This window comes from Mesorhizobium sp. WSM4828, from assembly GCF_055811175.1.
On record NZ_JBVVQK010000015.1, the window covers coordinates 57,672 to 114,846 of the forward strand.

The window sequence follows — 57,175 nt, forward strand, 5'->3', positions numbered from 1 at the left end:
TGCGCGCCTGCACGGGCATAACTACATCGTCGAAGTGGAGCTTTCGGCGAAGGACCTGGACGCGCACGGCTTCGTGCGCGACTATCACGATCTGGCGCCGCTCAAACGCTATATCGACGAGAGCCTCGACCATCGGCACCTCAACGAAGTGCTGGGACATGAGCAAGTCACGGCGGAATACTTGGCCAGACATTTCTATGAATGGTGCAAGGCACGTCTGCCAGAAACCGCGGCCGTGCGGGTGAGCGAAACCCCGAAAACCTGGGCGGAATACCGGCCGTGACGGACACGCGTCCCGCAATCCGTGTGAGCGAGATATTTGGGCCCACCATCCAGGGCGAGGGAGTGCTCATTGGTTTGCCTACAGTCTTCATCAGAACCGGCGGGTGTGACTACCGGTGTTCCTGGTGCGACAGCCTCCATGCGGTGGACAACCAATTCCGCCACAAATGGGAGATGATGCCAATCGAAACGGTGTGGCAAAGCGTCGTTGGCCTTTCCGGTGGCCGGCCAGTGATGGTGTCGCTGTCGGGCGGCAATCCGGCCATTCAGCCGTTCGGTAAGCTGATCGAGCTTGGCCATGGTGAAGGCTACCGTTTTGCGCTGGAAACCCAAGGTTCGGTGGTCAGGGATTGGTTTGCGGATCTTGACGTGCTGGTTCTCAGCCCAAAGCCCCCGTCAAGCGAGATGAGGACGGATTGGGCTGCATTCGAGGCGTGCATAGAAGCGGCGCAGGAGAAGCCGCAAATCGTGCTCAAGCTCGTTGTTTTCGACGAGAGTGACTATGCCTACGCCAAAGAGGCCGCCGCGCGATTTCCTCGCCTTCCGGTCTATCTGCAACCCGGCAATCACACGCCCCCACGCCTTGGCAATGAAGACGCACCTGTCGACCTGGACGGAATAAACAAACGCATGGAGTGGCTTGTGGAAAAGGTGACACGCGACAGGTGGTTCGAAGCGCGCGTGTTGCCGCAGCTGCACGTTATGCTCTGGGGAAACAAGAGAGGCGTCTAGTCTCGCCTTGTGCGGGAAATGCCGCCTGCGGATCTTCGGTTCGACGGGTCGGCCCCATCTGGCGCGCTGCAGGTTACTTGCGGAGGTGCGTGAGGCCGAGATGGTGTTGGACGCTTCGAGCGCACACCGGAGCGGCTAGGCTGCCGCTCCGGTGTATGGTGGCCGCAACGCTGCAGCCATATATCCATGGCGTGGATGCGCTTCATCGAAACAAACGATTTTATCAACTTTCCAGAATGTCGCATTGACCCTGCGCCGGACACGCATCGATCATCCGCTGCCTCTGTCGCGTGAAAGGGACCCGAAAGGGGAAAATCTTTGCATGAGCTCAGACGTGCGCTGCAAACTGGCCTGGGAATGAGTTGCAGCAGGGCGACGATGTCAAACTCTCCGACCTCTCTTTCACGCATGTGCAGTTAGCGGAGAGTGTCCCCTCTCACAACGGTTGAACGGCTCATTCAGACCAGTCCGCAATGGCACGGCACTTGCTCCCGAGATGGCAGCAGCGTTCGACCGGAGCGCCGCCAGGGACAAGTCTTGAAACGAGCAAGAGGCCGCCCCAGTCCGGTCAGGGAGAGAGACGGTGTTAGCTCCACAAGCCCACGGCCTGAACGCCGGACCTCGTAAGCTCCATTTTGCCCGGCTTTATGTGCAGGTACCTGCCGCAGTCGCCGTTGGCTGTTTGTATCCGGAGGTCTGCGAGAGCCTGAAGCCGCTCGGTGATGCTTTCATCAAGCTCGTGAAGATGATCATCGCGCCTGTCAGCTTCCTGACAATTGCGACCGGCATCGCCGGCATGAACGATCTCAAGAAGGTCGGTCGGGTCACAGGCAAGGCGATGAATTATTTCCTCACCTTCTCGAGCCTCGCATCGATTGTCGGTCTCATCGTCGCAAATGTCGTCAGCCAGGTGCCGGCCTCAACATTGATCCAGCCTCGCTCGATGTTCAGGGGGTGAAGGGCTATGCCACCGAGGTTCACGAGCAATTCGTGACCGGCTTCCTGATGACATCGTCCCGTCAACCATCGTTGGTGCGTTCGCCGAAGGCGACATTCTCCAGGTCCTGATAATCTTCGGAATGGCAATGGGATATTTTACAAAGCACGACGGCAATCAAGTTATATACCGCAGCTGGGAAGAGCAGAAACAGTCAAGCGCCAAGATGAGAATTTTGGCGCTTAAGCTTGATCATGTCGGAGACTTTTGGATGTCTCTAGCGCCCCTGAAGGACCTGCGTCAGCGCTTTGCGCATGCCCACATTACGCTGGTGGTTGGAAGCTGGAACATCGACACTGCAAAACAGTTCGACCTCGCCGACGATTACGTTGCTTTTGATTTCTTTCCGCGCAACCCGAAGGTCGATAGGCGCAAGAAAGCGGCCGACATACGGCCGCTGCTGACCGGCGAGTTTGATCTTGCCATTGATATGCGTGTTCCGGATGAGACAAGGCCCATTTTGCTCGAAGTCCCCGCCAGGCATCGTGCGGCGATAGTTGATCCTTACGCCATGCATCAGATCGATATTGCGATAGCGCCATTCGATCTGAAATTACGCAGAAGCATCTTCTACAAGCTGACCCAAAAAATAGGGGTCGCCGACAAAGTCCCTCGCAGATGGCTTGATTGGTTCGTTGACCGCAAGCAGGTACGTCTTCAGCATGTGTCGGAAATCCTCCTCTTTCTGGTCGCAAAGGCAGGGGCCTATTTCGACGCCGAAAGTGAAGCGGGCCGCCGACAGAGTTCGACAGAAGGCAAATCCCCGATCGTCGTGGCTCCGTTTTCGAATTCCAGCCTGCGGGATTGGCCGATTGAAAATTTTGGCAAACTTGTCGCTGCTCTTTCTACCCGCGGTGAGGTGATCCTCGTCGGCCGTGGCGAAAGCCGGGAAGCGCTTGAGGAGGTCGCGATGATAGCTCGCGACGGTGGAGCCGCGGACATTCGAACGGCTGTCGACTTGTCAGAATTGGAATTCAATCATCTCGTCAAATCGGCCGCACTCGTGGTGTCGAACAATTCGGGCACTGGGCATGTCGCTGCCCAGCTTGGCCGCCCTACTGTCGGCATTTTCACCGCGTCACATCTACCGGAAATCTGGGGGTTTCGTGGTCCCCTGGTCAGCATGCTTATGAGCGTTATTGAATGTCGCGGATGTGGTCTGGACAAAGTGCGGCGCTGTCCGGTCAAAGTCCGCTGCAAGTTCGACATCACGCCCGATCTGGTGATTGCCGAGGTAGACGCCTTGATGAATTATTGTAAGGGGCGGGACAAACTTTTTGTGGCTCTGGGCGGTGCGGCCAGCACGAACATCGCGCGCGGGGAGGCAGCCTAGGGCGTGTGGACTCTCCAGATTCCCTTTTTGGCGGTAGCATGATTCAAGACTGCTTTTGGGGCGAGTGACGTGGCGTGGGATAGGACGTCGCCGCTGATCATCGGGCGTCCTGATCAGAAGGGATCGACGGGCCGCGATAATCGGATGTTCGTCGAGGCGGTCCTATCGATTGTGCGAATGGGCGCCCCCTGGCGCGATCTTCCCAATGTATTCTGCGATCAACAGCGTATTCCGCCGCTTCAGTCGATGCAGCAGCAAGGATATTTGGTGGGGCATCTTCGAGGCGATGTCCCGATGATCCGGACTTTGAATTATCGATTCCACCATCGTCCGAGCCCACCAACATCCGGCTGGGGCCAAAAAAAGGGGGAAGATCAGGCCCTTGGTCGCTCCCGCGGCGGCCTGAGCACCAAGATACACATGGCCGTTCGCCGGTTGGGGTGCCCTGTGCGGTTCACGCTTACTGCGGGGCAAAAGGGCGATGGCGCCGCAAGCCGCAGCCTTGATCGAAAGACTGTCCGCCGGACCTGGTCATGGCCGACACCGCCTATGACGCCGACTATTACGCCAAGCCATCGCCGCTTACGCCAAGCCATCGCCGTCAAGCATGCAGTTGCTGTCCTACCCAACAATCCATCACGCTCACTCAAATATCCGCTGGACAGGCAACTCTATGCCCAGCGTCACACTCGTCGAGTGCTACTTCTCCTAGCTCAAGCAGTTCCGCGAGTCGCAACCCGCTCCGACATTCTCCAGGTCCTGTCCTTCCCGGCATCGCTCTGGCGATGTTCGGAGAGAGGGGCACGCCTGCCCTTTCTTTGCTTCAGGTGCTCGTCGCGCCGGTGTTCAAGATGGTCGGCATTCTGGTGAGGGCCGCGCCTGTCGAGGGCGCGCGCGCCGGGCGTTCGGTCGTAGGCCTGATCATCCCGGCCGGACATTCATTCAAATAAAGCTCGCCGCCTCTTGATGCGATCTACGGCTCAACCCTTGCCTCCATATGTCGATGGATGGCAAATCCAGGTGAACGATCAGTGTATTGTCTTCGGCTTCTGCCCGCGCCACCTCCACCACGCGTTCATAGACCTCGCCGATACAGCTGCCCTGAATGGTCGTGGGCGCTCCCGGCCCGTTCTCGGGCGCCCAAAGGCGTATCGTCGTGGCTGGAATGGAAGGGCGGAGCGAAATGGGTGGATGCCCGCTTTGCGCCCCCATTATGGTCGTTGTGATAGACTCTTCTGCATCGCATTGAACTGTATCTCTATCCACAGCGTGGATGCGTCTCATCGAAACAAACGATTTTATCAATCCTCCGGAATCTCGCATTGACGACAGCACGTCACAGTCACTGACCACCCGCCACCACTATCGTGTGACGACTGCGAAAAAAGAGCCCGAAAGGAGAAAATCTTTCCATGAGCTCAGACGTGCGATGGAAGTTGTGCTGGGAAAAAGAGTTGTAGCTGGCCGACCATTTCGAACTCTCCGACTTCTTCCGAAAGACCTATGGACCGACTGGGGTCTTCAACGCAAAGCCATTCGAAGGCGGCCGAGACGTTTGACGGCGGTCCACTTTGCACTTCCGAGATGATCGATGTGCCGGCGCAAAATGGGTTCCGGCAACGTTCTTCGCCATCGACGCCTACGCCGCAGACCACGTCTATAATCCAATTGGCATTGGTGAAGTGCACAAGCCTGATCAGGGACGATTTTCGCGACGCGGGTGGCAGAGGCATAGGGCCACGCCACCTCAAAACGCATTACTATGGAAAGGAACAAAATGGCTGATCAACTCGAAACGGAAATCATTGCCACGATCAAGAACCGCCTCCAATCGGAGAGCGACGAGGGAAAGAGTGCGTCCATCATCGGCGAAATAACGACTGCCACGGAACTGACCTCGCTCGGAGTCGATTCGCTGGGTCTGGCGGATCTCCTCTGGGATGTGGAGCAGGCCTACGACATCAAGATCGACATGAACGCGGCCGACGCCTGGTCGAATCTCAAGAATGTCGGCGACATGGTGGAAGCCGTCCGCGGTTTGCTCGCGAAGGAGGTCTGATTGGACAGGCGGGTCGTCATTACTGGGATGGGTGGGCTTTGCGGCCTAGGCAACAACGCCGCCTCTATCTGGAAAGAGATGCGCGAAGGCCGCTCCGCCATCCGCCCGATGGTCACTTCCGAGCTTCATGGGATGAAGGGCACTGTCGGTACCGAGATCAAGGAGCTGCCGAAGCACGACATCGGCCGCAGCCAGCTCGTCTCCATGGACCGCCTCAGCTTGCTCGCTGTGCTTGCAGCGCGCGAAGCCATGCAACACGCCGGACTTTCCTGCGACGAGGGAAATCCGTATCGCTTCGGCGCGGCAGTAGGCGTCTGCGGCTGGGGCTGGGGAACGGTCGAAGAAACCTACCGCGACCTCTTTTTGGACGGTGCGAGGCGTGTGGGCATTTACACTGCACCAAGGGGGTTGCCGAGTGCCGCTGCCAGCCAGGTCAGCATGAGCCTAGGCCTGCGCGGCCCGGTCTTCGCCGTCGCCTCCGCATGCGCATCAGCCAACCATGCGATCGCTTCGGCGGCGGATCAGATCAGGCTCGGCCGGGCCGACGTGATGCTTGCCGGAGGCGCCGAGGCGCCACTCGTATGGCTTCAGATGAAGGCATGGGAAGCAATGCGCGCGCTCGCTCCGGATACCTGCCGGCCCTTCTCCGCCGACAGGAAGGGAGTGGTGATAGGTGAGGGTGCGGGCATGGCCGTGTTGGAAAGCTATGAGCATGCCGCGGCGCGCGGTGCCACAATGTTTGCTGAGATCGCAGGCATAGGCCTTTCCAGCGATGCCTTCCACATCGTCGCGCCGTCTGTCGAGGGGCCGGAGGCCGCGATGCGCGCTTGCCTTGCCGACGCCGGGCTGAATGCCGAGGACGTGGACTACCTCAACGCCCACGGCACCGGCACCAAGGCCAACGATCAGACCGAGACGGCGGCGATCAAGCGCGTCTTCGGAGACTATGCCTATTCGATGTCTGTCTCGTCCACCAAGTCCATGCACGCGCATTGCCTCGGCGCGGCGAGCGCACTTGAAATGATCGCCTCCGTAATGGCGATCCAGGAGGGCGTCGTGCCGCCGACCGCCAATTATCGCGAGCCAGACCCCGATTGCGATCTCGACGTCACGCCCAACGTGGCGCGCGAGCGCAAGGTGCGCGTGGCAGTGAGCAACGCCTTCGGCATGGGCGGCATGAACGCAGTCCTGGCGTTCAAGCAGGTGTAGAAGCCATGCGACATGCCTCCAATAACTCTATCTCTCATTTCCAAATGTTTGCCGGATGATGATTGTGAAGGACGTGGCCTTGGACCGCCTCGGTAAATGCGCCAAGTGGCAGCGGAAGCTGGACGAGCCGGGGCCCGTTTTTGCAAAATTCTCAACTGTTGAAGCGACGTGGACGTACCGCTACCGGGAAGACTAAGCGAGGCCCTTCGAGTTCGGCTCGATGGCCTGTCCAAAGCTGCACCCGATAATGTCTGGAAGGCGCAGGGCCGCCAGTGACCGCTTCCGTGCGAAGCCGGTCCTTAGAAAGGGAATCGATAAATGTTCGATCTGACCGGCCGCAAGGCGCTCGTCACCGGAGCAAGCGGTGGAATCGGCGAGGCCGTGGCGCGGGCGCTGCACGCGCAGGGCGCAACTGTCGGCCTGCACGGCACGCGTGTCGAAAAGCTCGAGGCGTTGGCTGCCGAGCTTGGCGGGCGGACAAGACTGTTTCCGGCGAACCTCTCGAACCGCGACGAGGTCAAGGCGCTGGGCGCAAAGGCGGAAGCCGAACTCAAAGGCGTCGACATACTGGTCAACAATGCCGGCATCACCAAGGACGGGCTTTTTATCCGCATGTCGGACGCGGACTGGGACGCGGTACTTGAGGTCAACCTGACCGCTGCGGTCCGGCTCACCCGCGAACTGACCTATTCGATGATGCGCCGCCGCAACGGCCGCATCATCAACATCACCTCCGTGTCCGGTGTAACCGGCAATCCCGGCCAGGCGAACTATTGCGCGTCAAAGGCTGGCATGATCGGCATGTCGAAATCGCTGGCGCAGGAGATCGCGACACGCGGCGTGACAGTGAACTGCGTGGCGCCGGGCTTCATCGAATCGGCCATGACCGACAAGCTGAACGACAAGCAGAAAGAAGCGATCATGGCCGCGATTCCGGCCAGGCGCATGGGCACGGGCGTGGAAGTCGCCTCGGCTGTGGTCTACCTGGCCTCGAACGGGGCCGCCTACATCACCGGCCAGACCATTCATGTGAACGGCGGAATGGCAATGATTTAGCGTGAAAAGTTAGTACGCCCCGATGACGGGTTTCAACAGTGGAGGAAGGATGCCACCCAAGATAGCAGTCGGTTGGTCTGGCAAATGACGAGCGGGTCGGTCGGGCAACTGGCCGGGTCGAGGCCTCGTGATCAAGGCCGCCTTCGGCGGAGATTTAGATCAAGATCTTTGAAACGCATGTCTTTTCCTATCCATAGCGCGGATGCATTCATCGAAACAAACGATTTTGCCAATTCTGCGGAACATCGATAGTTTCAAAGATGTATCCAAAAGGTAGTTATCGATGTTTGTATTGGCTCGGAGCAGTATTGTCTGGTGTACGCCCTCCGGTGTGCTCGGACACAGCGGAGTCGCATATTCATTGCGGCTAGTTTCTTCGGTGACCTGCGCAAGATACATCGAGCCTGCTCGATGCGACAAGTGTACACCTGCTAGGCGCTTCCCCAACAAAACAGCAACAAAGATGAGGTCTTTCCATGTGCTCTGACGTGCGGTGGAGGTTGTGCTGGGAAAATGAGTTGCAACAGTCCGACCATGTCGAACTCTCCGAGTTTTTCCAAAAGACCTACGGACCGACTGGGGCCTTCAACGCAGAGCCATTCGAAGGCGGCCGTAGCTGGGCCGGTGCGAGGCCGGAGCTCCGCGCAATCTCTTATGACGCGCACGGCGTAGCGGCTCATATCGGTATACTACGCCGCTTCATCAAGGTTGACGAGGTAGACCTCCTAGTGGCGGACCTGGGGTTGTACGGGGTGCGTCCGGATCTTGAGGGACAAGGGATCGGTCATACAATGCGCCTCATCTATCCAGCAATGCAGCAGCTTGGGGTTCCATTCGCTTTCGGTACCGTGCGGCACGCCATGCGGAATCATCTTGAAAGGCTCTGCAGAGACGGCCAGGCGGCGATTGTGTCGGGCATTCGCGTGCAATCCACTCTCGCAGATGTGTATCTCGACCTGCCGCCCACGCGCGTCGAGGACGTGCTCGTCGTGGTTGTGCCGATTGGACGCTCGATGCGCGAGTGGCCATCCGGCAGCCTGATCGTTCGGAACGGTCCGGAGCTATGAAACATCTTGAAGTGTCGGGTGATCGCGCAGAGGGCACCAGAGTCGCGGGTTTTTGCAGCGCTACTCTCGGACTGAATACGCGTTCCCATTCAAGTTTGCTGTGGATGATTAAGGCTGAATTAACATGCAAAAATCTGAGCACCTGAATCGGTCCGATCGCGAGGTTCCGCGCGCACGGACGTTCAGGACCTGAATCGCCGTCACTCTGAAATCGACAAGGCATCGCCTATCCCAAAATCGGTGCGTGACGTTGCATAAGGTCCCCCGTTTTCCGATGTGCGGGAACGACTTCCAGTCTCACCTTGAGGCGACGAAATAAGGGGGGCAGCAATGGTGGCTGGCGAACCCAATGACGTGCGCGTCAAGCGTTGCGGTGGGGGATGGGTCGTTCATATTGTTGAGGACGGCAAGCTGACAGCTCTTCGGTTCAAGACACAGTCTCCCGCCGAAAATTTCGCCGATGGCCAACGAGGCAGGCTCGGCCTTGCTGCCAAACCACCGATCGACGAACGCTGATATGTGACCGCATTTAGAGTTCGAGGGCTGGTGAGGGCTTGGCGCCGGTGGGAAACAATTTGCCGAAGGCCCACTTCAATGCTGCTTGCGCCCGTTCGGCTGGCCATATTCGCGATGATGGTTGGCACTGCTGCCGATGCGGAAGACGAGTATGTGGCCTCCTGATCGACACGGAGGCAAAGATCATGAAAACCCAATCCGAGATCGAGGATGGGCGCTGTGGGTGAGCCAGCCGACGGAGATGATCCACCCCGGTCGGCGCGATCGCCGCGACCGTGTCGGCACCCGCGGGCCCACAGGTACCTCCCGCGCTCCGCTCCGCCGGCCGCGTGGAGGCGCTCCGCTACGCGCGGGTCCCTCCTGTGGACTCCGGGACCGAGCCACACTCCATCAACCAAGGGGGGCAGTTTTAAGTGTCGCTGAGGGGCGCATTGCCTCAAGGAAAATGTTACCAATAGTGTCGCTGTTCCGAATGGGATGGTCAGGTGTTGTCATCCCGATTCGGAGGATGGATGGCAAGGCGGATCAGCATGGCGACACGGTCGGAATTGGTGGAAGCAATTGTCGAGCGGTATCGATCGGGGAGCCGAAGCGATAAGCGCCTCATCCTCGATGAGTTCGTCGCGGTGATCGGTTATCATCGCAAGCATGCGATCCGAGTGCTCCGTCAACGCGCGTCGAAGATACCTGGCAACAAGAGGCACAGCCTTCGCTATGGCGGCGATGTTCGCGAAGCGCTCGTGGTGTTGTGGGAGGCATCGGAGCGGCTGTGTTCCAAACGGCTGCGGCCGTTCATACCTGTCTTGCTGCCAGCGCTTGAACGGCATGGCCGGCTAGAGCTCGATGCCGCGCTCCGCGGCAAGCTGCTGACAATGAGCCCGGCGACCTTGCGGCAAGCGCCGACAGGAAGGCTGCACCGCCTCACACCGACGCTTGACTTGTCCCAGCTATTCGCTTTGTGCGCTATGTCGCGGCCCTGACACATCGGAAGTCCGACAGCCGGTTCAGAGACACTTGATCTCGATACCGTATTTCTTCAGCGCGTATCCAATCTGGCGCGGCGTCAATCCAAGCAGGCGCGCTGCCTTTGCCTGTACCCAGCCGGATCTTTCCATGGCCGCGGTGAGACGCTCGCGATCGGTCATCTTCGCGTCGCTTCCGAGGCCTACCCTAACAGGCACTGATAGTGCCTGCTCGCTGTCAACAGACGCGGCCGCGACGGCGGGCGAAGCAAAACCACCAGACGATTGCATGGCAGGGTTCAGTGGCGATGGTGCCATTGGCTCCGATTTCGGCGCTGTCTCCTTCGATGTATTCTTCCATAGCATCGCGGAAAGACATTGGCCGTGGCAGCAGTCAAAGTCCTTTCTGACGATTGACGCTCCCGCTGCCAGGGTCGCTGTCCGCTGCACGCAATTTTCAAGCTCGCGGACATTTCCGGGAAAAGCACAGTTCATCAGCACTTCAGTCGCACTTGCATCGAAGGCCAGCGTACGGCCGTTCTCGTTGTTGAAATTCTTGAGAAACTCAGCGGCAAGAAGCGGAATATCACTGCGCCGTTCGCGCAACGGCGGCACCAGCAAGGGAACAACGCTGATGCGATAATAAAGGTCGGCGCGAAACTCGTTCTTTGCAACAGCGTCTTCCAGGTTCCTGTTCGTGGCGGCAATCACGCGAACGTCGACCTTAATCGTCTGGTTGCTGCCGACGCGCTCGAACTCCTGCTCCTGCAGCACGCGCAGCAGCTTTGCCTGGAACGAGGCCGAAATCTCACCGATCTCATCCAGAAACAACGTTCCCTTGTCGGCGAGCTCAAAGCGCCCCTTGCGCGAGTTGAATGCACTGGTAAAGGCACCCTTTTCGTGACCGAACAGTTCGGATTCCAAGACTGTCTCGGGAAGCGCTGCGCAATTGAGCTTGATGAACGGCCGCTTGGCGCGCCCCGACAGCTCGTGAACGGCCTTGGCGACAAGCTCCTTGCCGGTCCCGGATTCGCCGCGCAGCAAAACGGTGCTGTTGGACCTGGCTACTAACGCGACCTTCTCAAGCAGCCCGCGCAGCGCCGGGCTGTCGCCAATGATGCCCTTGACGTGAGCCCTTTTTCGCTCCTGCCCAGGCTGCTTGGGCTCGCCGAATTGCGTTTGCAACCGGATTTTCTCAGCCATCAGTCGCTCGCGGTCGGACGCGAACAGGCGATGCAGCTTCACTGTCTGTCCAACCAGATTGGCGATTGTGGTAAGGAGGCGGAGGTCGTAATCGAGGAGGGAAGCTGATTTGTTGTCCAGGATGCGGTCGATGGTCAGCGTGCCTACGACGTTCGCATCGACGCGAATGGGTACGCCGATGAACGACACTTTGATGTTGTCGGACGCCCCGAGCACGTCCTTGTCGGCGGCGTTGAAGGCCGGATCCACCGCTATGTTCTCGGCGACGAGCGCCATGCCCGTCGTTATGATCTGGTCGATCGCCGTCCGTGGCAGATGCTTCCGGTAGCGCTCATCGCTGCCTTCGCTCCACCCGGCGCCGACGGTCATGTCCGGTATGCCGGCACCGTCGAAGAGCGAGATGATGCCGTGCCGCACCTGCACCAACGATGGCAGGAGATCGACGACGTTGGCCAACGTGGCTTCGAGCCCAGAGGGGGCGGTGAGTGCTTTCGATGTTTCGAAGATGTCTGGCGCCCTCTCGCGCAACGGCACTATATGGACCACGTGATTCGCCTCGGACTTTGAATTAGGCCTCTTCATTTTTGGAAGCGATATGCAGCGTGACGAGATCTGCCTGGCACTTTGCTCGGAGTTGCGGGTATCGTGTTAGATGTGATCATCCATCTCGCGCCATGCATTCGTGGGCGCCTCGGCCTGGCACGCGGGGCTTCATTGGAGCACGAAAAGGCGTTGAGGAAGATAGTCGTGACGATTGATCCGCCAGCGAGACAGACGTCTGCTGCCGGCTGTTCGCCAGCAATGAGATTGCCGCCGAGATGATCGTTAATGTCGGTGCCAGTCACGCCCGGGCCGCGGGCAAGTGCGGCCCTGGCAAGTTGGGGCGGCGTCATGCGGTCGATCGCAAAGCTGAGCGACGCTTGACGCATGGCTTTCCTTTCTCTTCCATGAAGTGCGGGTCGTCGTTCTCGGCTGACTGGCTTCCGCCGCGCAGCAATCATTCGTTGTTAAACGAGACCGGAATAGGGGAGGTGAGTCAACCAAACTCCCACTGCTTTTCTTTCATCGATGAAACGAAATTAGCCTCTCATGATAGTATCTTATCAGTTCTCAGATGTTTTCCGGCAGATAGATCTCAAACGGCAGAAAAGTCTGCCCAAGCGTCTCCGAAGTGCCGACAGTGATGGCCTGGGCCATCAGCGTCATCAGTTCCTGGCAAAGCCGGCGCTGGGGCGTGGCGACCGACATCGTGATCATGCCATCTGCGAGTGCTGCCCGTGACTCCGGCGTGATCTCGTTAACGATCGCGACGAGACCCCGGCGTTCGCCTTCTTCACGGAGCGCGGAGATCGCTCCCTCCATACCTCCGCCGGCCACATAGAAGCCGGTGAGTTCGGGTTCCCGTTGCATGAGATCCAGCGTGGCCTCGTAGGTGATCTGCCGTGCCTCAAGGTTCACGAGCGGATCGAGCAGCTCGAATGTCGGTGCATTCTCACGGAAATAGGAGCGAAAGCCGACCTCCCGCAGCTCCTGGCCCTGAAAACGGTGGCTGCCGACAAAAACCGCCACCTTGCCGGGCCGTCTTGCGACCTTTGAAAGCATCCACCCTGTCGTCCGCCCGACCTTGCGATTGTCGAGGCCGATGTAGCCCTCACGAACACCTTCGGCGAAATCGGAGAGCAGCGAGAAAACGGGGATGCCTTTTGCCTTGAGTTCTTGGACGGCTGCGGTGATCGCCGGATGGTCCGGCGCCACCATGGCGATCGCGTGGCAGCGCGCGCCGAATTTCTTGATCAGTGGAATAAGGTCGCACGGCATGTGGGATGGCGCGAATTCGATGAGCGGAGTGCCATGGAAGCACGTCGCCGCGTTGACCGCTGTTTCGACCTCACGCGCGAAGCCCTGGTAGAAGTGGTGAGTCGGTTTTCTCAGGATGAAGCCAAGCCGATAGTGCGGTAGGTCCCGCTGCAGGCGCTGCTTGATAAGACCTGCGGCGTGATATCCGATGGCCTGTGCCGCCGCTAAGACCCGATGCGCAGTCTCCTCCCGCACCGGATGACGAGCATTCAGAACTCGGTCAACGGTGGCAACACCGACCCCGGCTTCCCGGGCGATATCAGCAATTGTGGGTCGCTTCGCCATTGTCCGAGTCTGATTAAAACGACATCAGGAAGAAACCCGGTAATGATAAGTTTCAGTAAAATCTATCATTCCTGCATCAATCCTGTTCGCTATCGGAATTCTTGTCGTGGCGCGGTGCGAGGTAGAAGCCGAAACGTGGACCACGCGCCTTCCGACCGTCTTCGACATCATCGATGCCCATAGATCATTGATTCCACTACGCCAACATCGCTTGGTTGCGTAGAACGTGGGCGAATTGTTCAGCCGGGCCGACGAGAGCTGATCGTGGTGGGGTCCGATCGAGCTCCGCGGTCGGTTCCACCAACCGTCGCAATCTTCGTAAGCATTAAGCGCATCATCGATGACTTGTGTGTCGTGACTGGTACGAGACCTTCGCAAGGCGCACATGATTCTGTACTCACTACATTTCGGGATTTTATCTGCCCGCGAGAGGCCGTTTGGAGCCCGCGGCTCGATTGTCCGACGTCTGCGAGCAGCCGGGCGATTCAACCGGTAACGATGCTGCCGACTTGCTCGGCGCGGGCGCTATTGATGGCTGGCCGGTTGATGTCTCGGCAGGCTGGTGGCCGCAGAAGGCAGCTTTTAATTGCGCCTGATCCAATTCGCCTTCCCAGCGGGCGACGACGAGCGATGCCACCGCGTTACCGACCAAATTCGTCAGTGCCCTGCATTCCGACATGAAGCGATCGACGCCAAGGATCAGCGCCATTCCAGCAACCGGAACGGCCGGCACTACGGAGAGCGTAGCGGCCAAGGTGATGAAGCCGGCACCTGTGACACCTGCTGCACCCTTTGAGGAAAGCATCGCGACGAGCAGCAGAAGGACCTGATCGCTAACTGACAAATCGGTATTCGTCGCCTGCGCGATGAAAAGGGCCGCGAGGGTCATGTAGATATTGGTGCCATCCAGATTGAAGGAATACCCGGTCGGGACGACGAGGCCCACGACCGAGCGCTTGGCGCCTGCCTTTTCCATTTTCTCCATCAGAGAGGGCAACGCGGCCTCGGAGGAGGACGTTCCGAGGACCAGCAGCAGCTCTTCCTTGATGTAGCGGATCAGAGAAAAGATCGAGAAGCCGTTGTAGCGACAGACTGCACCGAGAACCCCGAACACGAAGAGCAAGGCGGTGACATAGAAGGTCCCGACCAGCATCGCAAGGTTGGCCACCGAGCCGATGCCATATTTGCCAATCGTGAAGGCCATTGCTCCGAAAGCGCCTAACGGCGCGGCTTTCATCAGGATGCTGACCAATTTGAAAACGGGTGCAGTGAGGTCCTGAAGGAAGGAAACAACCGACTTGCCCCTTTCTCCTACCATCCCCAGCGCGATGCCGAAGAGGACGGAGAAGAACAGCACCTGTAGAATGTCGCCTTCCACAAAGGCGCCGACGATCGTGGTCGGGATCATGTTCATCAGGAAGCCGGTCACGGACTGCTCGTGGGCCTTTGAGGCATAGCCATTGACGGCCTGGACGTCGAGCGAGGTCGGATCGATGTTGAGGCCGGCGCCAGGCTGAATAACATTACCGACGATGAGCCCGACGATAAGCGCGAGCGTCGAGAAGGTGAAGAAATAGACCATCGCCTTGCCCGCAACACGGCCGACCTTCTGAAGATCGCTCATGCCGGCAATCCCAGTCGCCACGGTCAGAAAAATAACGGGCGCGATGATCATCTTGACGAGCTTGATGAAGGCATCGCCGAGCGGCTTCAGGTTTTCTCCGATTTGCGGATAAAAATGGCCAACTGCAACTCCGAGAATGATTGCGACAAGCACCTGTACGTAAGGCTTGGCACAAAAGGTCTTGCGGGGTGCGCGGTTTGCGCTGGGCGCCAGCGGGGTCAACATGTAAGTTTCCTCTCCCTGACCGGTTTGGGGCGGGCTCTTCCTCTCTTCCCGCGGCTTCTCCCATCGCGGCGCTCCGGTCGAACGCTGCTGCGTTCTTGGCGCAAGAGCCGTGCCAAGCCAAGAAAACCTCGAAATCGCCGGGATCTCAGGTACTTTCTACAATTGTGCAGCAAGATTGTGCGGTTTTCCGCACTGATCGCCTTCCCTGCTGGCGGAATTCCGCACTATGGGTCGTCAATGGTCGGTCTGAAGAATGCGATGGCAGAAGAAGACATTGGCAGGGGCGCCTTCCAGCGCGCCCTCTCCGGCTTGCAATTCTTTGTGCGGTCGCTCTGCTCGTCGTCTTTGCAACGGGCCGCATCGCCGGCACCAGAGCGGAGTCTGCCCTGCGCGACCGTGCTCTTGCCGGGTTCCCGCTTGCAGCCGACCAGTTTGAAAGGGAAGGTCGAGAAGCAGCGAGTGATTCCGCTGGTCCTCCCACGCGACGATGCGGTTCAGGAGATGCTCGCAGTCCGAGCACCTGCCAACGAAGCCGCGCTTGATGACAAGCTTCGCGCCATCGCGCGCCATGCCGGTTTCTTAAACGTTAGGGCATAGCGGCTGCTGCGAGCAATGCCGGCGAGCCGACCAGTTTCGTCGGCAGGGTTTACCGCTTTCGCCACCACTTCACCGAGGCGGTGGCGGATAGCGCGGCTATGCAACATACGCTCGGCACCGGTTAGCGCGGCCTGGGCCCTATCTGTCGAGCCGGTTCGATGGGCCGGAGGGGCCGCTCGGTGTGATTGTGGTGAAGGTGTAGCTCGACTGGGTCGAGTCGCGTTGGCTGGAGTGCGGCTTCGTGGTGTTCACGAGCGATGAGCGCGGAGTGGTTCTTGCCACGAGCGTGTCCCAATGGCGTCTTGGCGCTCTCTCGCCGCTTTCCAAAAAAGGGGGACTCAACCGCTCGCGATCATCTACAGTTACCGGGCGCGACTTCCGAGTCGGTGCCACTTTCCCGCCACGGCGGCAACCTGGTTACCGCAAGTCCTGAGAGTCGATCAGCCGGTTTCGTTGCGGTTTCGCAGAACTCGGCAAAGCAGTTCCGGGCTGGCGCATGTCGTTCCCGCCAACACCGAATCTCCTCGACGGTCATGACAGCCCGCTGACCACGCTGCTTGCCCTCGTTCTCGTGGGATTCTTCGGTTTCATCATTGTCCGACGGCGGGCGACCCGGCATCGGCGAAGTGCTTGTGCTCCTGAATGCGGAACTGGAGCATCGCCTTGAACTGCGCACGGCGGAGTTCCAGCGCTCGAACGACGCGCTCGCCGGTGAGATCGGCGAGCGAGAAAACGCTGACGCAAGAGTGCGCCGCTTGCGCGATAAACTCTGCCAGGCGAACCGCTTGTCAATCCTGGGACGGATAACGGCCCGGGGTCGGCCGGCCTGCCGCGCCGCCGACCGCCAGCCCCAAGTGGTGAACGGTCCGGCGAGTCTCTCCGCGACAGCCCCGTCCTTAAACCGTTCGGCAAATATCCGTTTTCGGCAGAGGGGTGTACTACAGACGAAGCGTCTTGGGACAAGCTCAATCGTCTTGGCCGCACACGGAGGACATCATCGGGATCGTCGTCGCGGCCGCGCTCATGGCCGGCTGACTTGGGTCGATGCTGCGTGCTGCGGCCGTAAGGCTCCGCTGGGATTAGCAGTGACGTACAACGAGAGGGTTCAGGTCAACGCCCTGGAACCCGTGTCACTAGCTATCCATGACGTGGATGCCTTTCATCGAAACATACGATTTTACCGATGTTACGGCACGTTGCATAGAAAGAATTCAAGGATGTAAGCCTTAGGGAAAGTCGTTGATGTTTGCGTCGGCTCCGAAGAGCATTTTCTGGTGCGCCGAATTCCAGCCTAGGCGCGCGTCCATCGCGGCCAGGCACTTCCTCGATCGACGCAAGCTACATCGCATTGGCGCAGCACGACAAGCTCCCCCGAATTGCGCAGGCGCTTGCCTCAAAGGCAGCAGCAAAGCTGAGGTTTGTGGTGTTTTGGAAAGAGGCAATTTAGATGCTTGTTGATGGCTCAAGGATGGATCGGTTCGTAATTTCTCGACGGCGCGAGGGTCTCGGTGATTGCCTGTGGTCTCTCGCGTCGGCATGGGACTACGCACATCGGACGGGACGGGCTTTAGCAATAGATTGGCGCGGCTCTTGTTACCTCGACAATCCGTTTGCGAATGCCTTTCCGGCTTTCTTCAAGCCAATTGAAGAGATCGGTGGTGTACGGGTCATTTGCGATGACGAGATCAACCACGTCTCATTCCCCGGTCCCTTCTTCCCGTCGTGGTGGAACAAGCCATCCATCGACTGCGTGTACCGTCCGGATGAACAGATTTTCCAAGAACGCGACGAGCTTAAGGAACTTTTCCAGGCCCAAGATGATTGTGAAGCCAACACGGTAGTGTGTGATGCTTGCTTGATGTGGCGCTGCGATGAGCAAGCCGAGCGAACGATATTTCGGAGCATCACACCGAGGGCCGAAATTGAGGATCGGATTGAAGCGCTCTACCAGGAACACTTTGCCGGGCACAGCATAATTGGGGTCCATGTCCGCCACGGCAACGGCGGAGATATTATGGATCACGCACCTTACTGGGCTGATCCAAAGGTTGCCTTAGAGCAGGTATGCACTGCCATTCGTATGGCCACAGCGCAACCGCATCCAAGGCCTGTAAGGGTGTTCTTGTGTACAGACAGCGCCCAGGTTGTTGATCACTTGTCGGGCGTATTTCCCGAACTTTTCACCGTCCCAAAACGCTTCAAAGCGGATCAGGCCGGCCCCTTAAACAGTGCAGCACTGGGCACTGACGGGGGTTTTTCCGCTCTCGTTGATATGTACCTCCTCGGTAGATGCGACACTGTAATTCGCTTTCCTCCGACTAGCGCCTTCTCCCGCTATGCCCGCCTCTTCGTGCCACGAATTATCGAATTCGATTTGAATGACCCGCGTCGTTTGATCTTGATTGATAACTCTTTCGACCGTTCCCCGACCCCATGAAGGGGTTGGCATCCCGCTCGAACTCTCCCTTGCCTTCGCGCAGAGGCCCCGTTCGCCCTGCCCAATGCGCCCCTTTCTCGCCACGCAATCCCGCCGCAGGCGAGCATTTTCTTCGGCGCGTCAAAATCAAAAGGATTCAAGCTTGTCAAAGAGAAAAGTCGCTTTAATCACCGGGGTCACGGGGCAAGATGGTTCCTACCTCGCAGAATTGCTTTTGGAAAAGGGCTATTCTGTGCATGGGATAAAAAGACGATCGTCTCTTTTCAATACGGGCCGCATAGACCATCTCTATCATGATCCTCATGAAAGTGGCGTTGATCTTACACTTCACCACGGGGACATGACAGACTCGTCCAGCCTTACGCGGGTCATCCAACTGGTTCAGCCGGACGAAATTTACAATCTGGCAGCTCAGAGCCACGTTGCAGTCTCCTTTGAACAACCAGAATACACCGCGAACTCGGACGCGTTGGGTGCGCTGCGTATCCTCGAGGCAATTCGGATCCTGGGGCTCGTCGAGCATACGCGCTACTACCAAGCCTCGACGTCTGAGCTCTACGGGCTGGTGCGGGAAACGCCACAGACCGAGACGACACCGTTCTACCCCAGATCACCCTACGCTGTTGCCAAATTGTATGCTCACTGGATCACCGTAAATTATCGAGAAGCTTACAATTTATACGCGTGTAACGGCATTTTATTTAATCATGAGTCACCCGTGCGCGGAGAAACATTTATAACGCGCAAAATCACGCGCGCCCTAGCGCGGATTAAGCTTGGAATGCAGCCGACTCTATTCTTAGGCAACCTTAATGCTCGTCGCGATTGGGGGCACGCTCGAGACTACGTCCAGATGCAGTGGTTGATGCTGCAGCAGGAGCAAGCTGAAGACTTTGTGATCGCTAGCGGTGAGCAACATTCGGTGCGTGAATTTGTCACCGTCGCGGCCGCCGAACTCGGCATTGGTGTTCGTTGGGTTGGGGAAGGGGTCGATGAAGAGGGGTACGATGCCAAGACGGGAGCTTTGATTGTAAAAGTAGATCCCCGTTATTTTCGTCCTGCAGAAGTCGAGACACTTCTCGGCGATGCCAGCAAGGCCAAAGAAAAACTTGGGTGGGAGCCAAAAATCTCCTTCATTGAATTGGTTAGGGAGATGGTTTGGGAAGATTTTGGTATCGCAGAGCGCGACGCAGTGCTGATGAAGCATGGTTATTATTCATACAGTCCACGAGAGTTATGATGACAACGGCGGCGCCATGCTGGCTTGTTGTCAGCGTTACGGTGGCGTTCTTAAGGAGCGTCCATAGCGGTATCACATGGGAAACAAAAAGATGAAGAAAGTCTATGTAGCAGGCCATCGCGGCCTTGTTGGATCCGCCACAATGAGTGCCCTCGAGGCGTTAGGATCGTATGAGATAATAACACGTACTCACGACCAACTGGATTTATTTGACCGGAGCGAGACGCGCAGGTTCTTCATGTCGCAGCGGCCTGATTACGTCGTTATGTGCGCCGCAAAGGTTGGTGGTATAGTGGCGAACGCTAGCTCCCCCGTCGATTTCCTTCATAACAACCTGGCGATTCAACTCAGTGTTTTTGATGCCGCATACGCTTCCGGCGTCGAACGGATGATTTTTCTTGGCTCCTCGTGTATTTATCCACGCGACTGCCCGCAGCCGATACGGGAGGAATACCTTCTAACCGGTCCGCTTGAAGCGACGAATCGTCCCTACGCTTTGGCAAAAATCGCCGGAGTCGAAGCATGTTGGTCTTTTAACCGGCAGTACCAGACGCGCTATCTCGCGTTGATGTCGACCAGCTTATATGGTCCCGGCGATAATTATCAGCCCGAAAATTCCCACGTTCTGCCTGCTCTAATACGCCGTTTTCATCAAGCTAAAATAAACGGCGACTCCTCGGTTGAGGTCTGGGGATCCGGAAAGCCTCGGCGAGAGTTTATGTATTCGTCGGATGTAGGCGATGCCATTGCGTTCCTACTTGGCCTGCCAGATTCGGCTTTTGACGCCTTGACAGCCCCCGACACCGCGCCCCTGATTAATGTTGGCGTTGGCGAGGATGTCACAATTCGCGAGGTGGCGGAACTCGTCAAGGCGGCGGTCTGCTGGGAGGGCAATCTGGTATTCGACACGACGAAGCCAGACGGTACTCCGCGCAAGTTACTGGACGTAACCCGTTTGCATAAGCTTGGCTGGAAAGCCAAAACGTCTCTTGGTGCCGGGTTGCAAGCGATGTATGAGGATTTTCTTCGCCTTCATGGGGCTTGATGTGGATGCGCGCATCCTGGTTGGACTGCGTGTCCGACCGGATGCAAGTTTGTTCAGTCAGCCCAAACAGAAGAGAGGGACGCATACATGCGGCGTGCTGTGCCCCGAAGATGGAATTCGAGACGAGCTTGCCCTGATCCTCAATGCAAAGCAGGTCGTAGCCATAGGAACAGTGCGCGATGTCGAAATCCGCCCAATTTGGCCATAAGCTTGGGCAGGACGCTCAGAAAGGCCGCTTGCGTCGCGTGATTGCGTGGGCTGGCAGGCCGATGGAGGCAACCTCAGCCGCGATCAGTCGGCTGACCAGTTTCCCCAATGCGTAAATCTTGACCCGGCCGGAACGATCGGCGGGGGTGATCGGAAAAGCAGACAGGCCGTTTGCGAAAAATCATGGTTCAATTCCTCGATCGGTGGGGGCGAAACCCGGCCAGTAGTGGCCGTCAGGCGTCGGCCGCTTGCCGAAGATGGCCTGACCGACGCGCACGACAGTGGTGCCTTCCTCGATGGCTTCCTCGAAGTCTCCGGTCATGCCCATGGAGAGCCCGGTCAGCGCGGCGTTGTGCTTCACGGCTTTGTCCCGCAGCCGGCGCAGCAGAATGAAGCAAGGCCGCACCTTGGCCATGTCGGAGGAAAACAGCGCAAGTGTCATCAACCCGCATGGCCGGAGACGGGGAAGCTGATCGAGAGTCTCCAGGAAGGGCAGCAGTGCGTCCGGATGGACGCCGAACTTGCTGTCCTCGCCAGACGTGTTGACCTGCACATAGACGTCGAGGAAGCGATCTTCGCGCTCCAGCCGCGTGTTCAGAAGGTCGGCGAGCTGCAGGCTGTCGAGCGCATGAAACTCACGCGCGAAGCGGGTCAGATATTTGGCCTTGTTGGTCTGCAGATGTCCGACGATGCTCCAGTCGATGGCGAGATCGTGAAGCGCCTCGCACTTTGACATTGCCTCCTGGATTTTGTTCTCGCCGAAGGTGCTGATGCCGATGTCGAAGGCATATCGCAGGATTTGGGCCGGCACCGTCTTGGTGATCGGCAGCAACCGCACGGAGGCTCGGTCGCGCCCGGCCCGTGCGCAAGCAAGCGTGATGCGCTCTTCAACCGACGCCAGATTGGTGCGGAAGCTGGTAAGGGGATCAGGCCCGAAGCGTTGGACGTCCTCGGGCGAAAGCGGCGGATTGTTCGTGCCCATTGTGATCTGCCCCTTCACCGCACGGTGACCAGATAGCGGCCGGCTTGCGCGTCAGCATATCCGCTGCAGCTGGAATGAAACCGTCGCATCTTTTCCAGCGCTGGCTCGAACAGCAGCACCTCTCGGAGCTCTTGAAAAACCCGGAAGTCAATTGCCCGTTTACCTTTTCGGCAATCGCTGTTGAGCCGCCTGTGAATGGCTCAAACGATCGCCCTTTTGGCTTCATGCAATGTCTCGCACAGTCCGACGAGACGGGCCGCGGCTTGACCCGTCGGCATGTCAATGACCGTGATTGCGCTTTCCGCAAGGAAGCGACGCTCGTTCCTGGTCAGCGTTGCTGTATCGATTGCCGCAAAATGTGGGCCATTGGAGCGCTTCATGATCTGTCGGGCATAGGTGCGCAGCATCTGATCGTTGAAGCGGCAGCCGAGGAAGAAAAGACCACGGCTGGCTCGCCGTTCCTTCACCAGGTCAGGGATCGGCGTCTGGATGTCGATTTCGCTCAGCACTTCAACGTAGTCGGAATCTGCGACGAGGAAGTTTGCGGCCGGCCTGGCCCCGCCGTGGGGGGCGTAAAGAACCGTCTTCGCCGCTGGTGCGGATTCGAGTAATATCCCGGACAAATCGTAGGCTTTCGTCCAAATTTCGCCGATCTCGAGCGCCCGAGAGACGCCCTGTATTTCGACGACGTCCGTTCGGCGGGTCTGTATTAAGGCCGCGCGCATGGCACCGTCGTACCAGCTGTCGACGATCACCGAGAGCGGCAGCGTTGCTAGCCAGGCATGCAAGATGGTCGGCACCACCGGGGCCGCGAATATTTCGGCCATCCAAACTTGAAGCGTCCGGCGGTGCCGGCGCTGTTCGATATACTGCGCAACCGACCACATGTTGGTGCGAATTTTCGAAGGGGCCGGCGTGCGCTTGTTGAGCGCTGCGGCAACAGCTTCGGGGGTATGCGGTACAAGCGGTTCCGCGGAGCTGATCTCAAGCAGACCCGGGCCGAGATAGGGGATGACCTCATCGGCCGCGAGCGCTTTCTTCAAAAGGTCAAGCTGCCTTTCGGCAAAACTGTCCCGAATGACGACGAGATGGCCCGAGGTCATTGTGTTCATGCTCGTATCCCTTTGCCGCTCTCTTTGTGTCAACCCGAAGGTCAGTCCTCGTCGGAAATCTTCCTTGCCTCCACGGTAATCGGCAAAGGCGTATCCCGCGGAAGGTCGGGCAGGACTAACCGCCAGCCGTTCTTCAGCGTCACAGCTCCACCCCATAAGTGTTCGTTGTCGACCTTGATGATCGGCTCTTCGATATCTTTTTTGGGAATATATGCCGACAAGCCAGCACCGGTCCTGCGGATCATTACCTTCATCCGGCCGTTCCTTCGTCAAACCCAGCGCCGATTTCGGCTGTGCAAGCAATCCCAGCCGTCTCAAGGCTCATGAGTTCACGCGCACGCATGCCGACGACGGTGCCGCGATCGACCCATTCCACCGCGTAGATGTAGAACTGCTGGAGAAAGGTGCCGATGTCGCGCACATAGCCCTCGTCGCCCTTGCGCACCAGGTTTTCGCCGATCTCCTTGCCAGGATAGGTGCCGTCATTTTTTATGTGGCGTGTGGCACGGACCCGCTCACCCGGCATGAATCGCGGGGGTGAACGGATTTCGATGTCCTGTTCGCGTCCGAGGCTCATGGCCGTTCCTTTCTCGCGGCTGCAGCTTTTCAACAGCGGATCAATGGTCCGGCGCAGGCGCCTCGACCGTGTCGGTGGCCGAAATGGAGGTTCAGGCGGGGACGCAAGTCTTCGACACCGGACATACCGAGGCGCATTGCTGCGTTTCGAAGGCCCCCTCGCATTCGGTGCACTTTTTCGGATCGATCACGTAGGTCTCGCCCTTGAACTTGATCGCTCCGGAAGGGCATTCAAACTCGCAAGCGCCGCACTGGGTACATTGGGAAGCGATGATCTTAAAGGCCATTTTCAACTCCGGTTCGGTTGGAATGAGACGGCTCAGGCCGTCGCAGCCAGTGGCTCGCCCCCAAATTCGGCGGCGTAAAGCGCGCCGATGGCGGTCTCGATGTAGTCATACCCGTAAGCATCCGTTGCTCGGATGCCGCCTTCCTTGAGTCGATCCTCTGGGCAATTTCCAATTCTCGCGCACAGCAAGATGTCTACGCCTTCGAGCGTAGAGATGAGGCCGTCGAGACTCTTGTCCTCGGCCCAGCCGCCGAGGCAATACTGCTCGACCTTGCGATGACCGACGAAGCTGATCCCTTTCGGCGAGGCCTCATAAACCTGGAATTCCTTCGCATGGCCGAAATGCTCGTTGATGCGGCCGCCACCCTTGGTCGCTACCGCGACAAGAAGCGACTTGTCGGAGCTCGCGGTCTTCACCATCCCGAGCGCCTCGCTCTTGGCCGCCATGCGATCGCCCCGCTCGCGCGCGACCACCGCCCGATAGGTCTCGCGCTTGCTGGCGTTGTAGGTGACCTTGTCGGGAAGCCGGTCGAGCGTGAATTCCTGGCCGCGATCCTCGCCGAGCAGGCCGACAGCATCGGCCCGGCACTGCCGGCAGTGGCGCATCAGCTTGGCGCCGCCTTCGAGACGATCCTGAAGGGCCTTCAGCTCCATTGCCTTGGGCCCGCGCTGCCCGCTCAGGCCGTAATGCGTACCGTGTGCCGGGTCGGAAATCAGCGGCATGACATTGTGCAGGAACGCGCCGCGCTCCTTGACCCATTTATTCACCTCGATCAGGTGCTCGTCGTTTACCCCGGGGATCATTACCGAATTGATCTTGGTCAGGATGCCCCGCGCCGTCAGCATCTCCAGCCCCGACATCTGTCGTTCGTGCAGGATCGTGGCTGCCTCGACGCCGGTATAACGGCGGTGATCATAGAAGATCCACGGGTAGATCTTGGCACCGATCTGCGGGTCGACCATGTTGATGGTGATCGTCACGTGATCGACATTCATTTCGGCAAGCTCGGCGACGTGGTCTGGCAGCGCGAGCCCGTTGGTGGAGATGCACAGCTTGATATCGGAGATTTCCTTGGCGACCCGTTCAAATGTCGCCCTTGTGTTCTTCCAGTCGTAACAGGCATCGCCCGGTCCGGCGATGCCAAGTACGGAAAGCTGCGGCACTTCGTTGGCGACCTCGATCACCTTGCGCAGCGCCTGGTCGGGCGTCAGTCTTTCCGAGACGACCCCGGGCCGGCTTTCGTTGGCGCAGTCATATTTGCGATTGCAGTAGTTGCACTGGATATTGCACGCCGGGGCGACCGCCACATGCATTCGCGCGAAATAGTGGTGCGCTTCCTCTGAAAAGCAGGGATGATCCTTGATCTTCTCCCAGACAGCTGTGTCCATCTCGTGCGGTTTTGCGGAGGAGCCGCAGGATGAAGATGCGCAACCAGTGGATTTCGCTCTCGCCGGCGACTGATCGAAGAATGTCGTGCCGGAAAGGTCCTGTGGCGAAATCATCGGTGCGGACATCGACCGGCTCCGTGCGTGGTGTGAACATCGCACTTCAGAGCGCAAGAGATATGCCAACTCGAAAAGCGGTCTTTATCCGTTATGTTGGCTCTTACGTCGGCCTTTTGTGCCCAATTGTGTCCGTTTCCTGCGACACGGGTTTGTCAGGTCCCCGACAACAACAAAACGTGGTCGCGAAACGTACCGTGTTGTCTCAGTTACGTCCGTTGCGGGGAGCAACCGTAGCCCAAATGTGACGTCATCAATGACGTTTAGAACTTCTTCACTCCGATACGATGCCGGCGCAAAGCATAGCCGACCTGGCGCGGCGTGAGACCGAGGACACGAGCCGCCCTGGCCTGAACCCAGCCGGCCTTCTCCATCGCATCGATCAGCCGGTCGCGTTCCGTCAGACGCGGGTTCATTGCAGGGCAGGCGGGATGGTTGGGGTCGCAGGTCTTGCCGGGCGATGCCTCATCCTGTGAGGCGCCGACTCGCGGGGCAGGCAGCGGCGATGCAACCGGCATCATATTGCCACGTGCGGACTCGTCGACGGCATAGCCGCCATGTGAACGGGCGACTCCTTTCCACAGAAGCGAAGAAAGGCACTGGCTGTTCTGGCAGGCGAAATCCGACGGAGTTATTGTCGTTGAACGCGCAAGCGTGGCCGTCCGTCGCACACAATTCTCCAACTCACGCACGTTGCCAGGGAAATAGCATTGCGAGATCAGGTCAAGCGCCGACGGCGTGAAGGCGAGATCGCGATGGTTCTCCCTGTTGAATCGGTCGAGGAGAGCTTTCGCAAGGCGTGGAATATCGCCCGGCCGTTCTCTGAGGGGAGGCAGGACTATTGGCACCACATTGATGCGGTAATAAAGGTCGGCCCTGAACTCTCCATTCCGGACAGCCGCCTCGAGGTCCTTGTTAGTGGCGCATATGAGCCGCACATCAACCCTTAGGGTCCTGGTGCCGCCCACTCGCTCCAGTTCTCCTTCCTGCAAGACGCGCAACAGCTTGGCTTGAAAGGCAGGCGAAATCTCGCCGATTTCATCAAGCAGCAGGGTTCCGCCATTCGCCAATTCGAACCGGCCGGCGCGCTGCAGGATAGCCCCGGTGAAGGCGCCCTTCTCGTGGCCAAAGAGCTCCGATTCCAAAACGCTTTCGGGCAGTGCGGCGCAGTTCAATTTGACGAAGGATTTCTCCCTTCGATGTGAAAGCTTATGGATGGCCTGTGCAAAGAACTCCTTGCCGGTACCGCTTTCGCCTCGCAGAAGCACGGTGGAATTGGTCCTGGCCACGACCGAGACGATCTCGAGCACTTGCTTGAGTGCGGGACTTTCTCCGATGATTCCGTCGATCTTGACATGCGGACGCCGAGCCGAATGGGTCCTATCCTCGTCGAGCGACCGCTCTGGTCTCGGTTGCTCGATAAGTCGCTGACGAGCTGTGCTTAAAGTGCGATGGAGGCGGATGGTCCGGCCGACCAGATTGGCGACCATGGCCAGGAAGCGTAAGTCCTCCTCGTAGCGGAACCTGGTGGTACCGTTCCTGACGCGGTCAATCGACAGCGTCCCGAAGATCTTTTCCTCAGCCTTTAGCGGGACACCGATAAAGGCAGTTGCGATCGTATCGCTGCTCGATTGAGGATCAGCCTGAAATAGCTCAGACGTGCTTGTGTCTTGTATGACGATCGGCACTCCGGTAGCGACGATCTTGTCTATTACGGCCTGGGGTACGACGCTGCTGGCGCCTGATTGAGGCACTGTGCCGCCGCTAGTCGCGCTAATCTGCGGCTGTCCTTCAGCGTCCAGGACGACGATTGCACCACGACGCATTTGCACAAACGAGGAGAGGACATTCGCGACATTGGCAAGCGTAATCTCCAGCCGGGCGGGGGCAGTCAGAACCTTGGATATCTCGTAGATTCCCCTGAGCAAGGTGTCCGCATTGCGCACCGCTTCGACCGCAGGTTCAGGCGGGGTGTTCCGAGATGCAATTTCACTGACCTGATCTCGAAGCATGTGAGCCATGCAAACACCTCAAGGTTTGTCCAGGTGCTCCTCCCGAGCCCTTTTTTGTATTTTGAGTTCAAGAACATAGTATTTTCAGCTTTCGGTAATTGCGAACGATGTTGACGGATGTTGACCGCAATTGCGAACCTCTCATTCTCGCTCTTTGTGCCAGTCATCCGAACTTGAAGAGGACGCCGAAGCCGCCGCGCGGGTAATTCCACACGATCTCACCGCTGGCCTCGCACAGCACGCGACAGGTGCCGCATTCCATGCAGCCGTCGGAAGTGGTTTCCACCTGGCCCTTGTCGTTCAGCTCATAGCACTTAGCGGGGCAGATGTGTGTCAGCGCGAGCAGGTTCGCGCTCGGCCTCTCGTGGGGTTGCACTTTGATATGCGGGCGGCCCGGATCGACCAGATAGCGATTCTGGTAAAGCTTCTCCTCGACGCGTAGCTTCGTCACGGCGATGGTCATCCTGTTTCTCCTTCAGCGCCACGCAAGTGCCAGGCGGACCACATCGCTGATCAGCCCCCAGCGCGAACGCGCCTTGATGAAGGCAGCAGTGGTCGCCTTTTCCTTCTCGATTTTAGGGGTGCCATCGACCCGCATGAAGTTCTGCGCGGCCTGCGACATCAACCGCGGGTAAGTCATGAAGAAATTGCGGGAATTGGTGTGTATCAGAGCAGGCATGTCCTTATATTTCATCAGGTCTTTAACTACGAAGGACTTGTCCAGCATCGTCTTGTAGAGGGCCAGGTTCCTCCTGGTCATCGGCTGGTTGCGGCTCTTGATCTCGATGATTGCCTCGCCCGCGATGCGACCGGAAGTCATGGCAAGGTTCGAACCCTCGCGGTGAATAGCGTTGTTCAGTTGGGCGGCATCGCCGACCGCGACCCAACCGTCGCCGAAGAGCTGCGGAATTGCCTTGTAGCCACCTTCGGGAATGAGATGCGCGGAATACTCCTTGACTTCCGAGCCCGCGATCAGCGGCCGGATCGAGGGATGGTTTTTGAAGGCGTCGAGGAGGACGTAAGGGCTCTCCATTGTCTGGGCGAAATCGGAGACGAGGCAGCCGATGCCGAGAGAGATCGACTCCTTGTTGGTGTAGAGGAAGGCAAGCCCGGCCATGCTGCGGGAGATCGTACCTGCCGCTTCGATCACGCAACCTTCGTCGCCCTGGAGGCCGAACCGCTGCTCAATGACCTCATCGGGTAGGAAGTGCATTTCCTTGACAGCGAGCGCCACGCTTTCTGGCTTCGGCATCTTGCGCAGGCCGGCCCGTGTACCGAGCAGTCCGTTGACGCCTTCCGCGAGCACGACGACGTCCGCGTAGATCGGCCCGCCAGCCCGGTCGGTGCGCACGCCGATCACCTTACCTTGTGCATTGCGGACGAGTTCGGTCACCGTCGTCTCACACAGAACCGTGGCGCCGGCCGCGCGCACCTTGCGCGAAAACCACTTGTCGAATTGGGCGCGGATGATCGTGTAGCGATTGGGCTTCGCCTCGTTGAAATCATCCGACCGATACTGCATCCCGGTGTGGGAGGTGTCGTCCATCACCCAGAATCGCTGCTCGACCAGATGCCGCTCGAGAGGCGCATCATTCCGGAAATCCGGGATGATTTGCTCCAACATGTCGGCGTACATGATGGCGCCCTGGACATTCTTGGAGCCCGGATACTCGCCCCGCTCCAACTGCAGCACCGTCAGGCCCTGGCTTGCCATAGTGTAGGCGGCCGCGTTTCCGGACATACCGGCCCCGACGACGATGGCGTCGAATTCTTCCTCGATCATGGCCGTCTCCCTTAGCTCGCAAGCTTGTCGTGGCTGTGCGGCGACAGCCGCCGGGTAAAGGCTTCCGTCAACGCCGGCAGGAAACGGATCGCATCGGTGACGATGCCGAGGTGGGCAAAGTCGAAGATCGGGGCGTTCGGGTCGGTGTTGATGGCTACAATCAAATCAGCCCCCTCCACGCCAACCCGATGCTGAATGGCGCCGGAAATCCCGGCCGCTATGTAAAGCTTTGGCCGGATGGTCTTGCCCGTTTGGCCAACCTGCCGATCGGCCGGCATCCAGCCCTTCTGGACCAGCGGGCGCGAACAGCCGTATTCGGCGCCGATTGCCCGCGCTAGATTCTTCACAAGCTGCAAATTCTCCGCTGAGCCGAGGCCGAGGCCTCCGGCAACCACGATGTCGGCGTAGGCGAGATTTGCCTTTGCCGATTGGCGATCGAGGTTGAAGCCAAGGACTTTGGTGATGATCTCTTCCTCGGTCATCGACAGCTTGTGCCGGATGACACGCCCGACCGGCTTGTCCGTCCGCGGTGGCATGGCCATAACCCGCGGTCGTACGGTAGCCATCTGCGGCCGGTAGTTGAGCGTATAGATCGTGCATAGCAAGGAACCGCCGAAAGTCGGACGGGTCGCGGCGAGCGAACCGTCGACATCCACATCGAGTTCGGTACAGTCGGCAGTGAGCCCTGTCAGCAAGGTCGTCGCTACTGAGCCAGCGAGATCCCTCCCGAGCGTGGTCGCACCGAGAAGCAGGATTTCCGGTTTGTGGGTATTGACCAGATCCGACATCGCCTTGGTGAAAGGCTCGTTGCGATAGTCGGCAAGCAGCGGTGCCTCGACGAGGTAGACAAGGTCGGCGCCGTAAGCGAAGGCCTCGGCAACGGCATGCTGGGTGGCCTCACCCGGCGGTCCGAGCACGATTCCCGCAAGCTGGATGCCAAGCTTGTCGGCGAGCTTGCGGCCTTCGCCAATCAGTTCGAAGGAGACGGGATGGACCTCGCCGCGTTCCAGTTCGATGAAAACCCAGACATGCCGATAGTCCCTAAAGTGCTCAGGCAATTCCTTCTTGATGCCGGCACGGCCGGCGGAAGGAGGGGCTTCGCGGTTCGCGTTCAACATCTCTCTCCTTGCCGTCACTGGCCGCCGTCGAAGGCGAGTTCGTGTTCCAGCGCCGGCTGGCGGGTGAAGATTGCGGCGATCAGTTCGTCAGCGAGGTCATGCTGCGTCTTGTCGGTCATGTCGATCTGCGTCGCCTTTTCCGCCCGCGTGGTAGGGGCGAAAACGCGCTTGACGACCGTCGGCGAGCCGCGCAGGCCGCATTTGGTGAGGTCCTCAATGCCAGCTTCGGCCGCGCTCCACTTCACGATGTGGCTGCGCGCGGCGCGCATGGCATCGTCGAGCGAACCCCTGCGGATTTCGTTGGTGCCTTCCAGCATTGTGATGAGGCAAGGCAGCCTGCTTTTCAGCATCTGTGTACCGCCTTCCGAACGACGCTTGACAGTGATCTCGCGCGCATCAAGATCGATAGAGGCGATCTTCGCCACATAGGTGAACTGCACGAGGCCGAGACGCTTGGCGATGCCGGGCCCGACTTGGGCGGTATCGCCGTCAATCGTCTGCTTGCCGGCGAAGACAATGTCCGGCGCGCCGAAGGTCTCGCCAATTCTCACGATTGCCCGAGAAAGCGCGAAGGAGGTCGCCAGCGTGTCGGAGCCGGCAAAACAGCGGTCCGTCAAGAGTACCGCGCGGTCGGCGCCATAGGTGAGCGCCTTGCGCAGCGAATCTTCTGCCATCGGCGGACCCATCGTAAGCACGGTGATCTCGCCGCCATGGGAGCCGCGCAATCTAAGTGCCTCTTCCAGGGCGAAAAGGTCGTAAGGGTTGATGATGGTCGGCACGCCCTGCCGCATGATCGTGTTCGTCACCGGGTGGACACGGATCTGCGCGGAGTCCGGCACCTGCTTGATACAGATTACAATGTGCATTGCGTCCTTCTCGGTTCCAACCCGCAAGCGGCCCTGGCGTTCATCTCCTTCGCAGCATCATTCGTGCCAACCGTTTGGCGTTGCTCTGTTCCCTTTGAGATGGGTTGTTTTCTTCCGAAAGGTGCCGTCGTGATGACCGGATGTGTTGGCTTTTCGACATTGTCGCGTCGCAACCGTGTCGCGCTCATTCTGTCCCGAACCGCCTCAGGATCGAATCGAACGGGACAAAGGTGTGGCCCCGAGTGGCCGGTTTGTCCGGATCGTGCTCTTCGAGCACCTTGAAGACCCGGTGCGTGAGTGGCGAGGATGTCGCGAAATCCTCATAGGCGCGTTCCAACGTCGCACGCGCCCGCGCGGCGATCACCCCGTCGGGAAGACCGGCGAAATCCTCTTCAGCGAGGTATTGGCCCATGCGCTTCATGATATGGAGCCGTGAGACATTGAGCACCTTCGGATCATAAGAGATGCCAAGGACTGCGAAGAACTCCTCCGCAGCCGACAGGCCCTTCAGCCGGGCGAGGATGTCGGTGACATCGATGGCACAGCTTTCAGCGAAACAACTGCGCATTGCATTTTCCTTGACCGGAAACGGCGGTCGGGGTTGCGTCGTCGCCCAGACCTGGAACTGATTGAAGTCCTCTGACCTGGCTGGCGAAGACGGGGAAAGGTCTCGCAGCTTCTTAACGATCCCGGGCATGACCTCGAGCACCCGGTCGACGTCCTCCTCGCCATTGTTGCGCGAAAAGGAGAAACGGATTGCGCCGTGTGCCGCGCTATTGGGGATATTCATCGCCACCAAGACGTGGCTCGGCTCCAGCGAGCCGCACGCGCAAGCAGAGCCGGAGGAGCAGGCGATGCCCTCGCGATTGAGGAAATGCAGTATGCCCTCACCTTCGATATGTTCAAAGGCGATGTTTGCGGTGTTCGGTAACCGCTTTAGTAAATCGCCGGCGACCAAGGTGTGTGGAATGCGCTGCAGAAGTTCTTTCTCCAGACGGTCGCGCAACGCCTTTACCCGTGTGTTCGCGTCGTCCATGAATTTCAAAGCAAGATCGGCTGCCACGCCGAGGCCGACGATGCCTGGCGTATTCTCCGTGCCCGCGCGGCGGTTGCCCTCCTGGCGCCCCCCCTTGATCAGCGGACAGAAGCGCACGCCGCGCTTTAGATAAAGTGCGCCGACCCCTTTCGGTCCGTGTAATTTGTGACCGGAGAGAGACAGCATATCGATTGCCGCCGATTTCAAGTCGATCGCAAGCTTGCCGACCGCTTGCACCGCGTCGGTATGGAAAAGGGCGCCGACTTCCTTGGCCAACTCAGCAAGCTCGACCACCGGGAAGATCGTTCCGGTCTCGTTGTTCGCCGCCATGATCGAGACGATCGCCACGCGCGGGGTGAGGGCGGCCTTATAGGCGTCGAGGTCGAGCCGGCCGTGGCGATCCACCGGAATCCTATGCACCTTGATGCCGCGCGTCTTCTCAAGGTGGGCGCAAAGCGTCAGCACGGCCGAATGCTCGACTGCGGAAGTCACGATGTCAGTGCGCTCAGGCATCACCTCGAGCGCCGAAAGTATTGCCGCGTTGTCGCTTTCCGTCCCGCCCGAGGTGAAGGTGATCTCGTCGTCGAACTCCGCGCCGATCAGCGTTTGCACCTGCAGGCGCGTCTTTCTCACCGCCGCCCCGGCGGAAGTTCCAAAATCGTGGCTCGACGAAGGGTTGCCGAATTGGTCCGTAAAAAACGGCAGCATTGCTTGAACGACTTCAGGATCGACCCGTGTCGTTGCGTTGTTGTCCAGATAAACAGGCTTCATGAATGTGATCCTTCTCCTGAGCGCAATCACGCAAAGCGCACGCCCTGTCTGTCATGATGATGGCTAGCCGAAGGAGTTGCCGCGGCCACATTCGGCCCGCTCGCTTCTTGGAGCCGGCGCGGCCGCCCGCCTCGACGTTGATGCGCCAGCCTTGCGCCGGCCCGGGAAAGCGCGGTCCTTTAGGCCACGGCGTTTTCGGTGTGCTGGATCATGGACTGTTTCTCCTTCAGGCCGGGACGCGTTCGCGAACAGCTACGCATGGCCCGTGCCAAAGAAGGAAATCATTTTGAAACAGCATGATCGGTCCCACACTGCTATGTCGCATGTCCGACATCGGCGGGAATTGTTCAACGCGGAACGCCGTTGAAGCGTGAATTCCGCTTCGCGTGAGGAGCAATCCCGTCGGCCGTTTCGCCAAGGATGCCCGCGACCGATGCGTCCTGTCGGGTTTGTCGGGTGCGCGACGCGGCGCTGTTCCGCCCCGCTGCCTGCTGAGATCTCGTTTGTCATTGAAGAATATGCAGAAAATTCTTCTGAGCTTCTTTCTGAGCCTTTGGCACGGCTATTGCGGTTCTCTCCTCGCAAGGCAGCACGTGCCGGCGGCCGATATTCATCTCGCGGGTGACATCGCGATCGATGGAACGAAGGAAAGAAAGCAACATGTCAGGTCGAGATCAGCTACCCGCGTTGCGAGCGATGCTTTCGTCCTCACGCAGACTTTCCATTTCAGGTTTTTTGAGACCGAGCGTCCTGGTGCGCTCGTTCAAAGCCAGGCGTCGCTTCCGCATCGATCTGCGCGGCGCCGCCTTTCGCGACGTTTTCGCCTTCACCATACGCCACTGGAGCAGGCAGCCGGTCCGGCTCGCGATCATTATGATCGCGATGCTTGTCGCAACGCTCCTTGACGTTCTGACCCCTCTCTATTCCGGACGGCTCGTAGACGCGGTCGCACAAGGAGCGGCAGCCGACGCCGTCGTGTGGGATGCGGCTCTTGCGGCCTTTTCAATGTTGATTGCGCTCACACTCGGCGCCGTCGTCATGCGCAACATCGCCTTCATTGCCATCAACGACTTCATTCTGAAGATGATGTCCGACATCGCCAGCGACGCGTTCCATCGCGTCCAGCGCTTTTCGACCGATTGGCATGCGAAAACCTTCGCCGGCTCGACAGTGCGCAAGATCACGCGCGGCATGTGGGCGCTCTGCCTCTTCAATGACACGATCGTTCTCGCGTTGTTCCCCTCGCTCATCATGCTCGTAGGCTCGAGCGTTCTGCTCGGCTGGTACTGGCCGATGATGGGGCTGATCATCGCCTGCGGCTCGGTTGGCTATGTGGCGCTGATCATTATCCTGTCGCTCGGCTATGTGGCGCCAGCGGCAAGCCTTGCCAACAACTGGGATACGAGGCTTGGCGGCTCGCTTGCGGACGCCATCAGCTGTAACGCGGTGGTCAAAGGCTTCGGCGCCGAAGCGCGGGAAGATCATCGCCTCGCGAAAGTCATGTCCAAGTGGCTGCACCGCACCCGCCGGACCTGGGTGCGCGGGACGATCAGTGCTGCATTCCAGGGGATCATGCTTCTTGCGATGAGAGCGGCTTTGATCGGCTATGCCTTATTTATGTGGTCGCGCGGCCAGGCTACCCCAGGTGACATCGCCTTGGTGCTCGCGTCTTTCACCGTCCTGTATGGCTACTTGCGTGATGTTTCCATGCACGTGCGCAACATCCAGCGCTCTGTAAATGAGATGGAGGAACTGGTCCAAACCTACAGCCAGCCGTCCGACGTAGCCGATGTTCCGGGCGCCAAGCCGATCCGGATCACGGAAGGTCACATCGATTTTGAGAGCGTGCATTTCCACTACGGCAATCATTGGTCGCCATTCTACAGCGACTTGTCGATTTCGATTGACGCCGGCGCACGGGTCGGTCTGGTCGGCCCCTCTGGCTCCGGCAAGACCACCTTCGTCAAGCTCATCCAGCGGCTTTACGACTTGGATGCTGGACGAATCTTGATCGATGGGCAGGACATCTCGCGGGTGACGCAGGCCTCGCTGCGCTCACAAATCGCGATCGTACAGCAGGAGCCCCTCCTGTTCCACCGCTCGCTGGCCGAGAACATAGCCTATGGGCGGCCGGGTGCTTCTCGGTCCGACATTGAGCAGGCGGCGCGGCTCGCCAGCGCGCATGACTTCATTGCGCGCCTGCCGAACGGCTACGCCACGCTGGTCGGCGAACGCGGCGTGAAGCTTTCAGGCGGCGAGCGCCAGCGTGTGGCTATAGCCCGCGCCTTCCTCGCCGATGCCCCGATCCTTATTCTGGACGAGGCGACATCGAGCCTCGACTCGGAATCGGAGGTGCTGATCCAGAAGGCGATGGAGCGGCTCATGGTCGGGCGCACCACGCTCGTCATTGCGCACCGGCTCTCGACCGTGCGCGAACTCGACCGGCTGCTTGTCTTCGACCGTGGTTGCATCACCGAGCAGGGCGACCATGCCACGCTGATCCGTCGCGACGGCATCTACCGCCGCCTGTTCGAACGGCAGGCCTTGGAGCTGACAAAGGGGTGGGATGAGACCAATGTGCAACGCGGTTGAACGCGGCGTGAATTTAGCTTGCCTCCCCAGCAATCCTGTCGGGCCGTTGCTGAAAAGGCCGCCGCAACCTGTCGTCGGATCTTTCGACCCCACGACACGCCTGGTGCCGACCTGTCTTCCTGCCGCGCTCTCGAGTAAACCGATGAACGGGATGCAGACAATTTTTTATGAGCTTCGTCCTGCGATCCCGGCACGGCGCTTGACGCTCCCTCCTGAGGCCACAGCCGCGCGATCATTTACATTCTGGTTGATGCGACCAATGGAGCCGAAGGAAAGCAACGCGCCGGGTCCGCGCCGGATACGCGTCCTCTGGCATAGAGGTGTGGCCAAAATCGACTCCCTCCCAGCATGCGCTAACCCCCCGGGTCGACGTCGGGCACAAGATCTTGATTGTCGCTGCGACCCACCGCTCTTATGCCGAACTCGAAGCTGCAACATACGGACCTGCGTCCCGCCGCGCGGGATTGCATAAGCTGGCTGTAGCGTCTCCCATGCACCATCGGCATCAACGGTTCGGCTCGAGACGTTTCGAAAACTCGCCGAGGTCAGTACGAAACCGGCGATACGTTCGCGGTCTTCGAAGTGCATCCCGACATGGCGCGGGCGTAAGAAAACCGGCTTGCGAGGAAGGGATCATGTCAGACCTTGAAATTTTGCAGAAGAAGGTTCGCAAGCTGCAGTCGCGCGCGGGAGCCGCCAAGATGGAATTGCACGGCCTAGCCGAGGACCTGCCGGTCAACTGGACCAAGATCAAGACGGTCGCCAGGAAAGCCTTCGGTATTTTCGCCGAATTGAATGCGGCAAAGGAAGAGCTCGCGGCGTTAGAGAATTCACAATGACGGGCGCTTTTGTCACCCGCGACGGCTCTCCATGGACGCCGCACTATCTGACGGCGATCAATGGCGCGACCTGCATCGGCTGCGGCCGCTGCTTCAAGGTCTGCTCGCGCGAGGTCATGCACCTACATGGCGTCGATGACGCAGGCGAAATCCTGGGCATCTGCGCGGGCGAGGACGACGATTTCGACGGCGAACTCACCCGCATGGTCATGATCGTCGACCATGCCGGCCGCTGCATCGGCTGCGGTGCCTGCGGCCGCGTCTGCCCGAAGAACTGCCAGACCCACCTTGCGGCCGACACGCTAGCTGCATGAGCCGGGGACAAGACCAGGAGAACGGCGCCACGTTCGCACATCACTATGGCTGTTTAAGCACCAGCCAATGGCCGCCGACCGACCAGGCGACGGCGTTCGACCAGCATGTGCTTGCATGTGTTATCTACCTCGCGCTGGAGGAGGTTGAGGCCGGCAAGGCGACCGCGACCGAAGCAACCGGCCTTTCGCGTGCCGACCTGCGGGATGTCGTGACACGCTGTTTCCCCGCTATGCCCGTCAACGCCTTCGCGCTGGAAAAGCTCACTGATCCCGAGCCTGATATGGAGGAAGGGCTTCTACGCTGCCTGCTCATTGGGCATGCCAGGCCAGGCGATTCGGCGAGCACCCTCTTCGCCAAGATCATCGCCAGGCGTAGTTTGCGCAATGACCATCTGTGGCAGGACCTTGGCCTTGTCAATCGCGCCGAGCTCAGCCGCTTGATCGCCAGACATTTCCCGGCGCTGGCGGCCGGCAACACCAACAACATGAAATGGAAGAAGTACTTCTATCGTAAGCTCTGCGAGGCTGAAGGCTTTTCGCTATGCACCGCCCCCAGTTGTCAGGAATGCCGCGATTTCGAAAGCTGTTTTGGCCCGGAGGAAGGCGAAAGCCACTTGGCACGGATCAAGAACGGGTTCGCTTTGGATTAAGAGCCACTTTCGTCGGCGCCGCCGCCCTGGCTTGATTGGCATCGAAGCCACACGCGCTTTTCCCGGCGACGTCGCGAGGAGGAAGGGATGTTCAGCGCCTCACGATATTTCGCAACTGTACGGCGAGCAATGTCGATCCCGGTTTCCTTGAGCCGGGTGGCGATGTTGTCGTCGGAAAGCACTTCGTCGGGCGATTCCACGGCAATCATCGCCTTGATTTGATGGCGGACAGCTTCGGCGGAGTACGCCTCGCCGCCTTCGAAGGAGGCGATCGCGACAGTGAAAAAATACTTCAGTTCGAACACGCCCCGCGGGGTCAGCATGTATTTGTTCGACGTCACCCGGCTTACCGTCGACTGGTGCACGTTGACCGCATCCGCGACAGTCCTGAGACTGAGAGGCCGCAGGTGGTCGACGCCGTGTTCAAAAAAGGCGTCCTGCTGGCGGATGATTTCAGCCGCGACCTTGAGGATCGTCTTGGCGCGCTGATCAAGGCTGCGGATTAGCCAGTTCGCGTTTTGGAGGCATTCGTTGAGAAATGCCTGATCTTTCGAATTTTGCGTGCTTAGGCGCGAGACCTCGGCAAAATAGGTTTGGTTCATCAGCACTTTGGGCAGCGTGTCTGGATTGAGTTCGATTTGCCATCCGCCTGCGGGCGAGGGCAGGACCAAGACGTCGGGTATGATCGCTTCAGGCCCTCCGGATTGGAAACGGTTTCCAGGCTTGGGATCGAGCGCGCGGATTTCGTGCAACATATCGAGAAGGTCGTCTTCATCGACACCGCAGTGGCGCTTCAATGCCTGAAAATCGCGTCGCGCTAGCGCTTCAAGATTGGCGACCAGCGCTGCCATCGCCGGGTCGAACCTGTCTAGCTGCCGCAATTGTATCTCAAGGCATTCGCTGAGAGTTCGCGCAAAAATCCCTGGTGGATCGAACTGCTGCAAGGTTCCGAGAACCCGTTCCACGTCAGCCTCCCGGACATTCAGGCTGCTGGCTAGTTCCGAAAGGTTCACCTGAATGTACCCGTTGTCTTCCAGATAACCGGCAAGCTCGCCAGCTATTCGCCGCTCCAGCGGCGCGAATGCGCTGAGAGCGATCTGACGAGCGACATGGTCGTGCAGTGTTTCGGTGGACGTGCAGGTCTCTTCGAGAGCATTGTTTCCCCCCGTTGCGACATTGTTTTTGCCGCGGATTGATTTCCACTCCGAGGCCCGATCCGATATTCCGCCCGTCGTCGGTCCGATGTGGGGGTTTTCGGCCGAGATCGACGGAGTATCCTTCGGCGCCCGGCCATCGTTTGATGCATGTTCCAGAAAGGGGTTCTTCTCGATTTCCTGCTCGACGAACTGATGCAGTTCGGGATGCGCCAGTTGCAGCAGGCGAATTGACTCCATCATTTGCGGTGTCAAAACGAACGATTGCTTCTGACGCTGAAGCAGGCTTGCTGAGGACTGCATGGTTAGCGTGAAACTCCTACCGAGCGACTCTTGGCCTTGTGCAGTGGGATCTTTCGAGACGTTGACTCTTCTGGATCATGCGGCCGTCACGGATTTGCCGGCTTTCAGCGTTTCAAGGACGTTCTGTGGCGACGATGTGCCATAGGGGTCGGTCTCGCAGTTGTCGCAGAAACCGTCCTCCTCGAACCACCGCTCCACCACGCCATTGTTGATGACGGCAGCGTAGCGCCAGGAGCGCATGCCGAAGCCGAGATTGTCCTTGGCAACCAGCATGCCCATCTTGCGGGTGAACTCGCCTGAGCCGTCCGGAAGGAGCTCGACCTTCTGCAGCCCCAAGGCCTTCCCCCACGCATTCATGACGAAGGCATCGTTGACGGAGACGCAGTAGATCGCTTCAATTCCCAGCTTCTCAAATTCGTCATAGAGCTCTTCGAAGTTGGGCAGTTGATAGGTCGAGCAGGTCGGGGTGAAGGCGCCTGGCAGCGAGAACAGTATGACGCGCTTGCCGACAAAGTAGTCGTCGGATGTCTTTTCTTCCCAACGGTATGGATTTGGCCCTTGGACTGAATCATCGCGAACACGCGTTAGAAAGGTGACGAAAGGAACCTTTTTTTTGACGGTCATCGATGTTGCTCCTGGAGTAAAAGTTGATGCGCTGCTTTTTCGGTTGAAACTGATGCGGCATCGATCTCGGCCGGCAATTCGGCCGGGCGCCGCGCGTTTGCGTGCCGGCCTTGGATCAGCCGTGGCAAAACCGCTCGCGAGCACGCGCGTTTGAAGAAAACGAGGTCTCGATTTACGACGGCAACGAGAACGGTTTCACTACGCACTTGTATGGGGCGTCGCGATGTCAGCAATGGTCTTGCTCCTGTCCGCCTTGTTATGGGCTCTGCCGCGTATGTCGCAAGCGCCATGCCATTTGGTTTTAGGCAGGGGTTCACACTGATCTTTTGCAGCGACACTCTTTGCCTTGAGCGGCCAGAAACCATGCCTTCGCCGAGACCGAGCGCGCCCATAATCACCTGATCGTGAGCTCTGGGCAGAGGGGACCCTCTTTAGGCGTATGAAGCCCCTAGCCACTTTTGTCCGAAGCTGGACAACAATGTCGGAAGTCGGACCAGAGGATCGCCCGGAAGCCGGCGCGGAGAATATGTGGCTCGTATTCGGAGCGAAAATCTGTGGCCTATATTCGAAACGAGGGACGGGAGTCGATCGGGCTAACCTGACGAGGATCCCGTTGGCATCCGTTCTCAGGATTGAGGCGGCTGACTATGCGCTTCGCCCTGTCGACGCTCGCCAAGCAGCTTCGAAATCGGCAATGGGTACAAAAAAAGGCCAGCACGTCCACTAGCAAGCTGGCCATGTGCATCTTCCTGAACTGCGCTTGCGTGGCGCGGGCACGGTCCCGAGGTGACGGGAAAACCGCCTTGCACTCTCGGAGCATTTTGAAGCTGCCGCGACTTTGATGTCAGGTCTGTTCGGTCCGCGACACGGCTGTGCTCCGCCAGGCTTGCTGATGCGAAGTCACTCAAGCTGTTGAACGATATATAGAAAATCTCCCGCAGGGCCCTTTCCGCGCCGCTGGCACGACTTTTGAAGCTCTCTCGCGAGGCGGCGGCAGCTACCGCCTGGCGTTCATGTTGTGGGTGACATCGTGATCAATGCAACCAAGGAAGACAACATGTCGGGTCCGCGTCGAACCGATCCATCCAAAGGCATTGCCTGTGAAAGCCCGACCGGCGTGACTGGCCTGGACACCCGCAGTTCGTCTGGCACCGGCCAACGGCCATCCACCGAGGAGGGGATGAGATTCGACCCGCCCTCATCGCCTTCGGTCGCGGAAATCGGTGAAGCGATGTCGACGGGTACCGCCTCTCGCGTGCCGCGCTACGGACATCCTGGAAGAGATGACCGGCCTGAACCCGTTGTGGCGAAGGGCTTCATTTCCGGCTCGTCGTTCGAAGCTGGAAAACGCCGCTTCTCCGACGATTTCGCTCGTCGGCTCTTTGGCGGGCCGGCAGCGGTCTGGCCAGAGTTACAAATTGCCGGACGGCCAAGATGCCATGCCGCGCGGCCTGTTTAGTGGTTAGACGGCAGGAGAAATCCAATGGCGATCAACCCGGTTCCAGATCATGTCCCGCCCGAAATGGTGAGGGACTTCAGCCTGTTCACATCGCCAGGCATGCCACCAACGCCCAACGGGGATCCACACGCAGCTGTCGCTTGCGCCCATGACGGGCCTCCGATCTTCTATTCCCCCTACAACACGCAAGATGGCCGGGGCACCTGGGTCATCACCCGCGCCGCAGACCAGCGTAAGGTGCTGCAGGACGCTGAGACTTTTTCCAGCCATCGCAGCATCTTCTCCTCCATACTGGGCGAAACCTGGCCGACGATCCCGCTTGAGCTCGATCCGCCGGCCCATGGCGCGTTTCGCTCACTGCTCAGTCCGCTGCTTTCGCCAAAGCGCGTCACAGCACTGGAGCCGGCTGTCCGCGAGCAAGCGATCACGCTGATCGATAGGATCGCCGCATCGGGCACGAGCTGCGACGTCATGAAGGATTTTGCCTTTCCGTTCACTGTCAGCATCTTCCTTCGCATTCTGGGATTGCCGGATCAGGGGCTCCATACATTTGTCGGCTGGGCGAAAAATCTGCTCCACGGCGACGATGTGGAACGACCCGTGGCTGCCCGCAAGATTGTAGCTTTCATAGATGAACTTGCAACCAATCGCCGCAAGGATCCGGTCGACGACCTCATGACCTTCATCGTGCAGGCACAGGTCGAGGGCCGCCGGCTAACCGACGAGGAGATCCGTGGCATCGGCGTGCTTGTCTTCGTCGCAGGACTTGACACTGTCGCAGCAGCTATAGGCTTTGACCTGGCTTATCTAGCGCGCAACCTCAAGGATCAGGAACTGCTGCGCAGCGAACCGGAGCGCATCCTGCTCGCAACCGAAGAACTGCTGCGGGCCTATCCACCCATTCAGTTGATCCGCGTGGCTACGAAGGATATCGACTTCGAAGGCGCGCCGATCCGAAAGGGGGACTATGTTTCCTGCGCCACGATGATTGCAAACCGCGACCCGGAGGAATTCGAATCCCCCAACACGGTCGATCTGGCGCGAGAGCACAACCGCCACGCCGCCTTTGGCTATGGTCCCCACCGTTGCCTTGGCTCACACCTTGCCCGGCGCGAGATTGTCATTGGCTTGGAGGAGTGGCTGGCGCGCATACCGGCCTTCCGGATCAAGGAAGGTACAGCGCCAATCACCTGTGGCGGCCATGTGTTCGGAATCGAAAATCTGATCCTGGACTGGTCATGACTATTGCCGTCCCGAGCCATGGCAAGACAATGGAGGCAGCGCTATGCGCATTATCGTCCACAATGCCAAATGCCAGGGTCACGCGCGATGCTCGGCGCAAGCGCCAAGCATTTTCACGCTTGATGATGAGGGATACGTCCTGCCTGGCGATATCAATGTCGCGCAGGGGGACGAACTGCTCGCGTCACGGGCCGTGCGATCCTGCCCCGAATGTGCGCTGGAAGTCGATCGCACATCGGCCGCGCGGTTCGATCCAGCCGCCATTCGACCAAGAGCTGGGGAAGCTTAGGTGGAATCGACGAGACGTAGCCCCACACCGCAAACCAAGGCGTCCAGCCGCTTCCCTGCCTACCTCCTCTCCGGCATCGAGATCTCCATGACACGCACGCGACACGTGAAGTTCGCCTCCGTTCTGGCTTCGTCAATTGCCGATCGGTTCGTCCTTGCACGTACCTAGAGGCACGAAACGCCTTCCAATCTCAGAATTTGCGACAGAGCGATGGGCCAGGAAAAAATCGCCGAATTACTCGACCGCGAGGCAATCCGCGACTGCCTTTATCGGTACTGCCGCGGCATAGACCGCGCGGATGAGGCTGCGCTGCGCAGTGCGTATTGGCCCGATGCGCAAGACAATCACGTCGCCTATTGTGGCTCAGCCGAGGCCTTCATTGAGTTTGCGCTTGGTGTCTTCAAGACCGGACCGCGCTTAATCCACCAGATCACGAACGTATTGATTGAATTCCTCGATCCGGCGGAGGCCGTGGTCGAGAGCTATTTCACCGCGCTGCAACGCGGACCAGACGACGACGGAGAAGCACGCCAGATGCTCCTCTGCGGCCGCTACTGCGATCTGTTTCAGAAGAGGGAAGGGGCGTGGCGCATTGCCGAACGGACCGTGGTTTACGATTGGTTCGAAGAGCAGACCCCACCAGCGGTCCCCGAGGCAGAACGGTTCGGCTTGCGGCAACCTATCGGAGCAGCGCATCCCAATGACCCCGTTTACGCGCTCAGGAAGCGCCGCAGCTCGTCATCAAAATGAAAATGCAATGCTTGTCACCGCAACGCTTTCCAACGTCCCAACTGGAGAGCCGTATCGCGGGAGCGGTCCCGGAACGCTACACCTTTCTCGCGAGCAACATGACTGTCGCCACATCTGTGCTAACGCTACGTTTGACGACAGGCCACCCTTCGCTTATATTCTGGCCATATGGTCAGTTTTTTGGAGGCTGTCATGAAGAACATTACCGTCGTTGAGGCAAAATCCCGGTTCTCGGCCTTGCTGGCTGAGGTCGAGGCGGGCGAGGAAATCGCTGTCACCCGGCACGGGAAGGTCGTTGCACGGCTTGTGCCGGATCGCCCGCGTGTGGCGGCTGACGCCTTTCGTGACTTCTGGTCTGAAGACGACATTGATCTGGAAGCGCCGGATGATGCGCCGGCCGAAGACGTCGCCTCGTTGGACCACTGAGCCTTGGCCAATCTCTATCTGCTGGATACCAATATCCTGATCGCGGCGCTGAAAGGGCTGTGGGAAGTGCAGCAGCGGCTTGAGTCTCTGCCGCTTAGCTGTATGCGTTTGTCGGCTATCGTACTCGGCGAGCTGGAATTCGGGGCCGAGAAAAGTAAGCAAAGCGAGCGAAATCGCGTCCGTCTTGCGACGCTGGTCCAGCGATTGCCGTTAGTTAGTGTCGACCACGACACCACCCGGCACTATGCGCAGGTTCGGGCGCACCTGGAGCGACAGGGATCCCCTATCGGAGCAAATGACACCTGGATCGCGGCGCAAGCACTCGCGATCGGTGCCACGCTGGTTACAGACAATGAGCGTGAGTTCGCCCGCGTGCCCGGTCTGGCATACGAAAACTGGTTGGCGAAGAAGGGGTAGGTTTAGCCATGAGCGGCACAGGCCGGCACACCTCATCTGTTTTTCTCAGGGCCAACCTAAGCGACACGTTCTCCAGAGTTCTAGGCGCGCAAGCTAGGCGCAATGAGTATACCCGTTGACCCCCTAGGTCAGATTTCAGTGCCTCTGGTAGCGCTATAAGCTGCGTCAGAAATACACACGCCGTGTTGCAAGAGCAGTAAGCCCGACAAGTCGCGCCAGCGCCGTTTGAACGACACTTGGAGAAGACGCGCGAGGCCCAGGACGAGCTGACGAGTACACTTGGCCGACGCAACAGCGCTGGACATTACAACTGGCGGGTCGCCGCCCGCCTGTCGCTTGGCAGATGGGGTGGTTGCCGTGCTCCCCTAACGATCAATAGCGGTCGCAAGTAACGCCATCCGACATCTCCTGTCGCCTATGTCAGGTTCGCGACACAAGTTTATTTAGCCAATTTAATGTTTTTGCCAAATGTTAAATAGCTGAAAAGCAATCATAAAATTTCCTTTTCGATCCGGCCGGCCAAATTGGCACGAGTTTTGAAACGATCGGTGCGAGGCGCCGGGATCTGCCGACCGGACTTCAAGTCGCGGGTAGCCGCTATGGATGGAAAGAAGGAAGGAAACCAACATGTCAGGTCTGCGTCAGATCGCATTTTACGGAAAGGGAGGCATCGGCAAATCCACCACCTCTCAAAATACGCTCGCTGCCCTGGTCGACCTCGGACAGAGAATCCTCATCGTCGGCTGCGACCCGAAAGCCGATTCCACCCGCCTGATCCTGAACGCAAAGGCGCAGGATACGGTTCTGCATCTCGCCGCCCAGGAAGGTTCTGTGGAAGACCTCGAACTCGCGGACGTGCTCAAGATCGGCTACAAAGACATCAAGTGCGTGGAGTCCGGCGGCCCTGAGCCGGGTGTCGGCTGCGCCGGCCGCGGCGTCATCACCTCGATCAACTTCCTCGAGGAGAACGGCGCCTATGACAATGTCGACTATGTCTCCTACGACGTGCTGGGTGACGTGGTGTGCGGCGGCTTCGCGATGCCGATCCGCGAAAACAAGGCGCAGGAAATCTACATCGTCATGTCCGGCGAGATGATGGCGCTCTATGCCGCCAACAACATCGCCAAGGGTATCCTGAAATACGCCCATTCGGGCGGCGTGCGGCTCGGCGGGCTGATCTGCAACGAGCGCCAGACCGACCGCGAGCTCGATCTCTCTGAGGCGCTGGCCGCCAGGCTTAATTCCAAGCTCATCCACTTCGTGCCGCGCGACAACATCGTCCAGCACGCCGAACTGAGGAAGATGACGGTAATCCAGTATGCGCCGGACTCCAAACAGGCAGGGGAGTACCGCGCGTTGGCCGAGAAGATCCATGTCAATTCGGGCCAGGGCACCATCCCGACCCCAATCACCATGGAGGAGCTCGAGGACATGCTGCTCGACTTCGGCATCATGAAGACGGACGAGCAAATGCTTGCCGAGCTTCAGGCCAAGGAAGCGAAATTGGCCGTCGCTCAGTAACCGTCGCTACCGACAGGGGGCGCCGACCGTGATCTGGCGCCACTTTCTACGAAACAAGGCCTCGTTGGCGAGGCGTTACCCGAACCTTGAAAGGGGCAGGTCCCATGGGCCTCGACTATGAGAATGACGGCGCTTTGCATGCGAAGCTTATCGAAGACGTGCTGTCCCAATATCCAGACAAGGCGGCGAAGCGTCGCAAGAAGCACCTCAGTGTCGCAACGAGCAAGGACGAGGCCGGAGGGGAGGACAAGGGCCTTTCCGAATGCGACGTGAAATCGAACATCAAATCCATTCCGGGCGTGATGACAATACGCGGCTGCGCCTACGCCGGCTCCAAGGGCGTGGTGTGGGGTCCTGTCAAGGATATGGTCCACATCTCGCACGGGCCGGTCGGCTGTGGGCAATATTCCTGGTCGCAACGGCGCAATTATTACGTCGGCACGACGGGCATCGACACGTTCGTGACAATGCAGTTCACCTCCGACTTCCAGGAGAAGGACATCGTTTTCGGCGGCGACAAGAAGCTGGAAAAGATCATCGACGAGATCGAGGACCTGTTTCCGCTCAGCGGGGGCATCTCGGTGCAGTCCGAGTGCCCGATCGGCCTAATCGGGGACGATATCGAGGCAGTGTCGCGCAAGAAGGCCAAGGAGCACGAAAAGACGATTGTACCGGTGCGCTGCGAGGGTTTCCGCGGCGTTTCACAATCGCTCGGCCACCACATTGCAAATGATGCGATCCGCGACTGGGTCTTCGACAAGGAGGATGTCAAGTTCGAGTCCGGCCCATACGACGTCAACGTCGTCGGCGACTACAACATTGGCGGCGATGCCTGGGCTTCGCGAATCCTGCTCGAGGAGATTGGGCTTCGGGTGGTCGGCAACTGGTCGGGCGACGCCACGCTCGCCGAGATAGAGCGCGCGCCCAAGGCCAAGCTCAACCTGATCCACTGCTACCGGTCGATGAACTACATCTGCCGGCACATGGAGGAAAAGTACGGCATCGCGTGGATGGAATACAATTTCTTCGGCCCCTCCCAGATTGAGACCTCCCTGCGCAACATCGCAAAGCATTTCGGCCCGGAAATCGAGGAGAAGACCGAAAAGGTCATCGCCAAGTACCGGCCCTTGGTCGATGCAGTCATCGCCAAGTACCGACCGCGCCTCGAAGGCAGGACGGTGATGCTCTATGTCGGCGGGCTGCGCCCGCGTCACGTCATCACTGCCTACGAGGACCTCGGTATGGTGATCGTTGGCACCGGCTACGAGTTCGCCCACAACGACGACTATCAGCGCACCGGCCATTACGTGAAGAATGGCACGCTGGTCTATGACGACGTTACCGGTTTTGAACTGGAGAAGTTCATCGAAGGCATCCGCCCTGATCTCGTTGGCTCCGGTATCAAGGAGAAGTACCCGGTGCAGAAGATGGGCATCCCGTTCCGCCAAATGCACTCCTGGGACTATTCCGGCCCGTATCACGGCTATGACGGTTTCGCCATTTTCGCCCGCGACATGGATTTGGCCATCAACAACCCGGTCTGGGATCTCTACCGCGCGCCGTGGAAGAAGATGAAGGACACGTCGCTGACGGCGGTCGCCGCCGAATGAGGACTGGCCTCCCTGCCTGGCAGGGAGGCCGATAAATGCTCGGGGCACTCGATCCGCGCGAGGCCCTTTAACGTCTTGATGTCCCTGTGCTGCCGCTTGGCGCGGCCAGATGGAAAAGGTGACCACCATGCCGCAATCGGCCGAAAAAGTTCTCGACCATGCTCCCCTGTTCCGCGAGCCGGAATACAGACAAATGCTTGCCGAGAAGAAACTGAATTTCGAATGTCCGCACCCTGATCAGATCGTCACCGACCAACGCGAATTGACCAAGACTTGGGAATACCGCGAAAAGAACCTCGCTCGCGAGGCGCTTGTCATAAACCCTGCCAAGGCCTGCCAGCCGCTCGGCGCGGTGTTCGCGGCCGCGGGCTTCGAGCGGACCATGTCTTTCGTCCACGGTAGCCAGGGCTGCGTTGCCTACTACCGCTCGCATCTGTCGCGACATTTCAAAGAGCCTTCGTCAGCGGTTTCCTCCTCGATGACCGAGGACGCGGCAGTGTTTGGCGGCCTGAAGAACATGGTCGACGGGCTCGCCAATACCTACAAGCTCTACGACCCCAAGATGATCGCCGTCTCGACCACCTGCATGGCCGAAGTCATAGGCGACGACCTGCGTAGCTTCATAGAGAACGCCAAGAACGAAGGCTCGGTCCCCTGCGACTTCGACGTGCCTTTCGCTCATACGCCTGCCTTCGTCGGCAGCCATGTCGACGGCTATGACGGCATGGTGAAGGGCGTGCTGGAGCATTTCTGGAAGGGCGGCGAGCGCGCGCAAGCCGCTGGGGCCATCAACATCATTCCAGGCTTCGACGGATTCTGCGTCGGCAACAACCGGGAACTCAAGCGCCTCCTCGACCTGATGGCTGTCACCTATACCTTCATTCAGGACGCCTCAGACCAGTTCGACACGCCGTCGGACGGCGAATACCGCATGTATGACGGAGGCACAAAGATCGAAGACGTGAAAGGGGCACTCAACGCCGAGGCGACACTGTCGCTGCAGCACTTCAACACCCGCAAGACGCTGGAATATTGCAATGAGGTCGGGCAAGCGACGGCATCCTTCCACTATCCGCTAGGGGTCCAGGCGACCGACGAGTTCCTGATGAAGGTCTCGGCCATTTCCGGCAAGGAGATCCCCGAGACAATCCGGATGGAGCGCGGCCGACTCGTTGACGCCATGGCGGACAGCCAGTCATGGCTGCACGGCAAGAAATACGCAATCTACGGCGATCCAGACTTCGTCTACGCCATGGCCCGCTTTGTCATGGAAACTGGTGGCGAGCCGACCCACTGCCTCGCCACCAACGGCACCAGTGCCTGGCAAGCGGAGATCAAGGAACTGCTCGCCTCCTCGTCCTTCGGCCAGGATGCCCAGGTCTGGGCGGGCAAGGATCTCTGGGCAATGCGCTCGCTGCTCTTTACAGAGCCGGTGGACCTGCTGATCGGCAATTCCTATGGCAAGTATCTGGAGCGCGACACCGGCACGCCGCTGATCCGGCTGATGTTTCCAATCTTCGACCGGCACCATCACCATCGCTTTGCGCTCATGGGCTACCAGGGCGGTTTACGCGTGCTGACGACGATCCTCGACAAGATATTCGACAAGCTCGATCGCGAGACGAGCGAGACGGGCGTGACGGATTATTCCTATGACCTCACTCGCTAAGAGCCGGTGCCGGCTTTTCGCCGTGGCCGCCCATCGCCCAATGGACTTCGGAGACTGACGCCATGACCCCGCTCAGTGCCAAGATTCAGGACGTTTTCGACGAGCCCGCCTGCGATGACAACCGCAGCAAGTATGCCAAGGCGCGCAAGGAGGGCTGCTCGAAGCCGCTGACCCCCGGGGCGGCAGCCGGCGGCTGCGCCTTTGACGGCGCCAAGATCGTCCTGCAGCCGATCACCGACGTTGCGCACCTGGTCCATGCGCCGCTCGCCTGCGAGGGCAATTCCTGGGACAACAGAGGCGCAGCTTCGTCCGGGCCAACCCTGTGGCGGACAAGCTTCACAACCGACCTCACCGAACTCGACGTCGTGATGGGGCAGGGCGAGCGGAAGCTCTTCAAGGCGATCCGCGAAATCAAGGAAACATATGCGCCGCCGGCAGTCTTCGTCTATTCGACTTGCGTGACGGCGCTGATCGGCGACGACATCGAGGCCGTTTGCAAACGCGCGGCCGAAAAATTCGGCTTGGCCGTGGTGCCGATCAATGCGCCGGGCTTCGCCGGCTCCAAGAACCTCGGCAACAAACTCGCCGCCGAAGCGTTGCTCGATCATGTCATCGGCACGGTGGAACCCCACGACGCCGGGCCCTACGACATCAACATCCTTGGCGAATTCAACCTCTCCGGCGAATTCTGGCTGGTGAAGCCGCTGCTTGATCGGCTCGGCATCCGCGTGCGCGCCTGCATTCCGGGCGATGCGCGTTACATCGACGTTGCATGCGCGCACCGCGCCCAGGCGGCTATGATGGTGTGCTCGAGCGCACTCATCAATCTGGCCCGCAAGATGGAGGAGCGCTGGGACATCCCGTTCTTCGAGGGCTCCTTCTACGGCATAACCGATACCTCGGAAGCGCTTCGCAACATTGCTGAGCTGCTGGTGAGGAAGGGCGCAGATCGGGAAATCCTCGATCGCACAGACACGCTGATTGCTGAGCAGGAGGCGATTGCGTGGAAGAAGCTCGAGGCCTACCGCCGGCGGCTTCAAGGCAAGCGTGTGCTGCTCAATACAGGCGGTGTGAAGTCCTGGTCAGTGGTTCACGCGCTGATGGAGATCGGCATGGAGATCGTCGGCACCTCGGTCAAGAAATCCACAGTCGAAGACAAGGAACGGATCAAACGGATCCTCAAGGACGAAAACCACATGTTCGAGCAGATGGCAGCGCGCGACCTTTACGCCATGCTCTCAGAAGGCAAGGCCGACATCATGCTGTCTGGCGGGCGCACGCAATTCGTCGCGCTCAAGGCCAAGACGCCCTGGCTCGACATCAACCAGGAGCGCCAACACCCTTACGCCGGTTATGACGGCATGGTGGAACTCGTACGCCAGATCGACCTCGCCATTCATAACCCGATCTGGGACCAGGTGCTGGAGCCGGCGCCGTGGGATTGCCAGCCTGCCGTGGAGGACGATCTGGCGAGCACGAAGGACGGGACCGCGGCTGTGAACGCTTTCAATGAATTCGCCGGCGCGACGGCTCACCGCTCCGGCGACCGTTGAGGAAATCCGATGGTCCGCATCCTTCGCAATACCAAATCAGCGGCGGTCAACCCGCTGAAGTCCTCGCAGCCGCTGGGTGCCGCCTTCGCTTTTCTTGGAGTCGACGGTGCGATGCCTCTGTTCCACGGCAGCCAAGGCTGCACCAGCTTCGCGCTCGTGCTCTTCGTGCGGCATTTCAAGGAAGCGATCCCCTTGCAGACAACGGCGATGGACGAAGTGGCAACCATACTCGGCGGAGCGGACCATCTGGAAGAGGCGATCCTCAACCTCAAAACCCGTACAAAGCCAAAGCTGATAGGGGTGTGCACGACCGCGCTGGTCGAGACCCGTGGCGAAGATTGCGCGAGCGATATCGCCAACGTGAAGCTGAAGCACGTGGACGAGCTCGCGGGTACGGAGGTCGTGCTGGCCAACACGCCTGATTTTGACGGCGCGATCGAGGAAGGCTGGGCCAAGGCTGTCGCAGCGATGATCGAAGGGATTACACGGTCGGGCGCACGGAAGCGGCAGCCGAAGAAGATCGCGATCCTGCCCGGATGGAACCTCACTGTCGCTGATGTCGAGCATCTGCGTGACATGGTTGAAAGTTTTGGGCTCAAGCCGGTTATTCTGCCCGACATCTCCGGCTCACTCGACGGTATGGTTCCTGACCGCTGGGTAACGACTACCTATGGCGGCACCAGCGTCGAGGAAATCCGCGAGCTTGGCACGGCCGCGCAATGCATCGCTATCGGCGAGCACATGCGCCACCCGGCGAAAATGCTGCACGGTTTGACCGGCGTGCCGTTCGTGATGTTCCAGTCGCTGACCGGATTGAAGGCTGTCGACCGGTTCGTCTCGCTGCTGTCGGCGGTTTCGGGCGCGGCGGTGCCGGCCCAAGTGCGGCGTCGCCGCGCGCAATTACAGGATGCGTTGCTCGACGGACATTTTCATTTCGGAGGCAAGAAAATTGCGATCGCTGCTGAACCAGACCAACTCTATCAATTCGCAACCTTCTTCACGGGCATGGGCTCCGAAATCGCGGCGGCGGTCACGACGACCGATATGTCGAAAATTCTGGAAAGGGTACCGACGGAGTCGATTCAGATCGGCGATCTCGGCGATTTGGAAGCGCTTGCGGGCGACGCTGATCTTCTGGTCACCCATTCACATGGACGCCAGGCGTCGCAACGCCTTGGCATTCCCCTTATGCGCGTCGGCTTCCCCGTCTTCGACCGGCTCGGCAGCCAGCACAAGCTCTCAATCCTCTATCAAGGGACCCGTGATCTGGTTTTCGAGGTCGCCAACATGTTCCAAGCCAACCGGCATGCGCCGACGTCTGAGGAACTTGATCCATTCCGCAACCGGGAAACGCAAGGTGGGCCCCGTTCGTCGCCTCTCACTAGTCACTGACGAGGTTCAAGCTCCAATGCGTGAACGACAAGCAGGCGCTTTGCGCGTGGCAATCGCAACCCAAGACATGAAGGAGCTCAATGCGCATTTCGGGTCGGCCAAGCGCTTTGCCGTGTACGACGTGACGCGCGAGGAGTGGCATCTCGTGGAAGCCGTGGCCTTCGATGAGATTTCCGATGAGAGCGGGAAGCATCGGACCGAGGGCGATGACCGCATCACGCCGAAGGTGGAGGCGCTGAAGGGCTGCCATCTGCTGTTTTGTCTGGCCATTGGCGGGCCTTCGGCAGCCAAGCTTGTTGCGGCAAAAATCCATCCAATCAAGGTGCCGCAGCCACAAACCATCCAAGAGGTACTGTTGCGCACGCAGACGATGCTGAGGACATGTCCTCCGCCCTGGCTACGCAAGGTGCTGGCCGAAGCTGGTGTCGCCGAACAGAAACCGTCCTTCGAGGACGAGGACTGAAGAGGAAAGAGCGAAATGTTTGAAGTCGCGAGCCCTGCTGCCAACGAGGACGAGACGGCCCTTGCCAGCCCCTTCGTCAAATGCCTCGTGCGGCTGATCCGTGCTCAGGATTCCCACGGGTCATGGGACGGCAAAGCGGACGCTGAGTTGCTGGCCGACTTCATCGTCAGCAAGGAACAGCGCCGTACGATTCCAATCATCGGCGATCCCGATCCGGACGTGCTGTGGAGGCTCGACAAGTTCTACACTGCCGTCGCCCTTGCGATCGAGGAGCGCTCCGGCCTGATGGCATCGCCGATGATCGAAATGAGCCATGAGGGCTTCGGGCGCGTGCTTTTCACCGTCGGGCGGCTGGTCGTTCTGTCCAAGACCCTGCGCGACGTCCATCGGTTCGGCTTCGAGACGTTCTGCAAACTCGCCGCGGCCGGTACGAAACTGGTCGACGATGCCATTGCAGCCATCGACGCCTATCCCGAGGTGGCACGCGCATGAAACCGATTTTCGAGCAAGAGGATCATGTCAGGCCTTGAGGAGCCGCAATGGCCAGCGCACGCGGCCGACGCGGTCGAGGCCAATTTGGTTCTCGGGGTAGCGATAATGAAGCCACTGGTGCTGATCTGTTCGGACGATCCGGAGTTCCATCTGACGTATAGCCACATTCTGGAGGCGGACGGCTTCGCGAGTGAGCCGGCAGGCTGCGTGAAGGAAGCATGTGAATTGGCCGACCAGCGGGAGTTCCAGGCCGTGGTGCTGGACTGCGGGCCAGCAAGCGCGACGGGACCCACAATCTGCGCCCGCCTCAAGGGGGAGCCACGGACCGCCGACCTGCCGGTTATTGCCCGGATCGCACCGGGCGACGACAACCAGCACCTCGATCTCCTGAAGGCTGGCATTGACGAGACCTTTGTGCGGCCGATCGCCCCGGCCAAGCTTCTCGACTGTCTACGAGAGAGGCTAGCGCTGACGAAGCGGGGTTCAAACGGGATTGAAAACGGCAGCTGGCTTTCCTGTGGCAGCCTCGAGATGAAGCTCGATGCCCACCGGGTTTGCGGCAATGGCCATGACATCCCCCTCGGACCCATCGAGTTCAACGTGCTGCGGCATTTGCTCGAGGCTCCCGGCAAGGTCTTCAGCCGGGACGAGCTGATTGGCGCGGCCTGGCCGCCCAATATCCATGTCGGCGTACGCACAGTCGATGTCCATATCAGTCGGATCAGAAGGGCGCTGGAGCCGGCCTCGACCGGTATCGTCATCCGTACTGTCAGGTCGGCCGGCTACTCGCTCGAGAAGCCGGACGGCTGAATCAAGTTCCGGGTGTGGTGCCACTCCCTTTTCCTCGCGCTGTGAGCCGGTCTTGCGGCCGGCAACGCCCTCAACGAATACTCAGGAAGAAGCAGGAAAATGGCCTTTAAAACCGTACTCTGTTTGACCGGCGCTGGCCATTCCGATCAGGACGTCAGAACGGCTGCCGGCTTGTGTGCCGAAGTCGGCGCGCACCTTTCCATACTGATTATACCGCCTCCGATGCTCCTCATGTCGCATCCGCCGATCGGAGATGGTGTTCCCGAGTGGCCGGTAGGACGTCGACAGGCAATTGCCAGATTGAACGATCGGTTTCGGCAAATCGATCGATTTACACAGGACGTGGCCAGACTGGAAAAACGCTCCAAAGGCATCCAGAAACTGCTGGAATCTATGTCGCTCGCCTATGACGTTGACACCGACTGTTGCGATCCCGCCAGCCTCGGTGAATTGGCACGACAGCGGGCCCTCTGCGCTGACCTCACGATCATCGGACCGGGGCTCCTCAACGACGAGAATCTCGGACCTCCTGTTGTCAACGGCTGCTTGTTCGATACGGGAAGGCCGGTGCTTGTTGTGCCGAAGGGCTCTGAGGCGAGCCTATGGCCACGGCGCGTCCTGGTCGGTTGGGATTCGCGAGTCGAGGCGTCCCGTGCGGTTCGGGAAGCGCTGGCTCTCCTATGCGTTGCTGAGGAAGTTCGTGTCGCCCTGATCGATCCGAAGGTGAACTACAATGGGAACGGTGCGGAGCCTGGAGCCGACATCGCTGCCTATCTCACTCGGCACGGTGCTCGGGTGTCGGTTGACCTACTGCCAAGTGCCGGCAAATCGGCGGCCACGGTGCTTGCGCAGCACGCAATCGACACGTCGGCCGATATGATAGTCATGGGCGCTTATGGCAGCCGTGGGCTACGTGAGCGGCTCTTTGGCGGCGTGACGAGATGGATCTTTGAGAAGCCGACATTGCCGCTGTTTTTGGCGCGCTGACTCGTTCCGGAGTTTCACCCATGCCGTTCGAAGCTCTACTCCCCTGGGTGGACCTATTCTGTGCCATCGGGAGAAAGATCGCGACTGCTGTTTCGTCGCCTGAGATTGCGGGAAATACTGCAGCAAGGCTGGCGAAGCTGGGATTTGTCGCGCCTGGCCCCAGAAACACGCCCAGCACACCCAGAGTGTCGCTGTCGGCGTCCTTATGGACAAAATGCGCTTCCATCGGAAAACTCTTGCCTGCCACGTAGTGTTCGCTCGGCGCATGGAAATGGAAACTGTACCAGTTCATAGACACGATCCCCGCGGGTGAGGGTGCTGCCATGCGGCAGGTTGACTTGGGTGGTGTGGCCGTCGTTCACCATCCTGCCGCCGCCCTTGTGCCAACCTGTGGCGATGTAAATATCCGCTTTGACCGCGCCCTTGATATTAATCGGCATTGCTGCGTGCCTGCCGAGCAGACGAACTCTACAAGCGCAGCTGGACCGCCAGATCAGAACGAGCACGCTGCCGAATAGACCATCTGGGGCAGCAGCCGACCAGGCCAGCCACCTCTCAAGCCCGACCTGATCTCTTCCGGACAATCGGCTCATCTCGTCCCTGCCTCGTCGGGCGATTCCGATGGGGCGATCGCATCGCCGGCCGTGCAGTTACTGTTAAGCAGGTTGAGCGTCGGGTGCAGGCGCGTTGCGCGATTTGTATGGGGTCTGGGTTCGGTTCTTAAATCGGCTTCGACGGCCCGCATTCACACCGTAGATGCGCTCATCGAAACAATCGATTTTACCGAGAATAACGAACATGAAAAAGCGTTGCTCGGGAGGCGACGCCCACCGGAAATCTCTCCAGTCATGCGTAAGGCGGAAAGGTGGAGCGGAGTCCTCCCAGTTCTGATGCCTCCGGTACACCAATTTGATTGCTCGCTTTCCTGCCCCATCCTGCACCATGACGAGTCTTACTAGTTGTGCTCGCGACGGCAGGACCCATCCGGTCCGCAGCTTTGTCGAGGCTGCCTTCAGGCGTGTCGGGAAGGAGATCGTCTGGATAGGGGGAAGACATTGACGAGGTAGCCGTGAACGCAGGAGTTTGCAGGCGTTGATCCGGATAGACAAGCGCTATTGCGTCCGACCGAGGTGGATTGCCGATTGGCGACGCCTCTCGGCGGCCATCAAACACGGTTGAAGCCAAACACCACTTGGATGAGCTCGTCTAATGTCGAGGCCGATTGCGCTTACGGAATCCCTCTCGATTAACGTGAACACAACAATTTCGCTGTAGGGCAAAGATGCGGTCTTCAGCCACGCCGGCTTGATTGCGCGCGCAGTGGCGCGTCGGCTGTCGGGGCCGGAGGCGAAGGCCTTAACGGCGGACATTCGTGGTCGAAAACATTCCCGGCAGCGTTGAACCACCCAGCGCACTTCGCGAGTGCCTATGGGATTAGACACCATTGCCCCATAGCGCCGGATGAACAAGAAGGTAGGGGGATCAATGGTCTCGAAAAAGCTAATCGCCAATGCCGAATCAGCGGCCGCGTTTCTGACACTGATGGGCGACGAGAAACGACTGTTGATCATGAACTATCTGGCCGACGGTGAAATGTCGGTCGGCGCTCTCGCCGAGAAGGGTCTGCTCCGCCAATCCGCCCTGTCACACTATCTAGCCAAACTACGAGCGCTCGATCTCGTCCAGACCCGGCGCGACCGGCAGACGATCTACTATTCCTGCAAATCCGATGCCGTGCGCGAACTCCTGAACACTCTGGACGGGATTTTCGGCGAAGGTGAGCTATCGCAGATAGTATACCGCCCGCGTCGCTCCGGCACTTAAGGGGTCAATGCATGTCGCCCAAAAGCCTGCTCTTCGGCTTGAGCGAGGGTGTGCAGCGGTTTTGGGCGCAGGCTTGGCCGCCTGCTTGAAAGCGTCGGGTACGTGGATGTCGACTCAGCACTGATGCAGCCATACGGCAGACAAGGGACGTCAAGCAGGTTCCGACGCTTACGTTCTCGGCCATTGCTGAGGCACTGACGTCATCGGGTATTGCCACCGGCGACGAGGTCGATTGCGTCACAGCCGAGCTCGACGCCTTTGCTGCGCGTCTGATACTACAATCTCTTGCCCACGCATCTTCCAGGCTTTGGGGCGAAAGCCCCGTGGGCGCTCAGTTCCGACCGACCCAAGAGCGCGGCATAAGCTGAGGGATCATAGCTGACAGATTTTCCGTTATGAGCCCAGCCGGAGCGGCAAGCTGCCTCCGCATACGCGAGACGGCCAGGCGGCCGCCTCGGAATGCTGGCACCCTCTGAGCCAGAAAGCTGGCTAAATGACTCGCACGAACGTGAGCATCGCCGGCACCGCAGGTGGCGAAACCGCTCTGTCGAGCGTCAGCCATTGCGAAAGGTGTAGCCGTAACCGTTGAGCGCCGGCGCGCCGCCGAGATGCGCGTAGAGGACCCTCGACCCCTCTGGAAAGAAGCCTTTTTGGACGAGGTCTATCATCCCTTGCATTGATTTGCCCTCGTAGACGGGATCCGTAATCATGCCCTCGAGCCGCGCGCACAAGCGGATCGCCTCCTTGGTTTCCTCGGATGGAATGCCATAACGCGGGTACGCGTAGTCCTCGAGCAACACCACGTCATTCTCCGCAA

At 59.2% G+C, this 57,175-nt stretch carries 52 protein-coding genes and 6 pseudogenes (2 of these 58 only partly in view); 37 read left to right on the plus strand and 21 right to left on the minus strand.

The features are described 5' to 3' along the window. The 12 genes and pseudogenes from queD to AC0L2X_RS18335 form a co-directional block, all read left to right on the plus strand. Positions 1-283: the 3' portion of a 6-carboxytetrahydropterin synthase QueD gene (queD, locus tag AC0L2X_RS18280; protein WP_065010611.1), read on the plus strand. Its footprint begins 74 nt before the window's first position; only the last 283 of its 357 coding nucleotides appear in the window; its start codon lies beyond the left edge, outside the window; its stop codon occupies positions 281-283. Then, entirely contained in the window at positions 280-1,014 is a 735-nt protein-coding gene (queE, locus tag AC0L2X_RS18285; protein ID WP_473600178.1) for a 7-carboxy-7-deazaguanine synthase QueE, read from the plus strand. Before queD ends, queE begins: the two co-directional genes overlap by 4 nt. A gap of 583 nt (positions 1,015-1,597) precedes the next feature. Then, positions 1,598-2,102 (plus strand): annotated as a pseudogene (locus tag AC0L2X_RS18290) (cation:dicarboxylate symporter family transporter); the annotation flags it as partial. 420 nt (positions 2,103-2,522) lie between these two features. After that, entirely contained in the window at positions 2,523-3,344 is an 822-nt protein-coding gene (locus AC0L2X_RS18295; protein WP_473600246.1) for a glycosyltransferase family 9 protein, read from the plus strand. 69 nt (positions 3,345-3,413) lie between these two features. Continuing rightward, a pseudogene (locus AC0L2X_RS18300) lies at positions 3,414-4,085 on the plus strand (IS5 family transposase); the annotation flags it as partial. 671 nt (positions 4,086-4,756) lie between these two features. Then, a pseudogene (locus AC0L2X_RS18305) lies at positions 4,757-4,894 on the plus strand (acyltransferase); the annotation flags it as partial. A gap of 227 nt (positions 4,895-5,121) precedes the next feature. Next, on the plus strand, positions 5,122-5,403 hold the full coding sequence (locus AC0L2X_RS18310; protein WP_473600179.1) for an acyl carrier protein: 282 nt from the start codon (positions 5,122-5,124) through the stop codon (positions 5,401-5,403). After that, entirely contained in the window at positions 5,404-6,612 is a 1,209-nt protein-coding gene (locus AC0L2X_RS18315) for a beta-ketoacyl-[acyl-carrier-protein] synthase family protein (RefSeq protein ID WP_473600180.1), read from the plus strand. 318 nt (positions 6,613-6,930) lie between these two features. Further along, positions 6,931-7,668, plus strand: a complete 738-nt coding sequence (gene fabG / locus AC0L2X_RS18320; RefSeq protein WP_473600181.1) for a 3-oxoacyl-[acyl-carrier-protein] reductase — start codon at positions 6,931-6,933, stop codon at positions 7,666-7,668. A 476-nt stretch (positions 7,669-8,144) separates the two neighbouring features. After that, complete coding sequence (locus AC0L2X_RS18325; RefSeq protein WP_473600182.1) at positions 8,145-8,735, plus strand: NodA family N-acyltransferase; 591 nt, start codon at positions 8,145-8,147, stop codon at positions 8,733-8,735. Positions 8,736-9,065: 330 nt separating this feature from the next. Further along, complete coding sequence (locus AC0L2X_RS18330; protein WP_473600183.1) at positions 9,066-9,251, plus strand: hypothetical protein; 186 nt, start codon at positions 9,066-9,068, stop codon at positions 9,249-9,251. A gap of 551 nt (positions 9,252-9,802) precedes the next feature. Further along, positions 9,803-10,231: a hypothetical protein gene (locus tag AC0L2X_RS18335; RefSeq protein WP_473600184.1), complete on the plus strand. Its 429-nt coding sequence runs from the start codon at positions 9,803-9,805 to the stop codon at positions 10,229-10,231. 24 nt (positions 10,232-10,255) lie between these two features. Here AC0L2X_RS18335 and nifA (AC0L2X_RS18340) read toward each other — a convergent pair whose 3' ends face one another. From nifA (AC0L2X_RS18340) to AC0L2X_RS18350, 3 genes are all read right to left on the minus strand, one after another. Then, positions 10,256-11,998, minus strand: coding sequence for a nif-specific transcriptional activator NifA (gene nifA / locus AC0L2X_RS18340; RefSeq protein ID WP_473600185.1), 1,743 nt, complete (start codon positions 11,996-11,998; stop codon positions 10,256-10,258). Between the two features lie 528 nt (positions 11,999-12,526). Then, positions 12,527-13,558: a LacI family DNA-binding transcriptional regulator gene (locus tag AC0L2X_RS18345; RefSeq protein WP_473600186.1), complete on the minus strand. Its 1,032-nt coding sequence runs from the start codon at positions 13,556-13,558 to the stop codon at positions 12,527-12,529. A 415-nt stretch (positions 13,559-13,973) separates the two neighbouring features. After that, positions 13,974-15,407: a dicarboxylate/amino acid:cation symporter gene (locus AC0L2X_RS18350; RefSeq protein WP_473600187.1), complete on the minus strand. Its 1,434-nt coding sequence runs from the start codon at positions 15,405-15,407 to the stop codon at positions 13,974-13,976. A gap of 162 nt (positions 15,408-15,569) precedes the next feature. Here AC0L2X_RS18350 and AC0L2X_RS18355 point away from each other — a divergent pair, with 162 nt between their 5' ends. The 4 genes from AC0L2X_RS18355 (at position 15,570) to AC0L2X_RS18370 (ending at position 20,726) form a co-directional block, all read left to right on the plus strand. Then, positions 15,570-16,004, plus strand: coding sequence for a hypothetical protein (locus AC0L2X_RS18355; protein WP_473600188.1), 435 nt, complete (start codon positions 15,570-15,572; stop codon positions 16,002-16,004). Positions 16,005-17,451: 1,447 nt separating this feature from the next. Next, positions 17,452-18,441: a nodulation protein NodZ gene (locus AC0L2X_RS18360; protein WP_473600189.1), complete on the plus strand. Its 990-nt coding sequence runs from the start codon at positions 17,452-17,454 to the stop codon at positions 18,439-18,441. A 142-nt stretch (positions 18,442-18,583) separates the two neighbouring features. Further along, a complete protein-coding gene (gmd, locus tag AC0L2X_RS18365; protein ID WP_473600190.1) occupies positions 18,584-19,681 on the plus strand; it encodes a GDP-mannose 4,6-dehydratase in 1,098 nt (365 codons plus the stop codon). 91 nt (positions 19,682-19,772) lie between these two features. Beyond that, positions 19,773-20,726 carry a GDP-L-fucose synthase family protein gene (locus AC0L2X_RS18370; RefSeq protein ID WP_473600191.1) on the plus strand — a complete coding sequence of 318 codons (954 nt, stop codon included), beginning with the start codon at positions 19,773-19,775 and terminating at the stop codon, positions 20,724-20,726. Positions 20,727-20,988: 262 nt separating this feature from the next. Here the strand turns inward: AC0L2X_RS18370 and AC0L2X_RS18375 are convergent. The 14 genes and pseudogenes from AC0L2X_RS18375 to nifS all read right to left on the minus strand — a co-directional run. Continuing rightward, positions 20,989-21,099 (minus strand): annotated as a pseudogene (locus AC0L2X_RS18375) (dihydrodipicolinate synthase family protein); the annotation flags it as partial. Positions 21,100-21,114: 15 nt separating this feature from the next. Next, the gene (locus AC0L2X_RS18380; RefSeq protein WP_473600192.1) at positions 21,115-21,915 is read right to left on the minus strand and encodes a YggS family pyridoxal phosphate-dependent enzyme; all 801 of its coding nucleotides are present in this window, start codon (positions 21,913-21,915) and stop codon (positions 21,115-21,117) included. Positions 21,916-22,115: 200 nt separating this feature from the next. Next, positions 22,116-23,027: an SIR2 family NAD-dependent protein deacylase gene (locus tag AC0L2X_RS18385; RefSeq protein ID WP_473600193.1), complete on the minus strand. Its 912-nt coding sequence runs from the start codon at positions 23,025-23,027 to the stop codon at positions 22,116-22,118. Positions 23,028-23,068: 41 nt separating this feature from the next. Then, a complete protein-coding gene (nifT, locus tag AC0L2X_RS18390; protein ID WP_126079055.1) occupies positions 23,069-23,281 on the minus strand; it encodes a putative nitrogen fixation protein NifT in 213 nt (70 codons plus the stop codon). Next, positions 23,278-23,604, minus strand: a complete 327-nt coding sequence (locus AC0L2X_RS18395; protein ID WP_473600194.1) for a nitrogen fixation protein NifZ — start codon at positions 23,602-23,604, stop codon at positions 23,278-23,280. Before AC0L2X_RS18395 ends, nifT begins: the two co-directional genes overlap by 4 nt. A 91-nt stretch (positions 23,605-23,695) precedes the next feature. Next, positions 23,696-23,890 carry a 4Fe-4S binding protein gene (locus AC0L2X_RS18400; protein WP_473600195.1) on the minus strand — a complete coding sequence of 65 codons (195 nt, stop codon included), beginning with the start codon at positions 23,888-23,890 and terminating at the stop codon, positions 23,696-23,698. A 32-nt stretch (positions 23,891-23,922) separates the two neighbouring features. Next, positions 23,923-25,404, minus strand: coding sequence for a nitrogenase cofactor biosynthesis protein NifB (gene nifB / locus AC0L2X_RS18405; protein WP_473600196.1), 1,482 nt, complete (start codon positions 25,402-25,404; stop codon positions 23,923-23,925). Positions 25,405-25,655: 251 nt separating this feature from the next. Beyond that, positions 25,656-27,413, minus strand: a complete 1,758-nt coding sequence (gene nifA / locus AC0L2X_RS18410; RefSeq protein ID WP_473600197.1) for a nif-specific transcriptional activator NifA — start codon at positions 27,411-27,413, stop codon at positions 25,656-25,658. 154 nt (positions 27,414-27,567) lie between these two features. Then, positions 27,568-27,867: a ferredoxin family protein gene (locus AC0L2X_RS18415; RefSeq protein ID WP_067318654.1), complete on the minus strand. Its 300-nt coding sequence runs from the start codon at positions 27,865-27,867 to the stop codon at positions 27,568-27,570. A 12-nt stretch (positions 27,868-27,879) separates the two neighbouring features. Then, entirely contained in the window at positions 27,880-29,187 is a 1,308-nt protein-coding gene (locus tag AC0L2X_RS18420; RefSeq protein ID WP_473600198.1) for an FAD-dependent oxidoreductase, read from the minus strand. A gap of 11 nt (positions 29,188-29,198) precedes the next feature. Continuing rightward, on the minus strand, positions 29,199-30,305 hold the full coding sequence (locus tag AC0L2X_RS18425) for an electron transfer flavoprotein subunit alpha/FixB family protein (RefSeq protein WP_473600199.1): 1,107 nt from the start codon (positions 30,303-30,305) through the stop codon (positions 29,199-29,201). A 14-nt stretch (positions 30,306-30,319) separates the two neighbouring features. After that, a complete protein-coding gene (locus AC0L2X_RS18430; protein ID WP_473600200.1) occupies positions 30,320-31,171 on the minus strand; it encodes an electron transfer flavoprotein subunit beta/FixA family protein in 852 nt (283 codons plus the stop codon). A gap of 184 nt (positions 31,172-31,355) precedes the next feature. Further along, the gene (gene nifW, locus AC0L2X_RS18435; protein WP_473600247.1) at positions 31,356-31,739 is read right to left on the minus strand and encodes a nitrogenase stabilizing/protective protein NifW; all 384 of its coding nucleotides are present in this window, start codon (positions 31,737-31,739) and stop codon (positions 31,356-31,358) included. A gap of 84 nt (positions 31,740-31,823) precedes the next feature. Further along, positions 31,824-32,978: pseudogene (gene nifS / locus AC0L2X_RS18440) on the minus strand (cysteine desulfurase NifS); the annotation flags it as partial. Positions 32,979-33,481: 503 nt separating this feature from the next. Between nifS and AC0L2X_RS18445 the strand changes: the two are divergent. The 5 genes from AC0L2X_RS18445 to AC0L2X_RS18465 all read left to right on the plus strand — a co-directional run bounded on the left by AC0L2X_RS18445 (position 33,482) and on the right by AC0L2X_RS18465 (position 37,373). Next, positions 33,482-33,883, plus strand: coding sequence for a hypothetical protein (locus AC0L2X_RS18445; protein WP_473600252.1), 402 nt, complete (start codon positions 33,482-33,484; stop codon positions 33,881-33,883). Then, on the plus strand, positions 33,810-35,570 hold the full coding sequence (locus AC0L2X_RS18450) for an ABC transporter ATP-binding protein (RefSeq protein ID WP_473600248.1): 1,761 nt from the start codon (positions 33,810-33,812) through the stop codon (positions 35,568-35,570). Before AC0L2X_RS18445 ends, AC0L2X_RS18450 begins: the two co-directional genes overlap by 74 nt. Positions 35,571-36,205: 635 nt before the next feature. Next, a complete protein-coding gene (locus AC0L2X_RS18455; protein ID WP_473600201.1) occupies positions 36,206-36,409 on the plus strand; it encodes a CCE_0567 family metalloprotein in 204 nt (67 codons plus the stop codon). Further along, entirely contained in the window at positions 36,406-36,723 is a 318-nt protein-coding gene (gene fdxB / locus AC0L2X_RS18460) for a ferredoxin III, nif-specific (protein WP_473600202.1), read from the plus strand. Before AC0L2X_RS18455 ends, fdxB begins: the two co-directional genes overlap by 4 nt. Beyond that, positions 36,720-37,373, plus strand: a complete 654-nt coding sequence (locus AC0L2X_RS18465; protein ID WP_473600203.1) for a nitrogen fixation protein NifQ — start codon at positions 36,720-36,722, stop codon at positions 37,371-37,373. Before fdxB ends, AC0L2X_RS18465 begins: the two co-directional genes overlap by 4 nt. Here AC0L2X_RS18465 and rpoN read toward each other — a convergent pair. Both rpoN and AC0L2X_RS18475 read right to left on the minus strand, forming a co-directional pair. Next, positions 37,370-38,830, minus strand: a complete 1,461-nt coding sequence (gene rpoN, locus AC0L2X_RS18470) for an RNA polymerase factor sigma-54 (protein WP_473600204.1) — start codon at positions 38,828-38,830, stop codon at positions 37,370-37,372. The two genes, AC0L2X_RS18465 and rpoN, sit on opposite strands and share 4 nt — an antisense overlap. Positions 38,831-38,905: 75 nt before the next feature. Then, positions 38,906-39,454, minus strand: coding sequence for a redoxin family protein (locus AC0L2X_RS18475; protein ID WP_473600205.1), 549 nt, complete (start codon positions 39,452-39,454; stop codon positions 38,906-38,908). 1,030 nt (positions 39,455-40,484) lie between these two features. Here AC0L2X_RS18475 and AC0L2X_RS18480 point away from each other — a divergent pair. The 15 genes from AC0L2X_RS18480 to AC0L2X_RS18550 all read left to right on the plus strand — a co-directional run bounded on the left by AC0L2X_RS18480 (position 40,485) and on the right by AC0L2X_RS18550 (position 54,534). Next, entirely contained in the window at positions 40,485-40,913 is a 429-nt protein-coding gene (locus AC0L2X_RS18480; RefSeq protein WP_473600206.1) for a hypothetical protein, read from the plus strand. A 24-nt stretch (positions 40,914-40,937) separates the two neighbouring features. Next, entirely contained in the window at positions 40,938-42,155 is a 1,218-nt protein-coding gene (locus AC0L2X_RS18485; RefSeq protein WP_473600207.1) for a cytochrome P450, read from the plus strand. 43 nt (positions 42,156-42,198) lie between these two features. Then, positions 42,199-42,444: a ferredoxin gene (locus AC0L2X_RS18490; protein WP_473600208.1), complete on the plus strand. Its 246-nt coding sequence runs from the start codon at positions 42,199-42,201 to the stop codon at positions 42,442-42,444. A gap of 210 nt (positions 42,445-42,654) precedes the next feature. Beyond that, the gene (locus tag AC0L2X_RS18495) at positions 42,655-43,194 is read left to right on the plus strand and encodes a nuclear transport factor 2 family protein (protein WP_473600209.1); all 540 of its coding nucleotides are present in this window, start codon (positions 42,655-42,657) and stop codon (positions 43,192-43,194) included. Between the two features lie 192 nt (positions 43,195-43,386). Further along, positions 43,387-43,620 carry a type II toxin-antitoxin system Phd/YefM family antitoxin gene (locus tag AC0L2X_RS18500; RefSeq protein WP_473600210.1) on the plus strand — a complete coding sequence of 78 codons (234 nt, stop codon included), beginning with the start codon at positions 43,387-43,389 and terminating at the stop codon, positions 43,618-43,620. 3 nt (positions 43,621-43,623) lie between these two features. Next, complete coding sequence (locus tag AC0L2X_RS18505; protein WP_473600211.1) at positions 43,624-44,037, plus strand: PIN domain-containing protein; 414 nt, start codon at positions 43,624-43,626, stop codon at positions 44,035-44,037. Positions 44,038-44,664: 627 nt separating this feature from the next. After that, complete coding sequence (nifH, locus tag AC0L2X_RS18510; protein ID WP_473600212.1) at positions 44,665-45,558, plus strand: nitrogenase iron protein; 894 nt, start codon at positions 44,665-44,667, stop codon at positions 45,556-45,558. A 104-nt stretch (positions 45,559-45,662) separates the two neighbouring features. Continuing rightward, entirely contained in the window at positions 45,663-47,168 is a 1,506-nt protein-coding gene (gene nifD, locus AC0L2X_RS18515) for a nitrogenase molybdenum-iron protein alpha chain (protein WP_473600213.1), read from the plus strand. Between the two features lie 127 nt (positions 47,169-47,295). Then, positions 47,296-48,837: a nitrogenase molybdenum-iron protein subunit beta gene (gene nifK / locus AC0L2X_RS18520; protein WP_473600249.1), complete on the plus strand. Its 1,542-nt coding sequence runs from the start codon at positions 47,296-47,298 to the stop codon at positions 48,835-48,837. A gap of 62 nt (positions 48,838-48,899) precedes the next feature. Beyond that, positions 48,900-50,390, plus strand: a complete 1,491-nt coding sequence (gene nifE, locus AC0L2X_RS18525; RefSeq protein ID WP_473600214.1) for a nitrogenase iron-molybdenum cofactor biosynthesis protein NifE — start codon at positions 48,900-48,902, stop codon at positions 50,388-50,390. A gap of 9 nt (positions 50,391-50,399) precedes the next feature. Next, positions 50,400-51,782, plus strand: a complete 1,383-nt coding sequence (gene nifN, locus AC0L2X_RS18530; protein WP_473600215.1) for a nitrogenase iron-molybdenum cofactor biosynthesis protein NifN — start codon at positions 50,400-50,402, stop codon at positions 51,780-51,782. After that, positions 51,748-52,245, plus strand: coding sequence for a nitrogen fixation protein NifX (nifX, locus tag AC0L2X_RS18535; protein WP_473600216.1), 498 nt, complete (start codon positions 51,748-51,750; stop codon positions 52,243-52,245). The genes nifN and nifX overlap by 35 nt, the downstream gene beginning before the upstream one ends. 15 nt (positions 52,246-52,260) lie before the next feature. Beyond that, a complete protein-coding gene (locus AC0L2X_RS18540) occupies positions 52,261-52,737 on the plus strand; it encodes a NifX-associated nitrogen fixation protein (protein WP_473600217.1) in 477 nt (158 codons plus the stop codon). A gap of 24 nt (positions 52,738-52,761) precedes the next feature. Beyond that, positions 52,762-53,547 carry a response regulator transcription factor gene (locus AC0L2X_RS18545; RefSeq protein WP_473600218.1) on the plus strand — a complete coding sequence of 262 codons (786 nt, stop codon included), beginning with the start codon at positions 52,762-52,764 and terminating at the stop codon, positions 53,545-53,547. Positions 53,548-53,646: 99 nt separating this feature from the next. After that, positions 53,647-54,534, plus strand: a complete 888-nt coding sequence (locus AC0L2X_RS18550) for a universal stress protein (protein WP_473600219.1) — start codon at positions 53,647-53,649, stop codon at positions 54,532-54,534. An 82-nt stretch (positions 54,535-54,616) separates the two neighbouring features. On the opposite strand, the pseudogene AC0L2X_RS18555 reads toward AC0L2X_RS18550, so the two are convergent. Then, positions 54,617-54,997 (minus strand): annotated as a pseudogene (locus AC0L2X_RS18555) (carbonic anhydrase family protein); the annotation flags it as partial. Positions 54,998-56,019: 1,022 nt separating this feature from the next. Between AC0L2X_RS18555 and AC0L2X_RS18560 the strand changes: the two are divergent. Beyond that, on the plus strand, positions 56,020-56,358 hold the full coding sequence (locus tag AC0L2X_RS18560; protein ID WP_473600220.1) for an ArsR/SmtB family transcription factor: 339 nt from the start codon (positions 56,020-56,022) through the stop codon (positions 56,356-56,358). A gap of 554 nt (positions 56,359-56,912) precedes the next feature. On the opposite strand, the gene AC0L2X_RS18565 is transcribed toward AC0L2X_RS18560, so the two are convergent. Further along, a protein-coding gene (locus AC0L2X_RS18565; protein WP_473600250.1) for a 1-aminocyclopropane-1-carboxylate deaminase crosses the window boundary here: on the minus strand, positions 56,913-57,175 show its 3' portion. It continues 751 nt past the right edge of the window; 263 of the gene's 1,014 nt are visible here — the last part of the coding sequence; the start codon falls outside the window, past its right edge; its stop codon occupies positions 56,913-56,915.

What these genes read in the sequence shown, in the direction of transcription:
- AC0L2X_RS18465 (WP_473600203.1), top strand. Translation starts at nt 36,720, where the DNA reads ATGAGCCGGGGACAAGACCAGGAGAACGGCGCCACGTTCGCACATCAC.
- AC0L2X_RS18325 (WP_473600182.1), top strand. Translation starts at nt 8,145, where the DNA reads ATGTGCTCTGACGTGCGGTGGAGGTTGTGCTGGGAAAATGAGTTGCAA.
- nifE (WP_473600214.1), top strand. Translation starts at nt 48,900, where the DNA reads ATGACCCCGCTCAGTGCCAAGATTCAGGACGTTTTCGACGAGCCCGCC.
- AC0L2X_RS18495 (WP_473600209.1), top strand. Translation starts at nt 42,655, where the DNA reads ATGGGCCAGGAAAAAATCGCCGAATTACTCGACCGCGAGGCAATCCGC.
- AC0L2X_RS18490 (WP_473600208.1), top strand. Translation starts at nt 42,199, where the DNA reads ATGCGCATTATCGTCCACAATGCCAAATGCCAGGGTCACGCGCGATGC.
- nifT (WP_126079055.1), bottom strand. Translation starts at nt 23,281, where the DNA reads ATGAAGGTAATGATCCGCAGGACCGGTGCTGGCTTGTCGGCATATATT.
- nifN (WP_473600215.1), top strand. Translation starts at nt 50,400, where the DNA reads ATGGTCCGCATCCTTCGCAATACCAAATCAGCGGCGGTCAACCCGCTG.
- AC0L2X_RS18540 (WP_473600217.1), top strand. Translation starts at nt 52,261, where the DNA reads ATGTTTGAAGTCGCGAGCCCTGCTGCCAACGAGGACGAGACGGCCCTT.
- nifK (WP_473600249.1), top strand. Translation starts at nt 47,296, where the DNA reads ATGCCGCAATCGGCCGAAAAAGTTCTCGACCATGCTCCCCTGTTCCGC.
- AC0L2X_RS18395 (WP_473600194.1), bottom strand. Translation starts at nt 23,604, where the DNA reads ATGAGCCTCGGACGCGAACAGGACATCGAAATCCGTTCACCCCCGCGA.
- AC0L2X_RS18350 (WP_473600187.1), bottom strand. Translation starts at nt 15,407, where the DNA reads ATGTTGACCCCGCTGGCGCCCAGCGCAAACCGCGCACCCCGCAAGACC.
- AC0L2X_RS18310 (WP_473600179.1), top strand. Translation starts at nt 5,122, where the DNA reads ATGGCTGATCAACTCGAAACGGAAATCATTGCCACGATCAAGAACCGC.
- nifA (WP_473600197.1), bottom strand. Translation starts at nt 27,413, where the DNA reads ATGGCTCACATGCTTCGAGATCAGGTCAGTGAAATTGCATCTCGGAAC.
- AC0L2X_RS18430 (WP_473600200.1), bottom strand. Translation starts at nt 31,171, where the DNA reads ATGCACATTGTAATCTGTATCAAGCAGGTGCCGGACTCCGCGCAGATC.
- AC0L2X_RS18385 (WP_473600193.1), bottom strand. Translation starts at nt 23,027, where the DNA reads ATGAACACAATGACCTCGGGCCATCTCGTCGTCATTCGGGACAGTTTT.
- nifD (WP_473600213.1), top strand. Translation starts at nt 45,663, where the DNA reads ATGGGCCTCGACTATGAGAATGACGGCGCTTTGCATGCGAAGCTTATC.
- nifH (WP_473600212.1), top strand. Translation starts at nt 44,665, where the DNA reads ATGTCAGGTCTGCGTCAGATCGCATTTTACGGAAAGGGAGGCATCGGC.
- nifW (WP_473600247.1), bottom strand. Translation starts at nt 31,739, where the DNA reads ATGCGCAGTTGTTTCGCTGAAAGCTGTGCCATCGATGTCACCGACATC.
- fabG (WP_473600181.1), top strand. Translation starts at nt 6,931, where the DNA reads ATGTTCGATCTGACCGGCCGCAAGGCGCTCGTCACCGGAGCAAGCGGT.
- AC0L2X_RS18370 (WP_473600191.1), top strand. Translation starts at nt 19,773, where the DNA reads ATGAAGAAAGTCTATGTAGCAGGCCATCGCGGCCTTGTTGGATCCGCC.
- nifB (WP_473600196.1), bottom strand. Translation starts at nt 25,404, where the DNA reads ATGTCCGCACCGATGATTTCGCCACAGGACCTTTCCGGCACGACATTC.
- AC0L2X_RS18415 (WP_067318654.1), bottom strand. Translation starts at nt 27,867, where the DNA reads ATGACCATCGCCGTGACGAAGCTACGCGTCGAGGAGAAGCTTTACCAG.
- AC0L2X_RS18550 (WP_473600219.1), top strand. Translation starts at nt 53,647, where the DNA reads ATGGCCTTTAAAACCGTACTCTGTTTGACCGGCGCTGGCCATTCCGAT.
- AC0L2X_RS18500 (WP_473600210.1), top strand. Translation starts at nt 43,387, where the DNA reads ATGAAGAACATTACCGTCGTTGAGGCAAAATCCCGGTTCTCGGCCTTG.
- AC0L2X_RS18360 (WP_473600189.1), top strand. Translation starts at nt 17,452, where the DNA reads ATGCTTGTTGATGGCTCAAGGATGGATCGGTTCGTAATTTCTCGACGG.
- AC0L2X_RS18545 (WP_473600218.1), top strand. Translation starts at nt 52,762, where the DNA reads ATGTCAGGCCTTGAGGAGCCGCAATGGCCAGCGCACGCGGCCGACGCG.
- AC0L2X_RS18380 (WP_473600192.1), bottom strand. Translation starts at nt 21,915, where the DNA reads ATGGGCACGAACAATCCGCCGCTTTCGCCCGAGGACGTCCAACGCTTC.
- AC0L2X_RS18475 (WP_473600205.1), bottom strand. Translation starts at nt 39,454, where the DNA reads ATGACCGTCAAAAAAAAGGTTCCTTTCGTCACCTTTCTAACGCGTGTT.
- rpoN (WP_473600204.1), bottom strand. Translation starts at nt 38,830, where the DNA reads ATGCAGTCCTCAGCAAGCCTGCTTCAGCGTCAGAAGCAATCGTTCGTT.
- AC0L2X_RS18295 (WP_473600246.1), top strand. Translation starts at nt 2,523, where the DNA reads ATGCATCAGATCGATATTGCGATAGCGCCATTCGATCTGAAATTACGC.
- AC0L2X_RS18345 (WP_473600186.1), bottom strand. Translation starts at nt 13,558, where the DNA reads ATGGCGAAGCGACCCACAATTGCTGATATCGCCCGGGAAGCCGGGGTC.
- AC0L2X_RS18455 (WP_473600201.1), top strand. Translation starts at nt 36,206, where the DNA reads ATGTCAGACCTTGAAATTTTGCAGAAGAAGGTTCGCAAGCTGCAGTCG.
- AC0L2X_RS18425 (WP_473600199.1), bottom strand. Translation starts at nt 30,305, where the DNA reads ATGTTGAACGCGAACCGCGAAGCCCCTCCTTCCGCCGGCCGTGCCGGC.
- AC0L2X_RS18400 (WP_473600195.1), bottom strand. Translation starts at nt 23,890, where the DNA reads ATGGCCTTTAAGATCATCGCTTCCCAATGTACCCAGTGCGGCGCTTGC.
- AC0L2X_RS18330 (WP_473600183.1), top strand. Translation starts at nt 9,066, where the DNA reads ATGGTGGCTGGCGAACCCAATGACGTGCGCGTCAAGCGTTGCGGTGGG.
- fdxB (WP_473600202.1), top strand. Translation starts at nt 36,406, where the DNA reads ATGACGGGCGCTTTTGTCACCCGCGACGGCTCTCCATGGACGCCGCAC.
- AC0L2X_RS18485 (WP_473600207.1), top strand. Translation starts at nt 40,938, where the DNA reads ATGGCGATCAACCCGGTTCCAGATCATGTCCCGCCCGAAATGGTGAGG.
- nifA (WP_473600185.1), bottom strand. Translation starts at nt 11,998, where the DNA reads ATGAAGAGGCCTAATTCAAAGTCCGAGGCGAATCACGTGGTCCATATA.
- AC0L2X_RS18420 (WP_473600198.1), bottom strand. Translation starts at nt 29,187, where the DNA reads ATGATCGAGGAAGAATTCGACGCCATCGTCGTCGGGGCCGGTATGTCC.
- AC0L2X_RS18560 (WP_473600220.1), top strand. Translation starts at nt 56,020, where the DNA reads ATGGTCTCGAAAAAGCTAATCGCCAATGCCGAATCAGCGGCCGCGTTT.